The sequence below is a fragment of the Candidatus Kosakonia sp. 282A-S69 genome, from assembly GCF_029433855.1.
Taxonomy (GTDB): domain Bacteria; phylum Pseudomonadota; class Gammaproteobacteria; order Enterobacterales; family Enterobacteriaceae; genus Kosakonia; species Kosakonia cowanii_A.
The window spans coordinates 971414-1028594 of the sequence record NZ_JAROAU010000003.1 but is presented as its reverse complement, the minus strand read 5'-3'; the positions used below and the strand labels follow the sequence as shown (position 1 = coordinate 1028594).

The 57181-nt window shown below is 57.3% G+C and carries 53 protein-coding genes and 1 pseudogene (1 of these 54 only partly in view); 17 read left to right on the top strand and 37 right to left on the bottom strand.

What is annotated here, in order from left to right; translation table 11 throughout:
- On the bottom strand, positions 1 to 1267 hold the 5' portion of the coding sequence (locus PU683_RS10540; protein WP_277171416.1) for a sensor histidine kinase. The gene continues 422 nt to the left of window position 1, outside the view; 1267 of the gene's 1689 nt are visible here — the first part of the coding sequence; the start codon lies at positions 1265 to 1267; its stop codon lies beyond the left edge, outside the window.
- Positions 1268 to 1486: 219 nt separating this feature from the next.
- Here PU683_RS10540 and PU683_RS10535 point away from each other — a divergent pair, with 219 nt between their 5' ends.
- Entirely contained in the window at positions 1487 to 2221 is a 735-nt protein-coding gene (locus PU683_RS10535) for a MerR family transcriptional regulator (RefSeq protein WP_277171415.1), read from the top strand.
- 60 nt (positions 2222 to 2281) lie between these two features.
- A complete protein-coding gene (locus PU683_RS10530) occupies positions 2282 to 2395 on the top strand; it encodes a protein YohO (RefSeq protein WP_277171414.1) in 114 nt (37 codons plus the stop codon).
- On the opposite strand, the gene PU683_RS10525 is transcribed toward PU683_RS10530, so the two are convergent.
- From PU683_RS10525 to bglX, 5 genes are all read right to left on the bottom strand, one after another.
- Positions 2370 to 3107 (bottom strand): ABC transporter permease, encoded by a 738-nt coding sequence (locus PU683_RS10525; protein WP_277171413.1) that lies wholly within the window; start codon positions 3105 to 3107, stop codon positions 2370 to 2372. The genes PU683_RS10530 and PU683_RS10525 overlap by 26 nt on opposite strands.
- Positions 3091 to 4038: an ABC transporter ATP-binding protein gene (locus PU683_RS10520; protein ID WP_277171412.1), complete on the bottom strand. Its 948-nt coding sequence runs from the start codon at positions 4036 to 4038 to the stop codon at positions 3091 to 3093. Before PU683_RS10520 ends, PU683_RS10525 begins: the two co-directional genes overlap by 17 nt.
- The gene (locus PU683_RS10515) at positions 4031 to 5185 is read right to left on the bottom strand and encodes an ABC transporter permease (protein ID WP_277171411.1); all 1155 of its coding nucleotides are present in this window, start codon (positions 5183 to 5185) and stop codon (positions 4031 to 4033) included. Before PU683_RS10515 ends, PU683_RS10520 begins: the two co-directional genes overlap by 8 nt.
- A gap of 6 nt (positions 5186 to 5191) precedes the next feature.
- Complete coding sequence (osmF, locus tag PU683_RS10510; RefSeq protein WP_277171410.1) at positions 5192 to 6109, bottom strand: glycine betaine ABC transporter substrate-binding protein OsmF; 918 nt, start codon at positions 6107 to 6109, stop codon at positions 5192 to 5194.
- Positions 6110 to 6249: 140 nt separating this feature from the next.
- Complete coding sequence (bglX, locus tag PU683_RS10505; RefSeq protein ID WP_277171409.1) at positions 6250 to 8547, bottom strand: beta-glucosidase BglX; 2298 nt, start codon at positions 8545 to 8547, stop codon at positions 6250 to 6252.
- Positions 8548 to 8790: 243 nt separating this feature from the next.
- Here bglX and dld point away from each other — a divergent pair, with 243 nt between their 5' ends.
- Both dld and PU683_RS10495 read left to right on the top strand, forming a co-directional pair.
- The gene (gene dld, locus PU683_RS10500; protein ID WP_277171408.1) at positions 8791 to 10527 is read left to right on the top strand and encodes a D-lactate dehydrogenase; all 1737 of its coding nucleotides are present in this window, start codon (positions 8791 to 8793) and stop codon (positions 10525 to 10527) included.
- A 99-nt stretch (positions 10528 to 10626) separates the two neighbouring features.
- Positions 10627 to 11181, top strand: coding sequence for a GNAT family N-acetyltransferase (locus PU683_RS10495; protein ID WP_277171407.1), 555 nt, complete (start codon positions 10627 to 10629; stop codon positions 11179 to 11181).
- On the opposite strand, the gene pbpG is transcribed toward PU683_RS10495, so the two are convergent.
- Both pbpG and PU683_RS10485 read right to left on the bottom strand, forming a co-directional pair.
- A complete protein-coding gene (gene pbpG, locus PU683_RS10490) occupies positions 11182 to 12132 on the bottom strand; it encodes a D-alanyl-D-alanine endopeptidase (RefSeq protein ID WP_277171406.1) in 951 nt (316 codons plus the stop codon).
- A gap of 172 nt (positions 12133 to 12304) precedes the next feature.
- Entirely contained in the window at positions 12305 to 12892 is a 588-nt protein-coding gene (locus PU683_RS10485; protein ID WP_023479716.1) for a Yip1 family protein, read from the bottom strand.
- A 158-nt stretch (positions 12893 to 13050) separates the two neighbouring features.
- On the opposite strand from PU683_RS10485, the gene PU683_RS10480 reads away from it, so the two are divergent.
- Positions 13051 to 13635 carry a DedA family protein gene (locus PU683_RS10480; protein ID WP_277174266.1) on the top strand — a complete coding sequence of 195 codons (585 nt, stop codon included), beginning with the start codon at positions 13051 to 13053 and terminating at the stop codon, positions 13633 to 13635.
- On the opposite strand, the gene PU683_RS10475 is transcribed toward PU683_RS10480, so the two are convergent.
- Complete coding sequence (locus PU683_RS10475; protein ID WP_277171405.1) at positions 13632 to 14405, bottom strand: SDR family oxidoreductase; 774 nt, start codon at positions 14403 to 14405, stop codon at positions 13632 to 13634. The genes PU683_RS10480 and PU683_RS10475 overlap by 4 nt on opposite strands.
- A 109-nt stretch (positions 14406 to 14514) precedes the next feature.
- On the opposite strand from PU683_RS10475, the gene yohP reads away from it, so the two are divergent.
- A complete protein-coding gene (gene yohP / locus PU683_RS10470; protein ID WP_071789508.1) occupies positions 14515 to 14598 on the top strand; it encodes a small membrane protein YohP in 84 nt (27 codons plus the stop codon).
- Positions 14599 to 14907: 309 nt separating this feature from the next.
- Here yohP and PU683_RS10465 read toward each other — a convergent pair whose 3' ends face one another.
- Positions 14908 to 15864, bottom strand: a complete 957-nt coding sequence (locus tag PU683_RS10465; protein WP_431190935.1) for an MBL fold metallo-hydrolase — start codon at positions 15862 to 15864, stop codon at positions 14908 to 14910.
- A gap of 72 nt (positions 15865 to 15936) precedes the next feature.
- On the opposite strand from PU683_RS10465, the gene PU683_RS10460 reads away from it, so the two are divergent.
- Positions 15937 to 16851 (top strand): LysR family transcriptional regulator, encoded by a 915-nt coding sequence (locus PU683_RS10460; RefSeq protein ID WP_277171404.1) that lies wholly within the window; start codon positions 15937 to 15939, stop codon positions 16849 to 16851.
- 5 nt (positions 16852 to 16856) lie between these two features.
- On the opposite strand, the gene PU683_RS10455 is transcribed toward PU683_RS10460, so the two are convergent.
- The 6 genes from PU683_RS10455 to dusC form a co-directional block, all read right to left on the bottom strand.
- Complete coding sequence (locus tag PU683_RS10455; protein ID WP_277171403.1) at positions 16857 to 18248, bottom strand: glycoside hydrolase family 1 protein; 1392 nt, start codon at positions 18246 to 18248, stop codon at positions 16857 to 16859.
- A gap of 15 nt (positions 18249 to 18263) precedes the next feature.
- Positions 18264 to 20123: a PTS beta-glucoside transporter subunit IIABC gene (bglF, locus tag PU683_RS10450; protein WP_277171402.1), complete on the bottom strand. Its 1860-nt coding sequence runs from the start codon at positions 20121 to 20123 to the stop codon at positions 18264 to 18266.
- 116 nt (positions 20124 to 20239) lie between these two features.
- Positions 20240 to 21073: a transcriptional antiterminator BglG gene (gene bglG, locus PU683_RS10445; RefSeq protein WP_277174264.1), complete on the bottom strand. Its 834-nt coding sequence runs from the start codon at positions 21071 to 21073 to the stop codon at positions 20240 to 20242.
- 56 nt (positions 21074 to 21129) lie between these two features.
- Positions 21130 to 22002 (bottom strand): 5'/3'-nucleotidase SurE, encoded by an 873-nt coding sequence (gene surE, locus PU683_RS10440; RefSeq protein ID WP_277171401.1) that lies wholly within the window; start codon positions 22000 to 22002, stop codon positions 21130 to 21132.
- An 11-nt stretch (positions 22003 to 22013) separates the two neighbouring features.
- Positions 22014 to 23342, bottom strand: coding sequence for an OprD family outer membrane porin (locus PU683_RS10435; protein ID WP_277171400.1), 1329 nt, complete (start codon positions 23340 to 23342; stop codon positions 22014 to 22016).
- Between the two features lie 302 nt (positions 23343 to 23644).
- Positions 23645 to 24610, bottom strand: a complete 966-nt coding sequence (gene dusC, locus PU683_RS10430) for a tRNA dihydrouridine(16) synthase DusC (RefSeq protein ID WP_277171399.1) — start codon at positions 24608 to 24610, stop codon at positions 23645 to 23647.
- 230 nt (positions 24611 to 24840) lie between these two features.
- Between dusC and PU683_RS10425 the strand changes: the two genes are divergently transcribed.
- From PU683_RS10425 to sanA, 4 genes are all read left to right on the top strand, one after another.
- Entirely contained in the window at positions 24841 to 25239 is a 399-nt protein-coding gene (locus PU683_RS10425) for a CidA/LrgA family protein (protein ID WP_277171398.1), read from the top strand.
- Positions 25236 to 25931, top strand: coding sequence for a CidB/LrgB family autolysis modulator (locus tag PU683_RS10420; protein ID WP_277171397.1), 696 nt, complete (start codon positions 25236 to 25238; stop codon positions 25929 to 25931). The genes PU683_RS10425 and PU683_RS10420 overlap by 4 nt, the downstream gene beginning before the upstream one ends.
- 129 nt (positions 25932 to 26060) lie before the next feature.
- The gene (gene cdd / locus PU683_RS10415) at positions 26061 to 26942 is read left to right on the top strand and encodes a cytidine deaminase (protein WP_277171396.1); all 882 of its coding nucleotides are present in this window, start codon (positions 26061 to 26063) and stop codon (positions 26940 to 26942) included.
- Positions 26943 to 27065: 123 nt separating this feature from the next.
- Positions 27066 to 27779 (top strand): outer membrane permeability protein SanA, encoded by a 714-nt coding sequence (sanA, locus tag PU683_RS10410; protein WP_023479806.1) that lies wholly within the window; start codon positions 27066 to 27068, stop codon positions 27777 to 27779.
- A 9-nt stretch (positions 27780 to 27788) separates the two neighbouring features.
- On the opposite strand, the gene PU683_RS10405 is transcribed toward sanA, so the two are convergent.
- The 9 genes and pseudogenes from PU683_RS10405 to PU683_RS10365 all read right to left on the bottom strand — a co-directional run bounded on the left by PU683_RS10405 (position 27789) and on the right by PU683_RS10365 (position 37004).
- On the bottom strand, positions 27789 to 28160 hold the full coding sequence (locus PU683_RS10405; RefSeq protein ID WP_277171395.1) for a hypothetical protein: 372 nt from the start codon (positions 28158 to 28160) through the stop codon (positions 27789 to 27791).
- Between the two features lie 263 nt (positions 28161 to 28423).
- Positions 28424 to 28660, bottom strand: a complete 237-nt coding sequence (locus PU683_RS10400; RefSeq protein WP_277171394.1) for a hypothetical protein — start codon at positions 28658 to 28660, stop codon at positions 28424 to 28426.
- A 140-nt stretch (positions 28661 to 28800) separates the two neighbouring features.
- Complete coding sequence (gene mglC / locus PU683_RS10395) at positions 28801 to 29811, bottom strand: galactose/methyl galactoside ABC transporter permease MglC (protein ID WP_277171393.1); 1011 nt, start codon at positions 29809 to 29811, stop codon at positions 28801 to 28803.
- Between the two features lie 15 nt (positions 29812 to 29826).
- Positions 29827 to 31347 (bottom strand): galactose/methyl galactoside ABC transporter ATP-binding protein MglA, encoded by a 1521-nt coding sequence (gene mglA / locus PU683_RS10390; RefSeq protein WP_277171392.1) that lies wholly within the window; start codon positions 31345 to 31347, stop codon positions 29827 to 29829.
- Between the two features lie 84 nt (positions 31348 to 31431).
- Positions 31432 to 32430 carry a galactose/glucose ABC transporter substrate-binding protein MglB gene (gene mglB, locus PU683_RS10385; RefSeq protein ID WP_277171391.1) on the bottom strand — a complete coding sequence of 333 codons (999 nt, stop codon included), beginning with the start codon at positions 32428 to 32430 and terminating at the stop codon, positions 31432 to 31434.
- Between the two features lie 295 nt (positions 32431 to 32725).
- Positions 32726 to 33751: an HTH-type transcriptional regulator GalS gene (gene galS, locus PU683_RS10380; protein ID WP_277171390.1), complete on the bottom strand. Its 1026-nt coding sequence runs from the start codon at positions 33749 to 33751 to the stop codon at positions 32726 to 32728.
- A 155-nt stretch (positions 33752 to 33906) separates the two neighbouring features.
- Positions 33907 to 35067, bottom strand: coding sequence for a DUF418 domain-containing protein YeiB (yeiB, locus tag PU683_RS10375; RefSeq protein WP_277171389.1), 1161 nt, complete (start codon positions 35065 to 35067; stop codon positions 33907 to 33909).
- A 17-nt stretch (positions 35068 to 35084) separates the two neighbouring features.
- The gene (gene folE / locus PU683_RS10370; protein ID WP_023479844.1) at positions 35085 to 35750 is read right to left on the bottom strand and encodes a GTP cyclohydrolase I FolE; all 666 of its coding nucleotides are present in this window, start codon (positions 35748 to 35750) and stop codon (positions 35085 to 35087) included.
- Positions 35751 to 35854: 104 nt separating this feature from the next.
- Positions 35855 to 37004 (bottom strand): annotated as a pseudogene (locus PU683_RS10365) (YbfB/YjiJ family MFS transporter).
- A gap of 149 nt (positions 37005 to 37153) precedes the next feature.
- Here PU683_RS10365 and fghA point away from each other — a divergent pair.
- Positions 37154 to 37990, top strand: a complete 837-nt coding sequence (fghA, locus tag PU683_RS10360; protein ID WP_277171387.1) for an S-formylglutathione hydrolase — start codon at positions 37154 to 37156, stop codon at positions 37988 to 37990.
- A gap of 35 nt (positions 37991 to 38025) precedes the next feature.
- Here fghA and cirA read toward each other — a convergent pair whose 3' ends face one another.
- From cirA to yieE, 7 genes are all read right to left on the bottom strand, one after another.
- The gene (gene cirA, locus PU683_RS10355; protein ID WP_277171386.1) at positions 38026 to 40008 is read right to left on the bottom strand and encodes a catecholate siderophore receptor CirA; all 1983 of its coding nucleotides are present in this window, start codon (positions 40006 to 40008) and stop codon (positions 38026 to 38028) included.
- A 270-nt stretch (positions 40009 to 40278) separates the two neighbouring features.
- Positions 40279 to 41748, bottom strand: coding sequence for an amino acid permease (locus PU683_RS10350; RefSeq protein WP_277171385.1), 1470 nt, complete (start codon positions 41746 to 41748; stop codon positions 40279 to 40281).
- 156 nt (positions 41749 to 41904) lie between these two features.
- Positions 41905 to 42642 (bottom strand): amino acid ABC transporter ATP-binding protein, encoded by a 738-nt coding sequence (locus PU683_RS10345; protein WP_277171384.1) that lies wholly within the window; start codon positions 42640 to 42642, stop codon positions 41905 to 41907.
- The gene (locus PU683_RS10340) at positions 42623 to 43279 is read right to left on the bottom strand and encodes an amino acid ABC transporter permease (RefSeq protein WP_277174263.1); all 657 of its coding nucleotides are present in this window, start codon (positions 43277 to 43279) and stop codon (positions 42623 to 42625) included. The genes PU683_RS10345 and PU683_RS10340 overlap by 20 nt, the downstream gene beginning before the upstream one ends.
- Positions 43279 to 43944, bottom strand: coding sequence for an amino acid ABC transporter permease (locus tag PU683_RS10335; RefSeq protein ID WP_277171383.1), 666 nt, complete (start codon positions 43942 to 43944; stop codon positions 43279 to 43281). Before PU683_RS10335 ends, PU683_RS10340 begins: the two co-directional genes overlap by 1 nt.
- Before the next feature lie 3 nt (positions 43945 to 43947).
- Entirely contained in the window at positions 43948 to 44733 is a 786-nt protein-coding gene (locus PU683_RS10330; protein WP_277171382.1) for a transporter substrate-binding domain-containing protein, read from the bottom strand.
- Positions 44734 to 44888: 155 nt separating this feature from the next.
- Complete coding sequence (yieE, locus tag PU683_RS10325; protein WP_277171381.1) at positions 44889 to 45755, bottom strand: DNA-binding transcriptional regulator YeiE; 867 nt, start codon at positions 45753 to 45755, stop codon at positions 44889 to 44891.
- A gap of 102 nt (positions 45756 to 45857) precedes the next feature.
- Here yieE and PU683_RS10320 point away from each other — a divergent pair, with 102 nt between their 5' ends.
- Both PU683_RS10320 and nfo read left to right on the top strand, forming a co-directional pair.
- Complete coding sequence (locus PU683_RS10320; protein ID WP_277171380.1) at positions 45858 to 46907, top strand: YeiH family putative sulfate export transporter; 1050 nt, start codon at positions 45858 to 45860, stop codon at positions 46905 to 46907.
- A 72-nt stretch (positions 46908 to 46979) separates the two neighbouring features.
- On the top strand, positions 46980 to 47840 hold the full coding sequence (gene nfo, locus PU683_RS10315) for a deoxyribonuclease IV (RefSeq protein ID WP_277171379.1): 861 nt from the start codon (positions 46980 to 46982) through the stop codon (positions 47838 to 47840).
- Positions 47841 to 48094: 254 nt separating this feature from the next.
- Here nfo and fruA read toward each other — a convergent pair whose 3' ends face one another.
- The 4 genes from fruA to PU683_RS10295 form a co-directional block, all read right to left on the bottom strand.
- Positions 48095 to 49789, bottom strand: coding sequence for a PTS fructose transporter subunit IIBC (fruA, locus tag PU683_RS10310; RefSeq protein WP_277171378.1), 1695 nt, complete (start codon positions 49787 to 49789; stop codon positions 48095 to 48097).
- A 16-nt stretch (positions 49790 to 49805) separates the two neighbouring features.
- Positions 49806 to 50744, bottom strand: a complete 939-nt coding sequence (gene fruK, locus PU683_RS10305; protein WP_277171377.1) for a 1-phosphofructokinase — start codon at positions 50742 to 50744, stop codon at positions 49806 to 49808.
- Positions 50745 to 51875 carry a fused PTS fructose transporter subunit IIA/HPr protein gene (gene fruB / locus PU683_RS10300; RefSeq protein ID WP_277171376.1) on the bottom strand — a complete coding sequence of 377 codons (1131 nt, stop codon included), beginning with the start codon at positions 51873 to 51875 and terminating at the stop codon, positions 50745 to 50747.
- A gap of 259 nt (positions 51876 to 52134) precedes the next feature.
- Positions 52135 to 52389 carry a YkgJ family cysteine cluster protein gene (locus PU683_RS10295; RefSeq protein ID WP_277174262.1) on the bottom strand — a complete coding sequence of 85 codons (255 nt, stop codon included), beginning with the start codon at positions 52387 to 52389 and terminating at the stop codon, positions 52135 to 52137.
- Positions 52390 to 52556: 167 nt separating this feature from the next.
- Between PU683_RS10295 and yeiP the strand changes: the two genes are divergently transcribed.
- Complete coding sequence (gene yeiP / locus PU683_RS10290; protein ID WP_023479652.1) at positions 52557 to 53129, top strand: elongation factor P-like protein YeiP; 573 nt, start codon at positions 52557 to 52559, stop codon at positions 53127 to 53129.
- An 80-nt stretch (positions 53130 to 53209) separates the two neighbouring features.
- Here yeiP and uxuA read toward each other — a convergent pair whose 3' ends face one another.
- Positions 53210 to 54400, bottom strand: a complete 1191-nt coding sequence (gene uxuA / locus PU683_RS10285) for a mannonate dehydratase (protein ID WP_277171375.1) — start codon at positions 54398 to 54400, stop codon at positions 53210 to 53212.
- 207 nt (positions 54401 to 54607) lie between these two features.
- Here uxuA and PU683_RS10280 point away from each other — a divergent pair, with 207 nt between their 5' ends.
- The gene (locus PU683_RS10280; protein WP_277171374.1) at positions 54608 to 56074 is read left to right on the top strand and encodes a mannitol dehydrogenase family protein; all 1467 of its coding nucleotides are present in this window, start codon (positions 54608 to 54610) and stop codon (positions 56072 to 56074) included.
- A 114-nt stretch (positions 56075 to 56188) separates the two neighbouring features.
- Positions 56189 to 57166 carry a CobW family GTP-binding protein gene (locus PU683_RS10275; protein ID WP_277171373.1) on the top strand — a complete coding sequence of 326 codons (978 nt, stop codon included), beginning with the start codon at positions 56189 to 56191 and terminating at the stop codon, positions 57164 to 57166.
- The last annotated feature ends 15 nt before the right edge of the window (positions 57167 to 57181 follow it).

Here is a 57181-nt window from a genome sequence, read left to right as displayed (position 1 = left end):
TTTCTGCGGGACGTTTCAAGTTCTTACGAAAAAAGGTCGAGAGATACTGCACCAGCAGCCCGGCCTCATCGCCGTCACGGCGGATCACCGCTTTAATGGTGTTGAGCGCATTAAACAGGAAGTGCGGGTTGACCTGCGCATGCAGAAGTTTGATCTCCGATTGGGTGAGGAGCGCTTTTTGCCGCTCATACTGCCCGGCGAGGATCTGCGCCGAGAGCAGCTGCGCAATCCCCTCCCCCAGCGTGCGGTTGATGGAGCTAAAGAGGCGGTTTTTCGCCTCATAAAGTTTGATGGTACCGACCACGCGCTGATTTTCACCGCGCAGCGGGATCACCAGCGTCGAGCCCAGTTTGCACTGCGGGTGAAGCGAGCAGCGGTACGGCACCTCATTACCATCGGCATAGACCACTTCGCCGGTCTCAATCGCCCGCTGCGTCCAGACAGAGGAGATGGGCCGCCCCGGCAGATGGTGGTCGTCCCCCGCGCCGGTAAAGGCCAGCAGCCGCTCGCGATCGGTGATCGCCACCGCGCCGATATCCAGCTCCTGATAGAGCACCTGCGCCACCCTCATGCTGTTCTCTTCATTAAACCCCTGGCGCAGAATGCCTTCGGTGGAGGCTGCCACTTTCAGCGCCGTAGCGGAAAAGGCCGAGGTGTATTTTTCAAACATTGCGCGCTTATCAAGCAGGATGCGCATAAAGAGCGCCGCGCCGACGGTATTGGTCACCATCATCGGCGCGGCGATGCTCTGCACTAAATGCAGCGCGCTTTCGAAGGGGCGGGCAATCAGCAGGATGATCACCATCTGTAATAGCTCCGCCACGCAGGTGACTGCCCCGGCGGTAAAGGGGTTAAACACGCGGTCGGTGCGCCCGCGTTTGATAAGAAAACTGTGCACCAGCCCACCGAGCAGCCCTTCGATAAAGGTTGAGAACATGCAGCTCAGCGCGGTCATGCCGCCCATTGAGTAGCGGTGCAGCCCGCCGGTGAGCCCCACCAGCCCGCCGACCAGCGGGCCTCCGAGCAGGCCGCCCATCACCGCGCCAATCGCGCGGGTGTTGGCGATAGAGTCTTCAATGTGCAGGCCGAAATAAGTGCCGAGAATGCAGAAAATGGAGAAGGTGACGTAACAGAGCAGCTTGTGCGGCAGGCGCACAGTGACCTGGATCAGCGGGATAAAGAGGCGCGTTTTGCTCATCAGCCAGGCGATCACCAGAAATACACACATCTGCTGAAGCAGCAGCAACACCAGATTGAACTCGTACATATCCGCCACACCGCATCACATAAAGCGCGTAACATACAGCGAGTCGGCAGCGGTTTCTTCGTCAGGCGTTAAAAAAAGAGAAATTCGTGCTCTCAATCACATATTGTGCCAGGGTATAGGCAGTTATGAACAAAGAGTAAACACTTCGTTAAGGTTGTTGTTTTCAAACCTAAATAAGGGCTACAGTTACATCGGCATTCGGGAAGCAAAGGAGAGATCATGGCACTTTACACGATTGGTGAAGTTGCTCTGTTATGCGATATCAACCCCGTCACACTGCGTGCGTGGCAACGCCGCTACGGTTTGTTAACCCCGCAACGCACGGATGGCGGCCACCGGCTCTTTACCGAGGCGGACATCGATCGTATCCGTGAAATTCAGCGCTGGGTTGAATCGGGCGTGCAGGTCAGTAAAGTCCAGGCCCTGCTGGCGAACAGCAGCGACAAGCGCCACGACGTCTGGCTTAGCCATCAGGAGCGCGCATTACACCTGCTGCAAAAAAGAGAGAGTCACACCCTTCAGCAGTGGCTAAGCGAACTGATGCGCGACCATCCGGCAAAGACGCTGGCGCACCATCTGATCAACCCTGTACGCGCTCGGTTGCAGGGCACGCGCCCCGCCTACCTGGCGAAGCTGAGTCTGCTGGATGGCATTCTGATTAGCCTGATTGCCGGGAACTTATCGGCATCGCGGCAGCAGACCCATGGCCGCCCGGCGCTGGTAGTAGGCTGGGACGTGCAGGACAGCACGCGGATGTGGATCGAAGGCTGGATCGCCAGCCAGCAGGAGTGGCAGGTCGGCATTCTTGCGCACCCTTTCACCCAGTTTCACCCGGAGATGTTCAAAGGCCAGATGCTGCTGGTGTGGTGCGGCGAATCCCCCTCTCCTGCGCAGCAGCAGCAGCTGCAAGCCTGGCAGGAGTCCGGGCATCAGGTGTGGCTTCTCGGCATTTAATGTTTCATTAACAACTCACAATGCCTTTATAATGCCGGCCTCACTTTAAAGGAGCCTGAGATGAAGTCTGGTAAAATTCTTGTCATCGCGATCTTTCTGCTGATGGCCATCGGCGGGATCGGTGGCGTAATGCTGGCTGGTTATTCATTTATCGTGCGCGGCGGTGCCGGTTGAGCCGCAGCGTCAGCCGTTCAAATCCCCTGTCAACAATGATGGCCGCCAGCGCCACCAGCACTGCCCCCTGCACAATATAGGCCGTATTAAACCCGCTCAGGCCGATGATGATCGGCGTTCCCAGCGTGCTTGCCCCGACCGTAGAGGCGATGGTTGCCGTACCGATATTGATAATCACCGAGGTGCGAACCCCGGCGACAATCAGCGGTGCGGCCAGCGGCAGTTCCACTTTGCTTAACCGCTGCCAGCCGCTCATCCCCATCCCCTGCGCCACGCTCTCTACGCTTGCCGGAACCGCAGCGATGCCCGCCAGCGTTCCTTGTAAAACCGGCAGCACACCATAGAGCACCAGCGCAATAATCGCAGGCGCTGTGCCAAACCCCATCACCGGCACCGCAATTGCCAGCACCGCGACCGGCGGAAAAGTCTGCCCGACAGCGGCGATGGTTTCTGCCAGCGGACGAAACTCGTGCCCGCCGGGCCGCGTTACGGCAATGCCAACCCCCATACCAATGGCTACCGCAATAACGCTTGAGAGCGCCACCAGCGAGAAGTGGGCCATCGTCAGCGCGACAAAACTCTCTTGCAAATAGACCGGGCGCGGGAGTTGCGGAAAGAGTGCGCTAAACAGCGGCGCGCTATGGGGCATCCCGAATAGCAGCGCGATAAACAACGCCAGCAGCCAGAGCAGCGGGTCACGCACTCTTTTCACGCCCCACCTCCCCGTGTAACAGATCGCGAAAATGGAGGCTGCCGCAGGGCTGCCCGTTGGCATCCTGCACCGGCAACACCTCGCAGCGCTGGGCGACAAAGGCTGAGAGTGCCTCACGCAGGCTCATTTGCGCCTGCAACGGTTCGCCGTGGCTGACCGGTTCGTTACGCAGATAGTCGCGCACCTGGCGCAGGGAGAGCAGGCGCACGCCCAGCTCGCTGCGGCCAAAAAACTCGCGCACAAAACCACTTTGCGGCGCGGTCAGCATCTCCAGCGGTGTCCCCTGCTGGACGACGTTGCCGCCATCCATCAATACCAGGTGATCGGCTAACTGCAGCGCTTCATCAATATCATGGGTCACCAGCACGATGGTGCGCCCGAGCAGGCGATGTATGCGCACCATCTCCTGTTGCAGAGCGCTGCGGGTAACGGGGTCGAGCGCGCCGAAGGGTTCATCCATCAGCAGCACTTCCGGGTCGGCGGCCAGCGCGCGGGCGACGCCGACACGCTGCTGCTGCCCGCCGGAAAGCTGGTGCGGGAAACGGTCGCGCAGCCCCGGCTCCAGCCCGAGCAGCGCCATCAGCTCTTCCACCCGTGCGTCGCGCTTGCCGCGCGACCACTTTTGCAGTTGCAGCACCGTGGCGATGTTCTGCGCGACCGTCCAGTGGGGAAAAAGCCCGATCGACTGAATGGCGTAGCCCATGCGGCGGCGCAGTTCGAGCACCGGCAGGCTGCGGATCTCCTCTCCGGCGAAGGTGATGGTTCCCTCATCGTGTTCGACAAGGCGGTTAATCATCTTCAGGGTGGTCGATTTTCCCGAGCCGGAAGTACCGATAAGCACCGAAAAGGCGCCGGTTTTCATCTGCAAATTGAGCTGGTTTACCGCCCGCTGCCCGGCAAAGGTTTTGGAAACGTTGTGAAATTCAATCATGGTGTTTTACCTTCAACAGCGCGAGGGCGAGGCCAAACAGGGCGTCAATCACCACCGCCAGGCCGATAACCGGGATCACCCCAAGCAGCACCAAATCCAGCGCGCTGCTGAGCAGCCCCTGGAAGACCAGCGCGCCAAAGCCGCCTGCGCCAATCAGCGCGGCGATCACCGCCATGCCAACCGTCTGCACCGCCACGACCCGCAGGCTACGCAGTAACAGCGGCAGCGCCAGCGGAATCCGCACCTGCCAGAAGCGCTGTACAGCGCTCATACCCATTGCCTGCGCGCTCTCCAGCACATCGGCGGAAACCTCGTTCAGCCCGGCGACCACGCCGCGCACCAGCGGTAACAGGGCATAGAGAATAAGCGCAATCAGCGCTGGCGTGATGCCGGTACCGGCGATGCCTAAAGATGCAAGCCATGGGAAGTGCTGCGCCAGCCCGGCGAGCGGTGCGATCAACAGGCCAAACAGCGCCACCGAGGGGATAGTCTGAATAATATTGAGGGCGGTGAAGACCGGCCCCTGCCGCGCCGGATGGCGATAGCACCAGAGCCCGAGCGCGAAACCGATGACTAACGCCGGCAGCAACGTGCCGAACAGTAAGGTTAAGTGCTGCGCCAGCGCATCATCAAATACCTCCTGGCGGTTGCGGTACTCATGCAGCAGCGAGAGGTTATCCAGCTCGCCGCTGAGCAGCAGCCAGAGCGGCGGCAGCCAAATCTGCACATGCAGTAACCAGCGCCATACCGGGTGAGCAACAAGACGGCGAATGGCATCGCTACAGGCCAGCAGGCTGAGCGCCAGCCATAGCCATAAGCCGCTGCCGGGCGAGGTGCGGGCCAGCGCGCTACCGCTCTGGGCAAGCTCCGTCGCCGCACGACCTGCGCTCCACACCAGCAGGCAGAAGAGAAGTTCCGCCAGCAGCAGCGTTGCCGCCTGCGCCCCGCGCCCCGGCGTAAAGCAGAGGATCAGCAGCAGCGCCGGCGCAAGCAGCCACAGGCCGCTAAAGAGCTGCCACAGCGCACGCCCCTCCCCGGAAACCAGCCGGTTTGGCGCATAGTTAATAAACGGCAGCCACGCCGCCAGCCCTCCCAGTACAACCAGCAGCAACAGCACGCGGTTGTGGCAGCGTCTCGATCCCTCCATCACGCGTTACTTCACCAGGCCTTTTTCTTTCAGGTAATCCGCTGCGACTCTCTTCGCATCCAGCCCCTCCACCGCGATGCTGGCATTCAGCTTCTGCAGGGTCTTCTCATCGAGGCTGGCAAAGACCGGCTTCAGCCAGCTCTCCAGCTCCGGGTAGGCTTTCAGCACCGCTTCACGCACCACCGGCGTCGGGGCGTAGATCGGCTGTACGCCTTTCGGATCGCTCAACGTCTGCAAGCCGAGCGCCGCCACCGGCCCGTCGGTGCCGTAGGCCATCGCCGCGTTCACGCCGGAGGTTTGCTGGGCCGCCGCTTTGATCGTCACCGCCGTATCCCCCCCGGCCAGCGACAGCAGCTGATCCTGTTTCAGATCGAAGCCGTAGGCTTTTTCAAAGGCAGGCAGCGCATCGGCACGCTCAATAAACTCCGCCGAGGCGGCCAGTTTGAACTCGCCGCCCGCTTTCAGGTAACGGCTGAGATCGTCGAGGGAGGCGAGTTTGTTCTTCTGCGCCAGATCCTGACGCACGGCGATAGTCCAGGTGTTATTGGCCGGAGCAGGCGTCAGCCAGATAAGCTTGTTCTTCTCCGCATCGAGTTTTTTCACCTTCTCGTAGCCCTGCTGCGCATTTTTCCATGCCGGATCGTTCTCCTCTTTAAAGAAAAACGCCCCGTTGCCGGTGTACTCCGGGTAGATATCCAGCTCGCCAGAAGTAATCGCGCCACGCACCACCGGCGTGGTGCCGAGTTGCACTTTATTGACCGTTTTTACACCGTGGCTCTCCAGTACCTGCAAAATGATATTGCCAAGCAGCGCCCCTTCGGTATCAATTTTCGATCCCACTTTGATCGGTTCTGCGGCCTGCAACGGTAAGCTTACGGCGGCCATTAGCGCCACTGAGCAGGCAAGTTTTCGGCTGAGTGTCATGGTTTATCCCTCATTTTTTTACTGCCCTTATCAGCAGCTTGAGAAAAAAGCGTAGCTGAAAAATAGCGACGCGAAGGTGAAGCGGTGCGAAACGGTAAAGCGGGTAATAAAAAAGGCCGGTTGCCCGGCCTGATGAGTGGTTACTTTAATTCAAATTCGCCCTGGTTGACGCGGGCAGAGTCGACGCCGATAAAGACGTTGAACTTGCCCGGCTCGGCGTCGTACTTCATGCGCTGGTTCCAGAACTTGAGCGCGTCAACATCGATCGGGAAGCTGACGGTCTGCGTCTCGCCCGGTTTCAGGTTGACCTTCTTAAAGCCGCGCAGCTGTTTCACCGGGCGGCTCATCGACGCGGTGACATCCTGCACATACATCTGGATCACCGTCGCCCCTTCACGCTTGCCGGTGTTGGTCACCTCGACGCTTGCATCAACGCTGCCACCGCGGGTCAGCGTCGGCGCAGACATCTTCACATCCGACACGTTAAAGGTGGTGTAACTCAGGCCATAGCCAAAGGGATAGAGCGGGCCGTTGGCTTCATCAAAGTAGCGCGAGGTGTATTTGTTCGGGTTATCGGCATTATAGGGGCGGCCCGTATTCAGATGGCTGTAGTAGACCGGGATCTGCCCCACGGAGCGCGGGAAGGACATCGGCAATTTGCCTGAAGGGTTGTAGTCGCCAAACAGCACATCAGCGATGGCGTTGCCGCCTTCGGTACCGGCAAACCAGGTTTCAAGGATAGCGTCAGCCTGCTGATCCTCTTTCACCAGCGCCAGCGGACGCCCGTTCATCAGCACCAGCACCAGCGGCTTGCCGGTCGCTTTCAGGGCGGTAATCAGATCGCGCTGGCTCTGCGGAATGGTGATGTCGGTGCGGCTGGAGGCTTCGTGCGCCATCCCCTGCGCTTCACCGACCACCGCCACCACGACGTCAGATCTCTTCGCCGCAGCCACGGCTTCATCGATCATCGCCTGCGGAGAGCGGGGATCAACCACCACCGCGGGTTCGTAGAGGTTAAGGAAATCAACAATACCTTTATCGTTGGTGATATTCGCCCCTTTGGCGTAGATCACCTGGCCTTTGTCCTTCAGCGCGTCGCGAATGCCGGTCAGCACGGTGACCGACTGATCGGCAACACCGGCGGCAGACCAGCTCCCCATTGAGTCACGCTTACTGTCTGCCAGCGGGCCAATGACCGCCACGGTGCCCGATTTTTTCAGCGGCAGCGTCTCCAGTCGGTTTTTCAGCAGCACCATACTCTCTCGCGCGACTTCCCGCGCCTCTTTGCGGTGCAGACGGCTTTCGGCGTTGGTGTCCTGCGGGTCACTCTCTTTCGGCCCTAAGTGGCTGTAGGGATCGTTAAACAGACCCATATCATATTTGACGTTCAGCACATGACGCGTGGCGTCATCCAGCTCTGCCATCGTTACCTTGCCGGACTTGATCAGCCCCGGCAGGTATTTGCTGTAGTACTCGTCGCTCATGCTCATGTTGATGCCGGACTTCAGCGCCACGCGCACGGCATCTTCCGGATCGGCGGCGGTGCCGTGTTTAATCAGCTCCTTAATCGCGCCGTGATCGGAAATGGTGATGCCTTTAAAGCCCCACTCATCGCGCAGCAGATCTTTAAGCAGCCATGAATCGGATGAAGCCGGTGTGCCGTTCAAAGAGTTAAGCGCTACCATCACCCCGCCGCTGCCGGCGTCGAGCGCCGCTTTGTAGGGCGGCATATAGTCGTTGAACAGGCGCTGCGGGCTCATGTCGACGGTGTTGTACTCTTTACCGCCCTCCACTGCGCCATAGGCGGCGAAGTGTTTCACGCTGGTCATCACCGAGTAGCGATCCGCCGGGCTTTTGCCCTGCATCGCCTCTACCATGGTGCGGCCCATTTCGGCGGTCAAAAAGGTATCTTCCCCGAAACCTTCCGAGCCGCGTCCCCAGCGCGGATCGCGCGAGACGTCGACCATCGGCGCCCAGGTCATGTTCAGGCCATCATCGGCGGCTTCATAAGCGGAGACGCGGCCGACGGTTTTCACCGCGTCGAGGTTAAAGCTGGAGGCGAGACCGAGGCTGATAGGGAAAACGGTGCGCTGCCCGTGCACCACATCGTAGGCAAAGAAGAGAGGAATTTTCAGGCGGCTGAGCTGCATCGCCTGGTCCTGCATGGCGCGAATGTCCTGGCGGGTGACGGTGTTGAAAATCGCCCCGACCTGGCTTGCTTTAATCATCTCGCGGATCGCCTCTTTCGGGTTATCCGGCCCGACGCTTATCAGGCGCAGCTGGCCTATTTTTTCATCCACGGTCATCTTTTTAAGCAGGTCAGTGACAAAGGCGTCCCTGGCTTGCGGCGTCAAAGGATGGTTAGCGATCATCTCTTCGGCCAGCGCGGGTTGCAGCGCAAGGCTCACAGCGACACCTACAGAACATAGCCATTTCATGTCGTTTACTCTCTTGTATTTTCAGCAAAAACCGCGGTAACGGGCCGCGGAAAAACGCAGTGTGCCATAATCCTGGCACGTCTTGCAGCGCCAGGCTCTGATTTTTGTGTTAATTCGCTCCCCTTCGGGCATCCTCTGGAGCTAACATTAGTAACGAAATATTCACAACATCATTCACGCAGCCTGCAACCGGCGTGAAGCAGAGCATCCTTTTTATTCATGCTTCGCCACAAGGAGTGGATCGTGACTCATTCAAATAACCCTTTCATTAACGAACTCAAACGTCTGGTGGGTGCCTCTCACCTGCTTACCGAACCGGCCAAAACCGCCCGCTACCGTAAAGGCTTCCGCTCCGGCCAGGGCGACGCGCTGGCGGTGGTCTTTCCCGGCACGCTGGTTGAATTATGGCGCGTTCTCAATGCCTGCGTGATCGCCGACAAAATTATTCTCATGCAGGCGGCGAATACCGGCCTGACGGAAGGATCGACGCCGAACGGCAATGATTACGACCGCGATATCGTGATTATCAGCACCCTGCGCCTCGACAAACTGCACCTGCTGGATAATGGCGAGCAGGTACTGGCTTATCCCGGCACCACGCTCTACTCGCTGGAAAAAGCCCTGAAACCGCTGGGACGCGAGCCGCACTCGGTGATTGGATCGTCCTGCATCGGCGCGTCGGTGATTGGCGGTATCTGCAATAACTCCGGCGGATCGCTGGTGCAGCGCGGCCCGGCCTACACCGAGATGTCGCTGTTTGCGCGCATTGACGATCAGGGCCGCCTGCAGCTGGTTAATCACCTCGGCATCAAGCTTGGCGAAACGCCGGAGCAGATCCTCGGCAAACTGGATGACGATCGTATCAATCCCAGCGATGTGCTTCACGACCAGCGCCACGGACACGATCATGATTACATCAACCGCGTTCGCGACGTTGAAGCAGAAACCCCGGCGCGCTATAACGCCGACCCCGACCGCCTGTTTGAATCCTCCGGCTGCGCGGGCAAGCTGGCGGTGTTCGCCGTGCGTCTCGACACCTTCCCGGCAGAAGCGCGCCAGCAGGTGTTCTATATCGGCACCAACCAGACTGCGGTATTGACGGAGATCCGCCGCCATATTCTGGCCAATTTTGACCATCTGCCGGTCGCCGGGGAGTATATGCACCGCGATATTTACGATATCGCCGAGCGCTATGGCAAAGACACCTTCCTGATGATCGACAAGCTCGGCACCGACAAGATGCCGCTCTTTTTCACTATCAAAGGGCGCACCGACGCACTGCTTGATAAAGCAACGCTGTTTAAAGCGCACTTTATCGATCGCTCATTGCAAAAAATCAGTGGTCTCTTCCCCTCACATCTCCCCTCCCGCATGAAGGAGTGGCGCGATAAGTATGAGCATCACCTGCTGCTGAAGATGTCCGGCGGCGGTATTGATGAGGCGCAAAAGTGGCTAAAGGCCTTTTTTGCTGACGCTGATGGGGAGTTCTTTGTCTGTACGCCGGAGGAGGGGAGCAAAGCGTTTCTGCACCGTTTCGCTGCCGCCGGGGCCGCGATCCGCTACCAGGCGGTGCATGCCGATGAGGTGGAGGATATTCTGGCGCTCGATATTGCCCTGCGCCGTAATGACACCGAGTGGTTTGAGCACCTGCCGCCAGAGATTGATAGCCAGCTGGTACACAAGCTCTATTACGGCCACTTTATGTGCCACGTCTTCCATCAGGATTACATTGTTAAAAAAGGGGTTGATGTGCACGCCCTGAAGGAGCAGATGCTCGCCTTGCTGGCGCAGCGCGGCGCGCAATATCCCGCCGAGCATAATGTCGGTCATCTCTATGAAGCTCCGGACGCGCTCAAACGTTTTTATCGGGAAAATGATCCGACTAACAGCATGAACCCCGGTATTGGTAAGACGAGTAAGCGCAAATTCTGGCAAGAGACGGTCCAGGCAGAGCATCACGCGGATCCGGCGATAAAGTAGCCCCTCCCCTTTTTGTGCTGCGCGCGCCTTTCGTAATAGAGTAGCGACAGCGCCAGAGAATCCTCTCTCTGGCGCGTTGCGTTGAAAGGAGCGCGCCCAATGTCAGCTGTTGATATTCTCTCTGGTCCTGCGGTCGAGGTGCGCGACGCCCGTCCCGACGATGTTCATGCTATTACCTCCCTCTACGCCTGGCACGTGCTCAACGGCCGCGCCTCGTTTGAAGAGGTTCCCCCCACTATTGATGAGATGCGCAGCCGGATGAGCAAGCTCGCCGCCGAGGGGTTGCCGTGGCTGGTGGCACTCTTTCACGGGGTGATTGTCGGCTACTGCTACGCTGGTCTCTATCGCCCGCGCCCGGCCTATCGCTACACCCTTGAAGAGTCGATTTATGTCGATGCCAGTATGACCGGTCGTGGAGTTGGCTCGGCGCTGCTCGGGGCGCTGATCGCCCGCTGTGAAGAGGGGCCGTGGCGGCAGATGGTCGCAGTGATAGGAGACGGGCATAACAACGCCGGTTCGTTAAGAGTGCATAAAAAACATGGTTTTGAAGTGGCCGGACAGCTGCGCAGCGTCGGCTATAAACAGGGAGACTGGCGGGATACGTTGATTATGCAGCGTCCACTCAATGACGGTGACTGGACGCTGCCGGAGTAATTAATCGTTCTGTGCGGTCAGTTCGCCCGCTGAGCCTGGCGGCGTTTGCGCCATCTGCGCCGCTTTCTGCCGTTTGTAGCTTAACGCGGCAGCGGGCACCGGCTGGGCTTTTCCGGTCTCAATCCAGGTGCGTAAACGGCTGGCATCGGCAAAGTGGGTATATTTGCCAAAGGCGTCCATCACCACCAGCGCCACCGGTTTATTGCCAATAAGCGTGCGCATCACCAGGCAGTGGCCCGCAGCGTTGGTAAAGCCGGTTTTCGTCAGCTGTATATTCCAGTTATCGCGGTAGACCAGATGGTTGGTGTTGCGAAACGGCAGCGTATAGGCCGGATTGGCAAAGGTCGCCATCTCTTCGCGCGTGGTGCTCAGCTGGCCAATCAGCGGATACTGTTTGGTGGCGATCAGCAGCTTGCTTAAATCGCGGGCGGTAGAGACGTTCTGGATCGATAAGCCGGTCGGCTCGACGTAGCGCGTGTGGGTCATGCCCAGCGCGCGGGCTTTCGCATTCATCGCGGCGATAAAGGCTTTATAGCCGCCGGGATAGTGATGCGCGAGGCTGGCGGCGGCGCGGTTTTCCGACGACATCAGCGCCAGCAGCAGCATATCTTTGCGGCTGATCTCACTGTTCAGACGCACGCGGGAGTAAATTCCTTTCATCTCTGGCGTCTGGCTGATATCGACTTTTAATTTTTCATCGAGCGGCAGGCGCGCATCCAGCACCACCATCGCGGTCATCAACTTGGTAATAGACGCAATCGGTCGCACCAGATCGGGGTGGCTTGAGTAGATCACCTTATTGGTTTGCAGATCGACAATCATCGCGCTGCCGGAGGCGATTTCCGGCTGTGCTGCGGCAACTGCGGCGGCTGTTTTTGCCTGCGCCAGCGGCGCGAAGGGCGCACTCAGTGCAAGCGCCAGGCTTAAAAGAGAGACTCGAAATTTCTGCATGGTGAGGCTTCTGAAAATTATTCACGCGCGCTATAACGCACACCGCTTCTGTTCATAAAAGGTATAACAGGGCTGGCTCTGGCATAATAGCCGCCACGCAGGGTTGCCGCCAGAGAAGAATCGTTGCGAGAAATTGCGTTGCTGGCCTTGTGTGCCAGCAACGCCGGATTGCTTAAAACAGGCGATAGCCGTAACCCCAGAGGATCACCGTCAGCGCCAGCAGGATCTCCAGCAGCAGCACGCCGATGGCCAGCGTCGAGCTGGAGAAGTTGAGCCCCTCTTCCTTATTAATATTAAGAAAGGTCGGGATGCCGACATAGAGCAGATAGCCCGTGTAGAAGAGCGCGACGGTGCCGACCAGCGCGCAGAGCCACACTAACGGATAGAGCGCGACAATACCGCTGAGAAACAGCGGTGTCGCAATATAACCGGCAAAGACCATGCAGCGCGCCAGCGACGGACGCTGCGGATAGTTACGCGCCATCCACCAGATGACGCGCCCCATGACCGCTACGCCCGCCAGCATCAGGCCATAAAAGAGAATTGCCAGGTAAAAACCGGTGGATAACGACAGCGGCACAACGACGTTTTCGCCGAAGCTCCAGCCAAACTGCGTGGTACCAATAAATGCACAGATTACGGGAATGGCCGCCATGATGAGCACATGGTGGGTATAGTGGTGCGAAACGGTCTCGTTTTCGCGTTTGATCACCTGCATTTCACGATCGGGATGGGACAGGAGTCCCCAGACATGGTTCATAACGCCCCCTCACTGAAAACCCGAACATCGAGCTGTAAGTATACGTCACTTTTATGACTATTTTTTGTACAGCAGAAAAAAGCCGAAATGATTGAACGAAGCGCAAAGCCGGATGCAGGTATATGCTTAAAGACGTTTTACAGGAGGATGTAATGACACTGGATATCAATCAGCTTATTAGCCAGTATGGCTACGCCGCGCTGCTGGTCGGCAGCCTCGCCGAGGGCGAAACCATCACTCTGCTTGGCGGTGTGGCGGTGCATCAGGGGCTGCTGCGCTTTCCTCTGGTGGTGCTCGCCGTCGCCATTGGCGGCATTATTGGCGATCAGCTGCTCTATTTTGTTGGCCGCCGCTATGGCGTTAAAATTTTGCGCCGCTTCACCCGCTATCGCGGCAAGATCCATCAGGCGCAGGCGCTGATTCGCCGTCACCCCTATCTGTTTGTGATTGGTACACGCTTTATGTACGGCTTTCGTATTATCGGGCCGATATTGATTGGTACCAGCCATTTAAAACCGAAAATCTTTCTGCCGCTGAATATTCTCGGCGCGTTTATCTGGGCGCTGATCTTCACCACGCTGGGCTACGTTGGCGGCGAGGTTATCACGCCGTGGCTGGCGTCCTTCGATCAGCACGCGAAGCGCTGGATCTGGGTGGTTATCGCCATTGCGCTGGTCTTCTGCCTGCGGTGGTGGTTTCGCCACCGCAGAAAAAAGCGTGAAGAGAACACCGGCGACGACTAAGCGCTTTGCGGTTTGAACTGCGGGTTGGCCAGCATAAAGCCGCCATCGATGATAAACGACTGGCCGGTGGTGTAGCTGGCGTCATCGGCGCAGAGCCACGCGACCATGCTGGCGATCTCCCGCGTTGTACCCGGTCGCGCCAGCGGGATGTTGGGCATTGAGCCGGGTTTGGCATCGTCATCGCTCATGTTGTTCATCGGCGTGGCGATAGCCCCGGGCGCAACGGCATTGACCAGAATGTTGTACGGCACCAGCTCCAGCGCCATTGATTTCGTCAGGCCACCGAGGGCATGTTTTGCCGCGGTATAGGCGCTCGCCTCCGGCAACGGCGTATGTTCGTGTACGGAAGTGATATTGACGATGCGTCCGCCCTGCCCCTGCCTGACCATATGCCGGGCGGCTATCTGCGAGCAGAGAAACGCGCCGTCGGCATCGACAGTGAAAATGCTGCGCCACTCCTCAAAGGTGAGATCGAGAAACGGGGCTTTGCTCATGGCCCCCGCGTTATTCACCAGTGCGTCGATACGCCCGAAGCGGGCGATGAGTGTTTCAATCGCCTGCGCGCCTTCCGGCAGATGGCTGAGATCGAGCTGGATGGTCTCAGCCCGGCGGCCAAAGGCCTCTACTTTTTGCGCCGTCTCCTGCGCGCCGTGCTCATCCGAGTGCCAGGTAATGCCAATATCAAATCCCCGCTCTGCCAGCATCAGCGCGCTCTGCTTGCCGATGCCCGAGTCTGCGGCGGTGACGATTGCTACTTTGTTTGCCGACATGCGCTTCTCTCCGATTATTTAATAAGCAGTTAAGTATAGAAAAAAGGCGCAATGTTGAGAGATTGACTAGTCTTGCTGTAACTAACACATGAGAAGGAAGACGAAAATGATGAAATTTTTACTTTGGGCGATCCTGATTATTTTCCTGATTGGCCTGCTGGTAGTGACCGGCGTCTTTAAGATGATTTTCTAAAACACCTGCCAGATGGCGGCTTCAGCGGGATGAATCGGGTGTTGTAGGCCTGATAAGCGCAGCGCCATCAGGCATTGCACCATTGCCGGATGGCGGCGAAGCCTTATCCGGCCTACCAAATTCAGGCCCGGTGCGCGTTTACGCCGCCGGGCCTTTTGCCGGATAAAACGCATGATGATGCGGGTGTTGTAGGCCTGATAAGCGCAGCGCCATCAGGCATTGCAACTTTGCCGGATGGCGGCGAAGCCTTATCCGGTCTACCACATTCAGGCCCGGTGCGCGTTTACGCCGCCGGGCCTTTTGCCACGTTTACTCTCCCTTCGCGCTGTAATTAATTGGCACCCAGCGGTAGCCCTTCTCCGCTTTGATCACTTTGCCAATCCCGGGGAAGGCGATATGCGCTGCCGCTACCCAATCGCCCTCACGCGCCACTTGCGCCAGCACCTTCTCGCGCGTTGCCACCGCCTGCTTGCGATCGACATCAAAATGAATGGCCACCTTAGGATCGGGCAACTGAACCGGCTGAGCGTGAATAATATCGCCCCACACCATGACGGTTTTTCCGCCATGCGTGACGCGATAAATCACGCTGCCCGGGGTGTGGCCCGCCGCCGGGAGTGCTTCAATGCCGGGGAGGATCTCAGTTGGCGCATGGAAAGTACTCAGCTTACCGGCATCGATTACCGGGCGTAGCGAGCGTTCGGACTCGGCGAAGGTGTGGCGCTGCCCCTCCTCCACCTCCGACGACCGCGCCGGATTGAGCCACAGATCGACATCCCGCTGGTCGACGCGCACGGTAGCATTCGGGAAGAGGGGTTTGCCGTCACGCTGCACGCCGCCGGAGTGGTCACCATGAATATGGGTCAACAACACCAGGTCAATGGCCGCCGGATCGATACCTGCAGCGCGCAGATTTTCCGGCAGATGGCCGCCCGCGTCGCCCATCAGCGCCCCGGCCCCCGTATCGATCAGAATCAGCTGTTTGCCGGTATTAATGACAAAGGCGTTGATGGAAGTTTCAGCCTGCACCGTCATATTGGCCTGTGCCATCTGTGTCTGTAAGCGTTGCGGCGTGATATCGATCAGCAGCTTGTCCAGCGGCACCTTGACCGTGCCATCCGAGACGGCGGTGATTTGCCAGTCGCCCAGCGCCATCCGGTAGTAGCCCGGCGCCTGAGCCTGCTGGGTGGAAAGCGGCGTGGCGATAGCGTGCTGCATAGTTAGCCCGGCAGCAGTCAGCGCCAGCAGTAGCGGATAATATTTCATTGTTTCTCTCCTCTTTTGCATTGCGCCAGTATGCTGCGCCAGCTACTATCACTCCAATTGATTGGAGCAATAATGACTATCAAAGAGAATGATTTCCGCAAGATCGATCTGAACCTGCTGATCGCCTTTGCTGTGCTTTACCGAGAGCAGAGCGTCTCGGCGGCGGCGGATAAGCTGCATCTGGGTCAGCCGGCGGTAAGCGGCGTGCTGTCGCGGCTGCGTACGCTGTTTGACGATCCGCTATTTATCCGCAGCGGGCATAAGATGCAGCCCACCGCCCGCGCCAGCGAACTGCACAGTGAACTTCTGCCGCTGCTGGAGCAGTTGCAGAGCGCGCTGTTTCAACAGGCGGCGTTCGACGCGCAAACCGCGAAGGCGACGCTGACGCTGGGTATGGCGGACTGGGTAGAGATATGGCTGATGCCGAAGCTGATTCCGGCGCTGATGCAGCATGCGCCCGGCATCCGCCTGAATGTGGTGGCAAGCGATCCCTTCAGCGATGCCGCCAGGCTTGAGGGCGGCGAAATGGATATGGCGGTAAGCGTCGCCGTCGCCGGCCCGCGCTGGCTGGAGCGCGAAGTGCTGACCACCATGCCGTTTGCCACGCTCTGGCATCCGCAGCAGTTAGCGCTCAGCGCGCCGCTGGATATGGAGACCTTTGCCGCGCAGCGCCATTTGATGGTCAGTTATCGCGAAGCGAGCAGCAGCCATTTTGATACCCTGCTGGCAAAAAGCGGTTATCAACGGCAGATCCACTACACCACGCCCCACTTCGCCGCGCTGCCGGGTTTGCTGGAGACGATGCCCGCGCTGGCCACGGTGCCCGCCGGGCTGGCGGATGAGTGGCAGCGCACCCGTGGATTGATGCGCAGCCCGTTACCGCTCGACGCCGAGCCAATTGAAGTCGCCATACTCTGGCATCAGCGTCACAGCAGCGATCCGGCGGTGATGTGGCTGAAAAGCTTTATCGCTGCGCTTATCGTCTGACGCGTTTACTTCAGGCTCGCACCGTTGCTGGCGATCACATCGCGATACCAGAAGAAGCTCTTCTTGCGGCTGCGCGCCAGCGTGCCGCTGCCATCATCTTCGCGGTCAACGTAGATAAAACCGTAGCGCTTGGAGATTTCCGCTTTCGAGGCGCTCACCAGATCGATAGGTCCCCAGCTGGTATAACCCAGCATCTCGACGCCATCCTCAATCGCTTCTCGTACCTGGAGCAGATGATCGTTCATGTAGGCGATACGGTAATCATCATGAATGCTGCCGTCCGCTTCTACCTTATCCTTCGCGCCCAGCCCGTTCTCAACAATGAAGAGCGGCTTCTGCCAGCGATCCCACATCATATTCAGCAGCGTGCGCAGGCCAAGGGGATCGATCTGCCAGCCCCACTCTGAGCTGGGCAGGTGCGGGTTGGGCACCATGCTGAGAATATTGCCGCGCAGCTGCTCATTTAGCGCTTCATCGGCAGTGACGCAGCCGCTCATGTAGTAGCTGAAGGAGATGAAATCAACGGTAGTGCGCAGCGCCTCGCGGTCGGACTCGGTGATCTCAATCTCAATGCCGTTATCGCGGAGGTAGCGCAGCATATACCCGGGATAGGCACCGCGGCACTGGACGTCGCCAAAGAAGGCCCAGCTGCGGTTCTGCTGCAGCGTCTCAAACACATCTTCCGGTTTACAACTGAGTGGATACATCAACCCGCCGAGCAGCATATTGCCGATTTTGGCATCCGGGATAATCTCATGACACGCTTTGACCGCCAGCGCGCTCGCCACCAGCTGATGGTGAATCGCCTGGTATATTTCTGCTTTGCTACTGCTGTTGGGCAACCCGACGCCGGTCATCGGCGCATGGAGCGACATATTGATCTCATTGAAGGTGAGCCACAGCTTCACTTTCCGCTGATAGCGGGCAAACACCGTGCGGGCATAGTGTTCAAAGCAGCGTATTGTCTCGCGACTGCCCCAACCGCCGTAGCCTTTCACCAGCCCCCACGGCATTTCATAGTGAGATAAGGTCACCAGCGGCGTGATGCCGTGCTCCGCCAGCTCATCAAACAGAGCGTCATAAAAAGCCAGCCCCGCTTCATTCGGCGTACTCTCATCGCCGTTGGGGAAGATACGCGTCCAGGCAATGGAGACACGCAGGCAGTTAAAGCCCATTTCGGCAAACAGGGCGATATCTTGCGGATAACGGTGGTAAAAATCGATTGCCACATCCTTCAGCGCGCTGTCGCCCTCTTTACGCTCAATCAGTTCGCCAAACACGCCATTCGGCTGCATATCGGAGGTCGATGGGCCTTTTCCATCCTCCTGCCACGCACCTTCAACCTGATTGGCGGCAATGGCACCACCCCATAAAAATCCCGCTGGAAATGTTTTCATTTTCTGCTCCTTTAGTTAAATGGCTACTGCCAGCAGCGGCTTCCCTGCCTGAACAGAGGTGGACGCCACGTTATTTACGCTGGCAAAGTGCTCACTATTGCTGATGATAATTGGCGTCGCGAGATCGAAACCGGCCTCAAGGATCGCGGCGCGATCGAATTCAAGCAACAGATCGCCCGGCTGCACTCTGTCGCCCACGTTGACATGCGTGGTGAAGGGTTTGCCGTCCAGCTTGACGGTATCGATACCAACATGGATCAACATCTCTACTCCGCTATCGCTGAGCAATCCAATCGCATGTTTGGTTTCAAACAGCGAAGCGACCTCTCCGGCAAAAGGTGCGACGACCCGGCAGTCCACCGGAATAATCGCCACGCCATCCCCCAGCACACCGCTGGCGAAGGTGGCATCCGTCACCTGATCGAGCGCCAGTACGCTGCCGCTCATCGGTGCCAGCAGCGTCATTCCATCAGCCTCCGGTTTTTGCGCGGGTGGCGCGACGGTTGCGGCCGCTTTCGGCAGACCGGCAATAGTGGTCAGCAGTAACGCGAGCATAAACGACGCCGCGCTGCCCACAATGCCGCCCCACAGGGTGGCGTCGATGCCGCCGGGCGGGATCATCTGTGCGAAGGAGAAGACGTTCGCCATCCCGAAGGAGTAGGTGTGCGTACCGCTAAAACCGACAATCGCCCCGCCAAGCGAGCCGCCCAGGCAACCAAAAATAAACGGACGGCGCAGCGGCAGGGTTAAGCCATAGACCGCCGGCTCAGTAATGCCGAAGATCCCCGCCGCCACGGCTGAACCCGCCAGCGTTTTTTGCTGTTTGTCGCGGCTGCGCAGAAAAATACCCAGCGTGGCCCCCACCTGTCCAAGCACCGCAGGCAGCAGGATCGGCAGCATTGAATCCTGGCCGAAAACGGCCATGTTGTTGATCATCAGCGGCACCAGGCCCCAGTGCAGACCAAATATCACGCACACCTGCCACAGTGCGCCCATCGCGCCGCCCGCCAGCCAGGGAGAGAGGGTATAAATTGCCTGATAGCCGTTGGCCAGCCCCTGGCTTAGCCAGGTAGCGACCGGGCCGATAATCAGAAAGGTGAGCGGTACGGTGACAGCAATGCAAAGCACCGGCGAGAAGAAGTTTTTCACTGCGGCGTGCAAAAAGCGATTGCCCTGCTTTTCAAGCCAGCAGCTGACCCAGGAGGCGAGAATAATCGGGATCACCGAGCCGCTGTAATTGAGAAAGGTGACCGGAATACCAAGAAAGGTTTCGCTCACCGCCCCACTCACCTGCGCAGCGTCAAAGGCGGCGATCATAAGCGGATGAGTCAACGCCCCGCCAATCGCCATGGTGATAAAGGGGTTGCCGCCAAATTTTTTCCCGGCGGTATAACCCAGCACCAGTGGGAAGAAGAAGAAGAGCGCATCGCTGGCGGCGAACCAGATTTTATAGGTGCCGCTCTCGGGCGTTAGCCAGTTGCATACCACCGCCAGCGCCAGAATCCCTTTCAGAATTCCGGAGGCGGCCAGTATGCCGATAAAGGGGGTGAAGATGCCGGAAATGATGTCGATCAGACGGCTAAAGAGTGAGCTTTTTTCATCGCTTGCGATGACCGGCGTATCCTCTGTTATCCCGCCCGCCTCGCATACCGCCAGCCAGACGTCGTGCACGTGGTTACCGATCACCACCTGAAACTGTCCACCGCTCTCGACCACCATGATGATCCCGGGCTCTTTTTTTAGCCCGTCGGCATCGGCCTTCTGCATCTCTTTGAGTTTAAAGCGTAACCGCGTAGCGCAATGCACCACGCTGCTGATGTTCTCCTTGCCGCCAACGTGGCTGAGAATGACGTTCGCCAGCGTTTGATAATCCATGCTTGTATCCTTACCTCTTGTGTCTGAGTAAAAAAAAACCTGAGCCACGCCACCTTACGGTGACGGGCTCAGGTTTTGCCTGCATATGCAAATGCAGTAACAACCCATAGGTGCAGCTAGCGCTGCTCTTTTCTCACGCGCTCGATATGGAGCGCGAGAAACATAGTCTCTTCGGTGGTCAGCCGCCGCTGATAGGTCGTGGCCAGGTGAAGCGCCACTTTCTCAGCGCATTTCCACGCCAGCGGATAGTTATCTTTAACCGCCTGGTGGAGACTGAGATCGTCGTCATCCACCACCGTGCTGTTCAGCATGCGCTGCGAGAAGAACTTCAGATGGGTAACAAAGCGCTGATAGCTCAGCCCCTCTTCGTCATACTCCAGCTTTAACTGATACTGCACGATATGCAGGATCTCCTGCATCACACGGGTGATGTGCATCACCTCAGGCATAGGGCTGTTTAACTGTGCCGTCACCAGATGAAGCGCAATAAAACCCGCTTCATCTTCCGGCAGCATCACGCCAAGCCGCCTGTCGATAATCGCGCGCGCCTCATGCCCCAGCGCGAACTCTTTCGGGTAGAGGCGCTTAATCTCCCACAGCAACCCGTTGCGGATAAGTAGCCCTTTCTTCTGCCGCTCAATGGCGAAGTAGCAGTGATCGGTGAGCGTGATGTAGAGGCTCTCCTGCAGCTTCCCCAGCCGTTCGCTGGCCAGCGCGATAATGCGATCGCAGGTGGTCATCACCTCCAGCGGGATCTGATTGAGCAGCTCCCCCAGGCGGCGCACCAGATCGTCGCTTTGCAGCGCGAAGACCTTCTCAACAGCGCCTTCATCAAGCCGATCGCCGGGACGCTTCTGAAACGCGATGCCGCGCCCCATCACCACCTGCTCATGCTGCTGCTCGTCCAGCACCACTGCGACGTTATTATTTAATATTTTGGCGATACGCATTCCGCCCGGCGGAACCCGACCGGAAGAGAGACCTGCCTCGCCGATGTGTGAAACCATCAGCGGAACAGCGCCTGATACTGGGCTTCATACTGCGGCGCATTCCACTGACCATCAAACACCGTCAGTGTGATATAGCCTTTATTAAGCCAGCCGGTATCAGTGTCGGCGTCGTTCATCATCATTATCTTTTCACTCATCACCTGCTGCGCCCGGCCATCTTTCAGCAACACGTAGCTGCGCTGCGGTTCCGGGAAGGCCTCATTGCCAATAAATTTCTCACCCTTCACCGCGCTTTTCGCCAGCGGAGGATAGTTGATGCTCAAACCGGATCCGGCAGGCAGTAGCGGCTGGCCGGGCTGGCGTTTTGCCTGCAGTTTATCGACCAGCGAGACCACATAATCGACCGAGTCCGGCCAGTATTTGTGCGTGCTGGGCCAGCCCGCTTTCTGCTCTTCTGCCGTCAGCAGATAGCCGATACTGGCGGCAATTGCCGGGTAGCCGTAGCGCACGGCGCGCGCCGCTGCGCCAACGGTGCCGGAGTTGAGCTGCGCAACGCCGGTGTTCGGGCCGTCGTTCACGCCGGAGATGACCAGATCCGGCGGATTCTCTTTCAGAATGCCGAGCAGGCCAAAATCGACCGCATCCGCAGGCGTACCGGGGAAGCAGTAGCGTTTTTCCGCTACCTGCTTCACATCGAAGATTTTGTTGGGTTTGAAGGTAATCGCCGAGCCAATGCCGCTCTGATTAGTGGCAGGTGCCACCATCCAGACATCAAAGCCTTTAGCGGCCAGTTTTTCCTGTAAAGAGAGAGTGCCGATGGAGTCGCAGCCGTCGTCGTTGACCAGTAATATGCGCGTTGCGCGTTCTGCCGCCTGTGCGCCGGTAGAGGCGAGCGCGGTGAGCAAAAGTGCCAGTAACGTTTTATTCACGGTGAAGCTCCTTATTGATTATGCAGACCAAATTTGTATTCCATGGTGATGCCGCCGCCGATGCCATGGGAGCGGTGGAAACCGCGCTTGTCATCCTTAAGCCAGGGTTGGCCTTTGACCTGTTTCCAGCTATAGCCCGGACCAAAACCGGCGAAGAGTGATAATCCGGGAATGGCATTCGGCGTCCATGCGATAAAACCGCCATATTCCCACTGTGTTAATTCGACGCCCTGATATTTCGCCCCAAAACCATAATTAGCAAAAATACCTGTCGTCAATTCCGGGGAGAGAACATATTTCCCGTACCAATAAATCATCTGCTCATTATCATTGACGTAATCATTACCTTCGCCATCCGCCGGGCTGTTAAATGCGCCGCGGGTGTTTTTACCCATATGCCAATAAAAATAACCCAGACCATTCTCTAACGGCGCTTTGGTTTTAGACCAGGCGACGCCCGATTCAAAAGCATGATATTGATAGCCAACCAGCGCGAAAATATGCTGCGCGCTGTGGGTAAACCCTCGCGCCCCTTCCCACTCTGCCAGCCCGCGATTGTAATACCAGGCACTGCGAAATAATAGCGACGCTTTCCCGTCCAGCGGCAATGCGAATTGTGCTTCGACGCCCTGACGTAAAAGATAATTATCGCTTTCGCCTGCTACCCAGCTCACCCGTGTACTTTTATCAGGACTCCAGCTTATATCACCGGTAACAATATGATCGATGGACTTATTACTTTTTAAGGTATAAAAACGGCGTTTTTCCGGCTCATCGCGTTCTGAAAAGCGGTTGACCCAGGCGGCGCGGGCAACAAAATCGCCCCAGCCGCTCTCAAGGCTCACCCCCTGCCAGGAGCTTGGCGCTGCCCGGCTACGCGTGACGCTGAGCGTGCCGAACTTATAAAGCTGCTTCCAGCCCGCATAGAGCCTGGCATACGCTTGCTCATCCTCCCACTTGAGCCTGGCGTAAAGCTGGCCAACTTTATTGAACCCCTCCGCATGACCATTGCTGTCTCGCAGCAGATCGCGCCCGGCAAAGTCCTTATTGGCGTAGAGCTTGACCACGCTATACCAGGAGGCATTAATACCGATAACATCCCGGTACCAACCGCTCTGATAATCCAGCAGCGCGCCCTGTGCCCACGCATTCTGGTCACCAATACCCGCTTCTGAGAGCTGGTTATTGGTATTAATCATCCAGACATTTTTAAGCGTGACATCAAACTGACTATTTTCAATAAAACCCTGGGTGTTGGGCAGTTCGCTATTGGCAAAAGCGCAAGTACCGCTAATACCTGACAGGAACGCCAAAGGTAAGGCGAATTTAATATGTGCCATTTCTATTCCGTTTTTATATTGCTGGCCGCAACTGCCGCGTTAAAAATAGTGCTAACGCGTAAGGCTCAGGCAATTCCTTATAGTTATTTGCTTTACAGCTTTTATTTATGCTCACCACCAAAACAAAAAAACCCAAACCCGAAATTCACGCGCGGTGAATTTTGATGGTTTAGGTTTTGCCTGTTTAACAGTAACAACCCTGAGATGGTGTGGGTAAATAATTACCATCTCAACTGGAAATAATCTACGAGCAATTTAAGAAAGAGAGTGAAAGTGTGACTCAGATAACGCTACGTAACGCGTCAATTACTGCGTAGCGTTGCATGATTCTCTATTTCGGCGCGGGCAATAGCCGCCGCAATATCCTGCGAGGTTTTGTAAGTGCGGATTTCGGCAAACAGTTCGCCGGCTTCGGTGTACTCTTTACGCAGGTAGCCCAGCCACTGTTTGATACGCGCGACGTGATACAGACCGGTATCGCCCTGCTTCTCAAGCCGGGTATATTTTGCCAGCAGCGCAACCACCTCAGGCCAGGGCATACGCGGCTCGTTATACTTCACCACCCGGCTGAGGTTTGGCACATTGAGCGCGCCGCGGCCAATCATCACCGCATCGCAGCCGGTCGCCGCCATACAGGCCTGCGCGCTTTGCCAGTCCCAGATTTCACCGTTGGCGATAACCGGAATTGAGAGGCGCTGGCGGATCTCACCGATCGCCTGCCAGTTAATGCGCTCGGCTTTGTAGCCATCCTCTTTCGTTCGTCCATGCACCGTCAGCTCGCTGGCACCCGCCTGCTGTACCGCATCGGCAATTTCAAACTGGCGGGCGGAGTTCTCCCAGCCAAGACGGATTTTCACCGTGACCGGCAGATGCGACGGCACCGCTTCACGCATCGCTTTCGCACCGCGATAAATCAGCTCCGGATCTTTGAGTAACGTTGCCCCGCCGCCGCTGCCATTGACCAGTTTTGACGGGCAGCCGCAGTTGAGATCGACCCCCCATGAGCCAAGCTCAACCGCGCGGGCGGCATTTTCCGCCAGCCACTGCGGATATTGACCCAGTAGCTGAATGCGCACTAACGTACCAGAGGAGGTGCGGCTCTGGCGCTGCAGTTCAGGGCAGATTTTATGAAAGGATTTTACCGGCAGCAGCTGATCGACCACGCGCAGAAACTCGGTGATGCAGAGATCATAATCATTGACGTCAGTCAGCAGCTCGCGCACCAGAGAATCGAGCACGCCCTCCATTGGAGCCAGTAATACACGCATAAATCACCCCGAAAAAATGAGGCGACATAGTAGCCGCTCTCCGGTGGCGAGGAAAGTGCGATTATCATCAAGCTCTGAAGGCGTTGCGCCCCTTTTTTCACCGCCAGACCGGTTTGAACCCATAATCTAACCAAATGGAATGTCTGGTATGCTCAAAATTCATGATGTGATCGGTAGCACGTTTTTAGCTTTAATTGTATGATGAATGCGTTTCAGCAAGGATTTCCACCATGAATAAAACACTGATAACTATCTGGCAGTACCTGCGAGCCTTCGCACTCATCTATGCCTGTTTATATGCCGGTATTTTTGTCGCTTCGCTGCTGCCGATCGCCATTCCCGGTAGCATTATTGGCATGCTGATTATGTTTATCCTGCTGGCGCTGCAGATCCTGCCAGCAAAGTGGGTCAATCCCGGCTGTTTTCTGCTTATTCGCTATATGGCGCTGCTGTTCGTGCCTATCGGCGTCGGCGTTATGCAGTACTACGACGTGCTGCGCGCGCAGTTCGGCCCGATTGTGGTCTCCTGCGCGGTGAGTACGCTGGTGGTCTTTTTGGTGGTGAGCTGGAGTACCCATCTGGTACACGGCGAGCGTAAAGTGGCCGGTCGTGAGGAAACAAAAGAGTGATGGCCTATATCTGGTGGTCCCTGCCGTTAACGCTGGCGGTCTTTTTCGCCGCCCGCAAACTGGCCGCGCGCTTCAAGCTGGCGCTGCTTAACCCTCTGCTGGTAGCCATGGTGGTGATCATCCCGCTGCTGCTGCTGACCAACACCCCCTACGATCACTACTTTCAGGGCAGCAAAGTGCTCAACGATCTGCTGCAACCTGCGGTAGTGGCGCTGGCGTTTCCTCTTTATGAACAACTGCACCAGATCCGCGCGCGCTGGAAATCGATTATTACCATCTGTTTTATCGGCAGCCTGGTAGCGATGATCAGCGGGACGCTTATCGCTCTGCTGATGGGAGCCACACCGGAAATTGCCGCCTCAATATTACCGAAATCCGTTACCACGCCGATTGCGATGGCGGTGGGCGGCAGCATTGGCGGCATACCGGCTATCAGCGCGGTGTGCGTGATTTTTGTCGGTGTGCTTGGCGCAGTGTTCGGGCACACCTTGTTGAACCTGATGCGCATCAGGACCAAATCGGCGCGCGGGCTGGCGATGGGCACCGCTTCGCACGCTCTGGGTACGGCGCGCTGCGCGGAGCTTGATTACCAGGAGGGGGCTTTCAGTTCGCTGGCGCTGGTGATTTGCGGGATCATCACCTCGCTGGTTGCACCGTTCCTCTTTCCGCTTCTGATCGCCTTGTGGGGCTAAAATTTGCGATGTGTCGCGCAATTTTTTAATGCGTTTCATTCGTTGCACAAATAGTGTGACCATAGTCACATATAAAAGCGAGACAGGCCCGTACACTGTGTTTCCATTACACTGCTAAGAGGCATGGCTATGCATTCTCGTTTTCACACTGCTTTTTCCGGTCTGCCGGGCGAACTTCAGACCGCGCTGGCGCCTCTGCTGGCGGATGAACACTTCCCCGCGATGCTGAGTGCTGAGCAGGTGGCAACGTTGCAAAGCGCGACACAGCTTGATGTCGATGCGCTGGCTTTTGCGCTGCTGCCTCTCGCAGCCGCCTGCGCCCGCACCGATCTCTCCCATTTCAATGTTGGCGCGATTGCCCGTGGCGTCAGCGGCAACTGGTATTTCGGCGCTAATATGGAGTTTATCGGTGCCACCATGCAGCAGACGGTGCACGCTGAGCAGAGTGCCATCAGCCACGCCTGGCTGCGCGGTGAGAGCGCACTTGAATCGGTCACCGTTAACTACACGCCGTGCGGCCACTGCCGACAGTTTATGAATGAACTCAACAGCGGGCTTGCGCTGCGCATTAATCTGCCGGGGCGCGCGCCGCATACGCTGGGTGATTACCTGCCGGATGCGTTTGGGCCGAAGGATCTGCAGATTAAAACCCTGCTGATGGACGAACAGGATCACGGTTTCTCCCCGCGCGGCGATGCCCTGACCCAGGCCGCCATCGCGGCAGCCAGCCAGAGCCACTCCCCTTATACCCACTCGCCTTCCGGCGTTGCCCTGCTCTGTCGCGACGGGCAGATCTTCTGTGGGCGTTATGCGGAGAACGCGGCGTTTAACCCGACGCTGCCCCCGCTGCAGGGCGCGCTTAATCTGCTCAGCCTGAGCGGTTTCGACTATCCGGACATTACGCGCGCCGTGCTGGCGGAACGCGCTGACGCGCCGTTAACGCAGTGGGATGCCACGGTTGCAACATTACGTGCGTTAGGTTGCGAAACGGTTGAGCGCGTCACGCTATGATGCGTATCACTGCGCTTAAGGCGGCAGTGATGAAAAACAGTGCGATTGAGCTGCCGTTTCTTGCGCTTGCGGTGTGGGTAAAGTAGCCTGAGTGCAATTTCAATCCCTTACCGAGCCAGCTTCATGTTAAAGCGTGTTTTTTACAGCCTGATAGTCCTGATTGGTCTGCTGGTGTTAACCGCGCTGGGTCTCGATCGCTGGATGAGCTGGAAAACCGCCCCCTATATCTACGACGACCTGCAGGATCTTCCCTGGCGCCAGGTCGGCGTCGTGCTTGGCACCGCAAAATATTACCGCACCGGCGTGATCAACCAATATTACCGCTACCGCATTCAGGGTGCCCTTAATGCCTATAACAGCGGCAAGGTGAACTACCTGCTGTTGAGCGGCGATAACGCCCAGCAGAGCTATAACGAGCCGGTGACCATGCGTAAAGATCTCATCGCTGGCGGCGTTGATCCTGCGGATATCGTGCTTGATTATGCCGGGTTCCGCACGCTGGACTCGATTGTCCGCACGCGCAAAGTGTTCGACACCAACGACTTTATTATCATCACCCAGCGCTTCCATTGCGAACGCGCGCTCTTTATCGCCCGCCACCTGGGCATTCAGGCACAGTGTTACGCCGTACCGTCGCCGAAAGATATGTGGAGCGTGCGGGCGCGTGAATTTGGCGCCCGGCTCGGCACCATCGCAGATCTCTATCTGTTTAAACGGGAACCCCGCTTCCTTGGGCCTCTGGTGCCGATCCCTGCCATGCATGAAGTGCCGGAAGATGCTCAGGGCTACCCGGCAGTCACGGCCGAGCAGTTAATTGATATGCAGAAAAAGAGATAACAGAGCGGATTAATTGAATGGCACCGTACGGCCACTGCTTTTGACCGGGCGAATAAGCGTAAAGTCACGGGCGATAAAGCCCTGATGGTCGATCACCGCAGGCGCGCTTTTATCCACCATCCATGTGCCGTTAAGGGCGTTAAACTGCATCACCTTCTCCCCTTCCGGCGTCTCCACCAGATAGTCACCGGTTTTCAGATACCCTGCACTACAGGTGATCCGAGCCGGCGGGTTGTTGGCCATTTTGTACTCGATCTTGCGAAACCCGGTTTGCACCGAACAGAAGTAGAAAAAAGGGAGCGAGGTGACGGTGAGATCGCCGGGTGCAGCAATCACTTCGCCATCACGAAGCAGTTCAACATTTTTTAAAACGAAGTTCACCTGACTGGTTTTTTCATATGGTGCGTGGTCAATTCTAAAAAAAACAAAATTCATAAGCGCCCCTTGAGCTGCCATCACAACTCTCAAAGATTGTCCTTTAAGCCTATGTAGCCGCTGCGATGAAGGCCTTCAGAATCCCCTTAAATTTGATCGGTTCTTCAATAAGATGCGCGCAGGACGGGATGTTAAAAGCAACGACAAGGCACACGACGATGCAGCGGAAGCTGCATGACACGTGCCTTTGCGCAGGTAAGGGGAAAATCTCAGGCGACTTTTTCGTGCTCGATCTCATGCTCTGTCAGGCTGCGTTGCAGATCGTAGATCAGGCTGCGCACCATATCGGGGGTTAAGCTGAAAAACTGCGAGTCAAAAGTCGATGCACCCGGGCCGTACGGCGAAGTGCTGTAACCAAACTTCACAACGATGCTCTGCTGCTTGTCTACCGCGCCAACTTGCCATCCAGTGACGGGGAATGCCGGAAAAGCCAATTCACTCTTCATCCTAATCTCCTTATAAATGTTGGGACTACATAAAGCGTAGCAGCGGCGCGGGATTTCACCATCTCAGATAGATGAAGTTTTTTAATAACAGCGCAATAAAAAAGCCCGCACAGGGCGGGCTTACGGGCAGAGCTGAAGGGTTACTTCTTGCGCGCGTATTTCAGGGAGTCCAGCGCCACGGCGAAGATGATGATCCCGCCCTTAATGATGTACTGCCAGTAGGGGTTGATGCCGATATAGGTCAGACCGTAGTTGATAACGGTAAAGATGATCACACCGGTCACTACGCCCAGCACGGTTCCCACACCGCCGCTGAAGGAGACGCCACCTACCACGCACGCAGCAATCGCGTCGAGCTCATACATAAAGCCGAGGTTGTTGGTCGCCGAGCCGATACGGCCTGCTTCCAGCAGCCCGCCGAAGGCATAGAAGACGCCGGAGAGAGCATAGATCACCAGCAGGTTCAGCGCGACGTTCACGCCGGAGACCTTTGCTGCTTCCGGGTTGCCGCCGATTGCGAAAATGTTCTTACCGAAGCGGGTCTTGTTCCACAGCACCCAGACAAACGCCACGGCGATCAGCGCATAGAAGGTGATGTAGGAGAGGCGGAAGCTGCCAAGGGCAATAAAGCCCTGCGTAAAGGTGGAGAAGCCGCTGTCAAAGCCGGAGATCGGCGACGCGCCAACAAAGTCGTAGTAGAGGGAGTTGATACCGTAAACGATAATCATCGTACCCAGGGTGGTGATAAATGGCGTCACATTCAGGTAAGCAATGATGAGGCCGTTAATCAGGCCGATAATCGCGCCAATAGCACAGACGATCAGCACCACCACGATAATCGGCATGGTTGCCATCTCCGGGAACACCTTGTTGGCGTTCTCCATCGATTGCAGCAGCGTTGCCGCTACCACCGCCGCCAGCCCGACCTGACGGCCGGCAGAGAGGTCGGTGCCCTGGGTCACAATCAGACCCGCCACGCCCAGCGCGATAATAATACGCACCGACGACTGAGTCAGAATATTACTTAAGTTCAGCAGGCTTAAGAAGGTCGGGTCCTGGAAAATAATAATCGCCAGCAACACTAAAAGAACGACGTAGATACCGCCATCTTTCAGATAAGTGAGAAAAGTCTTTTTATTTAACGCACTCATGAGGAGCCCCTGATCTTAAAGGTGCAAAGACGCAAGACGGAGAATTTCGTTTTGCGTTGTCGTTTTAGTATCAACAATCCCAGCGACGAGGCCATTGCTCATTACCAGAATACGGTCAGTGATGCCTAACAACTCAGGCATTTCAGAGGAGATAATAATGATCCCCTTCTCTCTTTTCGCCAGCTCAGCAATAAGCTGATAAATTTCAAACTTCGCACCTACGTCAATACCGCGCGTCGGTTCATCAAGCATCAAAATTTCCGGCTGGGTTAATAACCAGCGTCCAATAATGACTTTCTGCTGATTACCACCGGAAAGCGAACCAATCTGCGTACGGTGTCCAGGGGTTTTAACCCGCATCGAGTCAATCACCCACTGGGTATCGCTCTTCATGCGGCTGTTATCCAGCAAGCCCACTTTGTTTCGGTAGTTCTGAATATTGGAGATTAATGAGTTAAATCCAATATCCAGATACGCATAGATACCTGTCGAGCGGCGCTCTTCGGTGACCAGGGCAAAGCCGTTATTAATGGCTTCGTTGGCAGTATGGTTATTAATCGCCTTACCGTGCAGCTTAATGGTGCCGCCCGATTTCTCGCGAATACCAAACAGCGTTTCCACAATATCGGTACGTTTCGCCCCCACCAGCCCGGCAATACCGAGAATTTCGCCCTTGCGGAGATCAAAGCTCACATCACGGATTGAGGGCTGACGCAGGGAGGTGAGATTACGCACCTCCAGGATGGTTTCGCCCGGCGTATTGTGCTTGTCCGGGAAGCGCTGGTTCAGGGAGCGACCGACCATCATGGCGATGATCTTATCCATATCCAGCCCTTCCAGCGGCTGGGTGGCGATCCACTGACCGTCGCGCAGAACGGTAATTTCGTCACACAGCTGGAATATCTCTTCCATTTTGTGCGAGATATAAACAATACCGCAGCCACGCTCTTTCAGCTTGCGGATAATTTTAAACAGATGGTTGACCTCTTTTTCGGTCAGCGATGACGTTGGCTCATCCATAATGACGATTTTGGCGTCATAGGAGAATGCTTTCGCAATTTCGATCATCTGCATCTGGGAAACGGATAATGTTCCGACGCGCGCGCGGGGATCGATATCAATATCCAGCTCATCAAAGATGGCTTTTGTATCCTGGTACATCTTATCCTGATCGACAAACACGCCTTTGGTCGGGTAACGCCCGAGCCACATGTTATCCATCACCGAACGCTGTAATACCAGGTTTAACTCCTGGTGCACCATCGAAATACCGTTTTCCAGCGCCTCTTTGGCGGAGTGGAAATCGATCTCTTTACCCTGAAATAGAATGCTGCCGGAATCTTTTTGGTAGATCCCAAAAAGGCATTTTAATAATGTCGATTTACCCGCACCGTTTTCACCCATTAATGCATGAATGGAGTGAGGACGAACTTTTAAATTGACATTATCGAGCGCCTTTACGCCGGGAAAGGACTTGTTGATATTGCTCATTTCCAACAAGAATTCACCGGACGACTGAGTATTATTGCTGACCATAATTCTACCTTGTTGGCCTGGCATATCATTTTTATAAAAGGGCGTATTGAACAATACGCCCAGTGAGAACGGTCAAACTAAATCTTATTTACCGGTAATTTCCGCCAGGTTGTCTTTATCAACGCCGACGTAAGGAATACGGACAATCTTGTTCTCGATTTTCCAGGTGGTGCCATCTGCCGCGCCTTTGCCATCAGCAAGGTTTTTCGCCAGATCGAAGGTCGCTTTCGCCTGGTTGTTGGCATCGTTCAGCACGGTACCGGCCATCGCACCCGATTTCACCAGCGCCAGCGCTTCTGGCAGTGCATCGACGCCAAATACCGGAATGGCGGATTTGTTATGCGCTTTCAGCGCTTCAACCGCACCCATTGCCATCGCATCGTTGTTGGCGATCACCACTTCGATTTTGTTGGCGTTCGGACCGGAGAGCCACGCGTCCATCTTATCTTTCGCCTGAGCGGTGTCCCACATAGCGGTGTCTAAAGCCAGCTGCTGGGTTTTGATACCTTTGTCGTTCAGCTCTTTCACCACGTAAGTGGTACGCGCTTCAGCATCCGGGTGGCCCGGCTCGCCCTTCAGCAGCACGAACTGAATCTGACCATCTTTGTTCAGATCCCAGCCCGGATTGGCCGCCCAGTGTTTGGCAATCAGGTCGCCCTGAATCACGCCGGACTCTTTGGAGTCGGTGCCGACATAGTAAGCTTTGTCATAGCTATCCAGCGCTTTGCGGGAAGGCTCTTTGTTGAAGAAGACGATAGGCACATTCTGGCCGCGCGCTTTCTCAATCACTGTGCCCGCCGCAGCCGGGTCAACCAGGTTGATGGCCAGGGCTTTAACCCCTTTTGCCAGCAGGACGTCGATCTGATCATTCTGTTTGGATTGGTCGTTCTGGGAGTCGTTCATCAGCAGCTGAACATCCGGCGCCGCTTTACCGTCTTTCTCAATCGCCTTACGCACAACGGACATGAAGTTGTCGTCATATTTATAGATGGTCACACCAATACGGGTATCCGCTGCGTGTGCGGCTGCGCCAAACAGCATGCTTGCCATGACAGCAGACAGAGTCAACACCTTCTTATTCATGGTATCTCCGGTTTTATTATATGCAGGGTAGTGCTTGTGAATAATGCTCGGCGGGTCAGTATGTTAAGAAGAGGTTACTGACACCCGACGTCCACGCTAAAAAAATTCAATCGTCCGTGTTCGGTAACGCTCCAGAAGATCGCTTTATCCGATGCTTTTACGTGAACGTTTCATTAAAAATGAATACTCACCGTTACATCGTGTTTCAGCTTCCAAAACGCTGACATCATAGTCAGCGCCTTGTTAAGATACTGTGAATTTACTCACAGATTGAAAACGGTTACATCACGACGCATTACAAGTTAGTGATCGGTGCCACACTTTGTCGCAACGCGACTGAATGGCGGCGCACCAGTGTCGGCATAAAGCAGTGTGCCGCCTGTGGATCGAGCTTGCCCGCCGCCCCCTGTAGCGCCAGTTCCGTTGCCAGCCGCGCCATTGATGCCACCGGGTAGCGCACGGTGGTTAATTGCGGATCGGTGTAACGGGCAATCGGAATATCATCAAAGCCAATGAGCGAGAGATGCTGTGGCACGGCAATGCCGTTGTCTTTAAGCGCCGTTAGCGCGCCGGCTGCCATGCTGTCGTTGTAGGCGAATACGGCGGTTAATTGCAGGTTGCGTCCCAGCAGTTCGACCATCGCCGCCTCCCCGCCCTGCATATCCGGTGAACCGGTGCCAACCCAGCTGTCCGGCGCGGCAATGCCCTGCTCTTCCAGCGCACGGAACCAGCCTTCGCGGCGTAAATCGTTATCTTCAATCTGGTGGCTGGAGGCCAGATAGCCGATGCGTTGATGACCATTGTTCAGCAGCATCCGCGTCGCCATTACCGCCCCGCTGACGTTATCAAGACAGACGCAGCGATGGGCATAGCCGGGCACTACGCGGTTGATCAGCACCATGCCGGGGATCTGCTCCATAAAGCCCGTCAGCTCTTCGTCGCTCAGCGCTTTTGAGTGCACAATCAACGCGTTACAGCGTTGACGTATCAGCACCTCAATGGCGTGGCGCTCCTTTTCCGCTTCATGGTAGCTGTTGCCAATCAGCACATATTTTTGATGTTCCTGCGCGACGGTATCTACCGCTTTGACCAGCGCGCCGAAGAAGGCGTCGGAGACGTCCATCACAATCACGCCGATGGTGTCGCTCACCTGCGTCGCCAGCGCCTGGGCGTTGGCATTCGGGCGATAACCCAGCTGAGCGACCGCCTGCATCACGGTTTCCCGCGTCTCCTGGCTGACCAGTGCGCTATTGTTGAGTACGCGGGAAACCGTCGCGACGGAGACGTTCGCATGACGGGCAACGTCACGAATGGTGATCATTTTTTCCCACCTTGTCTGAATGGCGGCACGTCACAGGTACCCCCTGGGTAAAGTAAGGAGGCTATTCTGGCAGTCGCGGTGGCTTTACTGCGTGAGAGGCATCACATCAATGGAAACGGTTACATCGCATTTGTTAACGATTGTGATCCAGATCGTTATCTGCTTGTAGGTGGTAATGCGCTGCCCGCCGCACGGGCGGTGAGTTGTCGCCACAGCCACTCAAGCGGCCCCTGACGGAAACGCCTGAGCCAGAGCACGGAGAAGAGGAGATTAACCGCCCAGACGGCGGGAACGATCGCCAGCAGCTGCAGGCGATCAAAGCGCATGAAGAGATTGAGGTGGTTAAACAGCGTGGTGCAGATCAGCGTCTGTAACAGGTAGTTGCTGAGCGCCATGCGCCCGACGCAGGCGATAGCGCTTACCAGTTTGCTGGCGCAGATCTGCGGCCAGAAGCCCCACGCCAGCGCCGCATAACCGATGGCCTGCACCGGCGCGCTCAGCTCGCGCGGCGCCTGCAAAAAGAAGGCGCACCAGCGGTAAGACCAGCCCAGCTGCCACTGCGCGATGATGGCCGGAATATTAATAGCCATTCCCGTGATCACCAGCAGCGCACCAACGCGACGGTAGTGGCGCAGCGGGAATTGTCCTCTCATCCAGCCGCTGCGCATCAGCGCGGCACCAATCAACATCAGCCCGGCCAGCTGCCAGCCATACTGCACGCCGAGCGCCAGCAAGGCGTTTGAGAGGAGATCGCTGCGGTTGCTTAGCCCCTCCGTCAGCGTGCCGCTGGTACGCCACCAGGCTTCATACTGCACATTAGCGGCATCGGGTAGCCAGGCGTTGTTCGGCGTAGTACCAGAGATCGCGCCCAGCAGCAGCAATACGACAATACCGATGAGATAGAGCATCACGCCGGTATGAAACATCGCTTTCACGCTCTGCGCATCGCGAATCATTCGCCAGCCGATAAGCCCCACCAGACCATAAGCCAGCAGAATATCGCCTTCCCAGAAGAAGAGTGCGTGAATGAAACCGAGCAGCACCAGCAGCGTCAGACGCGACTGGATCCAGCGCTTACCGCGCGGCAGCAGCATCTGCAACCCGGCACCAAAGAGAATGGCGAACAGCGAGAGAAATTTTACCTGCGCGACAAGGTCGAGCAGCGCCCAGGTCCAGGCATCATGCAGGGTGATGTCGCCATACCAGGCGGGATTAAGATAGGCCGCCTTCGGCAGACCAAAGGCGGTGATATTGAGCAGCAGAATGCCGAGAATGGCGAGGCCACGGATAAAATCGAGCGTGACGCTCCTTCCCATATCAGCGGCTCCCGCAATCAGTTAGTGTGGCGAACGGCGCGCAGGAACTCCTGGCGGGTGTTCTGGCTCGACTTAAACAGGCCACCGAGCGAGGTGGTGGTGGTGGCGCTGGTGGCATCGCGAATGCCGCGCGCTTTCACACAATAATGGACCGCATCAATCGATACCGCGACATTGTTGGTGCCAAGCAGTGTCTGCAGCGCGGTGAGGATCTGCTGGGTCAGACGCTCCTGAACCTGCGGGCGCTGGGCGAAGAACTGCACAATGCGGTTAATTTTCGACAGGCCAATCACCGACTCTTTCGGGATATAGGCCACGGTTGCTTTGCCGTCGATAGTGACAAAGTGGTGTTCGCAGGTGCTGGTGAGCGTAATATCGCGCACGGTCACCATCTCATCGACCTTCATCTTATTTTCAATGACGGTGATTTTCGGGAAATTCGCGTAATCGAGGCCGGAGAAGATCTCATCGACATACATTTTGGCGATGCGATGCGGCGTTTCCATCAGGCTGTCATCATTCAGATCGAGATTGAGCAGCTGCATAATCTCGGTCATATGGCCGGCGATAAGGCGTTTACGGGTTTCATTATCCATTTGCACCGGGGGGCGCAGCGGGGTTTCCAGACCACGGGCTACCAGCGCCTCGTGCACCAGCGCCGCTTCTTTACTGAGTGATGACATATTTTCTTCTTCTCCTGCAGGTATGGCGTGCTTCGCGTGTTGCGGCGAAGTGAGGCAACATTGTGCGTGAGGTCGCGCACATAATCCAGCCCCGCCGGGGATAATTATTGAAATCGCCGCTGCCTTTCAGGCGCGGCGTTTCCATACCAGAACACCACCAATCACCAGCGCAACCGCCGCGATGCCGAGCGCCGGCTCAAGGCGTCCGGTAAGCCAGGTCGAGAGCGCAGAGGTCATCGGGCCGACCAGCTGCCCGAGCGCATACCCGGTGGTGAGCAGACCCGCCATATAGCGGGCGTGATAGGGTGCCAGCTCGCGACCATAGAGCAGCGAAAGCTGCACCGCGCAGAGAAAACCGCCGCCGACCAGCACCGCGCCGCACACCAGCCCGCTAATTCCCGGCAGAAGCCAGGCCGCCAGCACGCCCGCGCCCTGCAACCAGAGCACTATCGCCAGCCGCTGATGGCTCTGCCCGCAGTGGCGCAGCAAAATACTCAGAGCAATCCCGATCACCGCCGCGAAGCCAAAAACCGGCCAGACAAACTGGGCAAACAGGCTATTGGGAAAGCGCAGCGCCGCCATCTGCGACAAAAAGGTAGCGGGCAGGATATAGCCAAACCCTGCCAGGCTGTAGCTCCAGACCAGCCGTTTCAGGTTGGTTGTCAGGTGCAGAGGCTGCGTCTTAATCTCCGGGCGGTGCCACTCGCCGGGCTTCGGTAAGTAGCGGGCAATCAGCGCCACCAGCAGCAGCGCCAGCACGCCGTAAACGTGCCAGGCTGACGCGGCGCTTAAGCCTTTGGCCTGAATCGCCACCGCCAGCAACCCGCTTAACGCAATGCCCGCGCCCGGCCCGGCAAACACCGCCGCGCTGAGCCCCGGTTTCCCGGCGTGGGCCAGCCGCTCATTGCTCCAGGCGGCAATCAGCACCATTCCCCAGCCGCTCATCGCGCCGATGATGAGCCGAATCGCGCCATGCAGCAGCGCGTTGTCCGCCAGTGCAGAGAGGAAAGTGAGCAGCACCGCGCCGCCAATGCCAAGCCACAGGCGCACTTCAATATGCCGCTTCGCGCGCATCGCATCCCAGGCACCGAGCAGATAGCCAAGGTAGTTAATGGCCGCCACCAGCCCGGCGCTGGTGAGAGTGAGCTGGTCGTCACGGATCATTAACGGCACCTGTGGTGTAAAGGCAAAGCGACCAATTCCCATCACCACCACCAGCACGATAAAACCGCACAGCGCGACGCGTAGCGCCATCTCCGCCCCCAAATGTTAATGTAAAGTTATGTTTATGATGCAGTATGTTGCGCAAGTGCGGAAGTGAAAGTTACTCACAGCGGTGTGAATTATCTGTATTATGCAGGGTTATCACTCTGTTTATCTCTGTGAAACCTGAGGAGCCCCGCATGGAATTGCTCGAAGAGCATCGCTGTTTTGAAGGCTGGCAGCAGCGCTGGCGTCACGACTCCAGCGTCCTGAACTGCGCCATGACGTTCAGCATCTTTTTACCGCCGCAGCGTAGCGATGCGCGCCCGCCGGTGCTTTACTGGCTCTCCGGCCTGACCTGCAATGATGAGAATTTCACCACCAAAGCCGGCGCCCAGCGCGTAGCCTCTGAATTGGGCATTGTGCTGGTCATGCCGGACACCAGCCCGCGCGGTGATGAGGTTGCCGACGCCGACAGTTACGATCTGGGTAAAGGGGCTGGCTTCTATCTCAATGCCACCCAGCAGCCGTGGGCCAGGCACTACCGGATGTTTGATTATCTGCGCGACGAGCTCCCTGCTCTGATCCAGAGCGAGTTTAACGTCAGCAGCCAGGCGGCGATCAGCGGTCACTCAATGGGCGGCCACGGTGCGCTGATCATGGCGCTGAAAAATCCGGGCCGTTACGTTAGCGTCTCCGCCTTTGCACCGATTGTGAATCCCCTGCAGGTGCCGTGGGGACAGAAAGCCTTTAACGCCTATTTAGGTGAGGACGCCAGCCAGTGGCGCGAGTGGGACAGCTGCGCACTGATGCTGGAAAGCGGCGAAGGTGACGCCATTCCGACCCTTATCGATCAGGGGGACAGCGACCAGTTCCTCGCCGATCAGCTACAGCCGGCGCGGCTGGCAGAAGTGGCGCGGCAGAAAAGCTGGCCGCTGACCCTGCGCATTCAGCCAGGGTACGATCACAGCTACTTCTTTATCGCCTCGTTTATTGAAGATCATCTGCGCTTCCATGCGCAGCACCTCTTCCGCTAAGCATCATCCCGGCGTTTTCACGCCGGGATCTCTCATCAGAAGCGGTAATCTACCGCCGCAAAGTAGCGACGCCCATCTTCGTTAAAGCTGTAGTCATCGCGGCTGAGATCTTTATCGCCGAGGTTAAGCACGCCCGCGCGCAGTTTGACGTTTTTCGTCGCCTGCCATGCGCCGCCCGCATTCCAGATAACATACCCGCCCGGCGTTGCCCCCTGCGATACCGAGCGCTTTTCGCCGCTGTAATTCGCCGACAGATAGAAGGACCACGCGTCGTTAGCCTGCCAGTCCAGCGTGCCGTTTGCCGTGTGGAATGGCAGATCCTGCAACGGCTTATTACCTCCGCCACTCAGATTCCGTCCATCGTTATAGGTGTAGTTAAGCGTCAGTTTCCATGCCTCATTGAACGGAATTTTCACCTCCGTCTCGACGCCCTGAATCCGCGCTTTATCGACGTTGTAGTAGCGGAACACCGGTACCCGCGCCCCACGGGCGTTACGCTCAAAGCCGACAAAGTTAGGGTAACCCGGTGCGTCGGTCAGGCTGGGGGTGCGGGTAATATTGATCATATCGTCGATATTGTTCTGGAACGCGGTGACGCTCCCCTGCACGCCCTCAAGCCAGCCCTCTTCGCCGCTGTAGTAGAGCCCCAGCTCGAAGCTTTCGCTGGTTTCCGGTTTCAGCTCCGGGCTGCCGACAATCCGGCAGCCGCCGCGGCAGGAGTTAGTCGCCCAGTCGGGGCTTAGCTGCAGCAGCGACGGCGCTTTAAAGGCCGTTGCCCAGCCCCCTTTCACTGTTAGGGTATCGGTGGCGCTCCATACCAGATAGGCGCGCGGGCTCCAGTGATCGCCATAGATTTCATGATCATCCATGCGAATACCGGTAGTCAGCGCCAGCGGTTCGACAATCCGCCACTCATCTTCGATAAACAGCGCGTACTGGCTGGAGGAGGTTTTACTGCTGTTACCGCCGGTCAGGTTAATGGGATCGCTGAGTTTGTCATGACGCCATTCACCGCCCAGCGTCACTAACTGATTGATCTCACCCAGCGGCAGCACCACTTTGCCATCCACAGTGTTGCTTTCAGAACGGATGGCACTGGCGTTGCCCGGGTTTTTGTTATCAATCTTCTCGCCATAAAAACGCAGCTCGCTATTAGCCATGCCCCAGCGCCCGTTATGTGCCAGCGAGTAGTTCTGGCGGTCGAGGCGGTTTTTATTCAGCGAGTCGGAGTTACGATCCTGGCGGTCATAACCGTAGCCGGCGGTAAAGTCGTGATCTTTTGTTGGCGTCCAGGCAAGCTCAATATTGCCATCGCGGCTGGTAAAGCCCTCAATGCGCGGCGACTCACCGCTGGCGGCGGTTTGCGAGGCCTGCTGCCGATCTTTTTCGCGCTTAGACACGCCACCAAAGGCCTTCAGCCCGAGCACGCCGTCAATCAGTGGCCCGCTGGTGTAGAACTGGCCATTTTGCGTATCGCCGCGATCGCGGTGCTGCTGGATGGTGGTATCCGCTGTGATTGAGCCGCTCCAGTGCTGGCCGATTTTTTTGGTGATGATATTCACCACGCCGCCGAGAGCGTCGGAGCCATACAGCGAGGACATCGGGCCGCGCACCACTTCGATGCGCTCAATCGCCTCAACCGGCACCCAGTTGAGGTCAAAATCGTTGTGGCGGAAGACGGCATTGCGCGAGTTGACGCGTTTGCCATCAATCAGGATCAGGGTATAGCTGCTGTCCAGCCCGCGCAGGCTGACGCCTTTACGGTTATCCCCTTCATTGGTGAGCTGTACGCCGGGCACCTCTTTCAGCACATCTTTCAGGTTTTGCACCGGCCTGCGCTGTAAATCCTGCTGCGTGATGACACTGATGCTGGCAGGCGCATCTTTCAGGTTCTGCTCGCTGGCCGAGGCGGTCACCACCAGCGTTTCACCCTCCCCTGCGGCGGCCATCACCGGCAGCGCCAGCGTTAACGCGGACGCACAGAGGCCTCCCCGCATAATGGGATTCAAGGTAAACATTCCGTAACTCCATGAGGTCTGAAAAAGATTGAAAAATTTGCTCACGCATTGCAAATCCGCGCCCCGTTGCATTGACGGCGGCGTTATAGATTATGGAAACATCAGGCGCATCAACCCCGCCGGGTTCCCTTTTTTTTCAGACGCTTACCTTAATGTAAACGAGAATGATTATCAATTTGGTAAAATTAAAGTTATGTAAAGGAGGACAGGCAACAGGCAGGAGAAAGAGATAAAAAAACGCCCTCTGAGCAGAGGGCGTGAAGCAGGCAATTATTTGGTAAAGCGTTCCGGGAACTCCATCTCGCTGTAGCGCACAAAGCGCGTGCCTTTGCTGAACTTGTAGCCCAACCAGATCACCAGGAAGAGCGGAATGCCGATATAGGTCGCCGTCACCGCGCCCCAGTCGATGGTCTCCTCGAGGAAGGCCTGATAGTTCTGCCCAAGGGTAATAATCAGGCAGAGCACAAAGGCGAAGATCGGCCCCATCGGGAAGAAACCGGAGCGGTACGGCAGGTTATCCAGCGAGTGCCCCTGCGCAACGTAACCGCGGCGGAAGCGATAGTGGCTGATGGCAATGCCCAGCCAGGCGATAAAGCCGGTCATGCCGGAGGTGTTGAGCAGCCACAGGTAGACGGTCTGGTTACCAAACATGGAGGTAAGGAAGCAGAGACCGGCAATCACCGTTGTGGCATACAGCGCGTTGCGCGGCACGCCGCCTTTTGACAGTCTGGCGAAGATGCGTGGCGCTTTACCGTCACACGCCAGCGTGTAGAGCATACGGGTGGAGGCATACATGCCCGAGTTGCCCGCCGACAGCACCGCCGTCAGGATCACCGCGTTCATCACCGCCGCCGCTGAGAGCAGGCCAGCATGTTCAAACACCAGCGTAAACGGGCTGACGCTGATATCTTTCACGTCGTTACGCAGCAGGCTTGGATCGGTATAAGGGATAATCAGGCTGATAATCAGGATCGCGAAGACATAGAAGAGCAGGATTCGCCAGAACACCTGACGCACCGCGCGCGGAATGTTCTTCTCAGGGTCTTCCGACTCGCCGGCCGCGATACCGATAAGCTCGGTGCCCTGGAAGGAGAAGCCGACAATCATCGCTACGCCTATCATCGCGGAGAACCCGCCGGCAAACGGCGCGTCGCCGAGGCTCCAGTTGCTCCAGCCCGCCGGTTTTTCGCCCTGGAAAATGCCGACAATCATCATCACGCCGACGATGATAAAGATAATCACGGTGGTCACTTTGATCAGCGAAAACCAATACTCCGCTTCGCCAAAGCCTTTTACCGAGATGTAGTTAAGCAGGAAGATCACCGCGAGGAAGAGCGCGCTCCAGATCCAGCCCGGCGTATCCGGGAACCACCAGGTCATCACCAGTTGGGAAGCAACCAGGTCAACGGCGATGGTTACCGCCCAGTTGTACCAGTAGTTCCAGCCGAGGGCGAAGCCGAAGCCCTCTTCCACATATTTCTGCCCATAGGTCGAAAAGGAGCCGGAAACCGGCATAAAGGCGGCCAGCTCGCCAAGGCTGGTCATCAGGAAATAGACCATCAGGCCAATCAGGATATAGGAGAGCAGCGCGCCGCCCGGCCCCGCTGAGGAGATGGTCGCCCCCGAGGCGACAAACAGACCGGTCCCGATGGAGCCGCCAATGGCGATCATCGTCAGATGACGCGCTTTCAGTGCACGACGAAGCGTGGTCGCTTCTGTGGTTTTTGATTCGGAAACCATAAGAAAAAGCTATCCATCCAAAAAATGAGGCGCGATTGTAGCAGACGAAACGCGGCCCTTCCGGTGGAAAAGGTCTCTTATTAGAGACCTTCATGATAGGCCGCGAATTATAAGTAAAGCAGTGAATGGAGGATGTGGCGAGGCGAATGCGCGCGGTCAGGCGAGACCGCGCACCGAGGCGATAAACTGCTGTAACTCGGGCGTGCGCGGCTGGGTGAAGAAAGTTTTACTCGCCCCCTGCTCCCACACTTTGCCCTGATGCATAAACACTACCCGATCGCCCACTTCGCGGGCGAAATTCATCTCATGGGTGACCAGAATTAGCGTCATCCCTTCTGCGGCAAGCTTCTCCAGCACGCGCAGCACTTCACCGACCAGTTCGGGATCGAGCGCGGAGGTGATCTCATCGCAGAGCAGCACTTTCGGCTTCATCGCCAGCGCGCGGGCGATGGCGACGCGCTGCTGTTGACCGCCGGAAAGGCTGGATGGCGCATAGTCGATGCGCTCGCCAAGCCCGACTTTCTCCAGCATCTCCACGGCCAGTTCGCGGCAGGCTTCAGCCGGCATTTTCAGCACCCGGCGCGGTGCCAGCATCACGTTTTCCAGCGCCGTCATATGGGGAAAGAGATTGAAGCTCTGAAACACCATCCCGACGGAGCGGCTGATCTCCCGCGCCTGCGATTCGCGGTCGGTGACCGTCATCCCGCCGAGTTTGATGCTGCCATCCTGGTAGCCCTCCAGCCCGTTCATACAGCGTAACAGCGTGCTTTTACCCGAACCGCTGCGCCCTATAATCGACACCACTTCACCCATCTCAATATCCAGGCTCACGCCCTTGAGCACATGGTTGTCGCCATAATATTTCTGAACATCATTAATGGTGATGAGCGGCATGGAACTTTTTCTCCAGATAACGGCTGTAGCGCGACAGCGGATAACACAGCAGGAAGTAGCCCGTCGCGACGAGGCCAAAGACTTTAAATGGCGCAAAGGTGACGTTGTTAAGCATGGTGCCCGCCTTGGTCAGCTCAACGAAACCGATAATGGATGCCAGCGCCGTGCCTTTCACTACCTGCACGGAAAAACCCACCGTCGGCGCAATGGCAATACGGATCGCCTGCGGGGCGATAACGCGAAACAGCGTCTGACCGAAGCTCAGCCCAAGACAGCGGCTGGCTTCCCACTGCCCTTTCGGCAGGGCGCGAATCGACCCGTACCAGATATCGAGCAAAAAGGCGCTGGTAAACAGCGTTAAGGCAAGCGTGGCGGCGGTCCAGGCGCTGACATCAATACCGAACAGCCCAAGGCCAAAAAAGGCGAGGAACAGCTGCATCAGCAGCGGCGTGCCCTGAAACAGCGCGGCGTAAGCGCTGACAAAGCGCTGCGGCCAGCGCCAGCGACCCAGTCGCACCATCAGCAGCGGTAGCGTTACCAGCGTGCCGCAGAAAAAGGCAATCAGCGACAGCAGCACCGTCCAGCGGGCGGCCAGCAGCAGATTGCGCACAATGTCCCAGTCGGTAAAGGTACTCATCATGCTCCGCTCCCTAACCATTTGCGCCCGATCGCCAGCAGCACCTGGCGCATCAGCAGCGAGAGCGCGAGGTAGAGCAGCGTGGTGACGAAATAGACTTCAAAACTTAAAAAGGTGCGCGACTGGATAAGGTTCGCCATAAACGTCAGCTCCTCATAAGAGACCTGCGACACTACCGATGAGCCGAGCATCACCATCACGCACTGGCTGACCAGCGCCGGGTAGATTCGCGCCAGCGCGGGTGGCAGCACCACGCGCATAAAGGTCTGGACTTTTGTCAGCCCGAGCACCCGCGCCGCTTCCCACTGTCCTTTTGGCGTCACCTGAATGCCCGCGCGGATAATCTCCGTGCTGTAAGCGCCAAGGTTAACCAGCATGGCGATCAGCGCCGCCTGACCGGCAGTGAGCTTCAGCCCCAGCCCCGGCAAACCAAAAACAATAAAGAAGAGCTGCACGACAAAGGGCGTATTGCGGATCACCTCGACATAGATCCCCCATAGCGTGCTCAGCACGCCCGGTTTGCCGCTGCGCAGCGCCGCGCCGAGGATGCCAAGCGCGACGCCGCCCACCGTTGCCAGCAGCGTCAGGGTGATGGTTGTCCACAGCCCGGCCAATAGCTCAGGCCAGAAGGGCCAGAGCGCGGCGAAATCAAGCGTGACCGTCATCGGTTATGCGCCAAAGTTCGCGGGCAGCGGCGCCTGCATCCACTTCTGCGAGAAGCTATTGAGCGTGCCCTCTTTCTGCGCCTGATCGACCAGCTTGTCGACCTCTGCCTTCAGCGCTGGCTGGTTTTTCATCAGCCCGATAAAGCAGGGTGAATCTTTGAGCATAAATTTGCTCACCGGCGCGTGTTGCGGGTTCTGGCGAGCAATTGCCGCCACCACCACATTGCCTGTGGCCAGAAACGCGACCTGCCCGGAGAGATAGGCCGAAAGCGTGGTGTTGTTATCTTCATAACGCTTCACCTGGGCATCTTTTGGCGCGACATCGCTCAGCACCATATCCTCCACCGCGCCGCGCGTAACGCCGATGGTTTTGCCACTCAGGGCGTTCGCATCGGCAAGGGTTGCCTCTTTCGGGCCAAAGACACCGAGGAAGAATGGCGCATAGGCGCGGCTGAAATCGATCACCCGCTCGCGCTCGGCGTTTTTACCGAGGCTTGAGATCACCAAATCGACTTTATTGGTTTGCAGATAGGGCACGCGGTTAGCGCTGGTGACCGGCACCAGTTGCAGCTTCACCTTCATCCCCTTCGCCAGGTAGTTTGCCATGTCGATATCGTAGCCCTGCGGCTGCAAATCAGTGCCTACCGAACCAAACGGGGGAAAATCCTGCGGGACGGCCACGCGCAGCACGCCACGCTGTTGAATATCCTGTAACTGATCCGCCAGCGCCTGGGCGGAACAGACCATCATCACTGCTGCACTGGCCGTCGCCATCATCCACTTTTTCATCTCAACACCTCATCGCCCATGAAACAAAAGATTCTTTGACTCAGTTTTTGCAACTAATGTGCCAACGAAGCCAGCGGCCTGTTTCAGCGGGAGAGCGGGCTAAGGTGAAGAGACCTGCACCCCTAAAACGGTGCAGGTGCCTGCTGATGGTGCAATCAGATATCGCAGTAGCGGATAAAGCGGGTCAAAGAGCTGGAGAGATGTTTCTGGCGGTGATGAATGCGCCACAAGGTGCGTACCAGACGGGGTAGCGGCAGGGGAATTTCCACCAGCGTGCCGGTTTCCAGCTGTTCGGCAATCACGCGGCGCGACAGGCAACTGATGCCAAGCCCGTGGCGCACCGCATGTTTAATCGCTTCGGAGTTGCCAAGCTCCATGCCTAACTGAAAATGCGGCAGGTGTGAAAGGAGTAAATAGTCGACGATCTCGCGGGTACCGGAGCCGCGCTCGCGCAGGATCCACGGCGCAGCGGCAAGCGCATCCAGCGTCACCTCCCCTTGCAACAGCGGCGAGGAAGGCGGTGCAAACACCACCAGCTCATCTTCAAGCCAGGGTTCAGCCACGATCTCCGCGGCATGACATGGCCCTTCAATAAGCCCGATATCCACGCGAAAATCGGCCACGGCGGTGATCACATCCTGGCTGTTGCCGACGCTCAGCTCCAGCGGCAGCTCGGGGAAATCACGCCGGTAGTGAGCGATCACCTCCGGCAGGATGTAGTTACCGATGGTGCTGCTGGCGAAGACGCGGATGGCACCGTTAGCCTCGCGAAACAGCTGTTCAATTTCACTTGCCTGCTCCAGCGCTGCCAGCGCGCGCGGATAGAGCAGCCGCCCGTGTTCATTCACCACCAGCCGTTTGCCGACGCGATCAAACAGCTGCACGCCGAGCTGTCCCTCCAGATCCGTCAGCGCAGCACTCACAGCGGATTGCGACAGCGCCAGACGCTGGGAGGCCTGGGTAGTGGAACCGCTTTTCAGCACTTCCGTGAAGACTTCGAGCTGACGCAGGGTTATATGCATAGGGAGTCGCTTACCACTTATAAAGATTAATTATAAATATATAATCAATTTTACCTTTAAGCCAGCGCGCCGTACCCTTTTCATCAACAAGAGGAGAAGGCTATGACCGACATCACATTACACTCTCATCACTCGCGCGTCTGGCGCGTTATGCCCGGCCTGCTGCTGAGCGGGCTCATTACCGCCGCCGCGCTGTGGCTGGGCTCCCTGCCTGCGGTTGCTGGTATTGGCCTGAGCGCGTTAACGCTGGCGATCCTGCTCGGCATGGTGCTGGGTAACACCCTCTACCCGGCACTGCATCGCCACTGCGACAGTGGCGTGCTGTTAGCGAAACAGCATCTGCTCCGCCTCGGCATTATCCTCTATGGCTTCCGTTTGACCTTTTCACAAATAGCTGACGTTGGCGTCAGCGGCGTAGTCATTGATGTGCTGACCCTCTCCAGCACCTTTATGCTGGCCTGTTTCCTTGGACAAAAGGTTTTTGGGCTGGACAAGAAAACCAGCTGGCTGATTGGCGCGGGCAGCAGTATCTGCGGCGCGGCGGCGGTGCTGGCAACAGAGCCGGTAGTGAAAGCGGAGGCGAGCAAAGTGACCGTCGCCATCGCCACGGTGGTGATTTTCGGTACGCTGGCGATCTTTATCTACCCGGCGCTGTGGCCGCTGCTTGCGCCCTGGTTTAACCCGCAGACCTATGGCATCTGGATTGGATCGACGGTGCATGAAGTGGCGCAAGTCGTCGCCGCCGGTCACGCCGTCAGCCCACAGGCGGAAAACGCGGCGGTGATTGCCAAAATGCTGCGTGTGATGATGCTGGCCCCCTTTTTACTGCTGCTGGCCGCGCGGGTGAAACAGCTCAGCCCGCTGGAGGGGAAAAAGAAAAGTCAGGTGACGATCCCGTGGTTTGCTCTCGGCTTCGTGGCGGTGGCGGTATTTAACTCCTTTCATCTGTTACCCCCTGCGGCGGTGAAGACGTTGAACACACTGGATACGCTACTGCTGGCGATGGCGATGGCCGCACTGGGCGTGACCACTCACGTCAGCGCGTTGAAAAACGCCGGGGCGAAACCGCTGGTGATGGGGCTGCTGCTCTTTATCTGGCTGATTATCGGCGGGGGGATTATCAATCTGCTGGTTCACGCGGTGATGGCATAAAGCACTACATCTCGGCCCTGCAGACCCGCTATGATGTCGGTTTTCCCCCGGCGGGTCTCAACAGGAGTGTTTATGAAATACATTGGTGCGCATGTTAGCGCCTCAGGCGGCGTCGCAAATGCGGCCATCCGCGCCGCCGAACTCGACGCAACGGCGTTCGCGCTGTTTACCAAAAATCAGCGTCAGTGGCGCGCCGCGCCACTAACCACAGAAACGATTGATGCGTTCAAAACCGCGTGCGAAACGCACAACTATTCGCCGGCGCAAATCCTCCCCCACGACAGCTATCTGATTAACCTCGGGCATCCGGTTGATGAGGCGCTGGAAAAATCCCGCGATGCGTTTATTGATGAGCTCTCCCGCTGTCAGCAGCTTGGGCTGACACTGCTCAATTTCCACCCCGGCAGCCACCTGCAGCAGATCCCGGAAGAGAAGTGTCTGGCGCGCATTGCCGAATCCATCAACATTGCGCTGGCGCAGACCGAAGGCGTCACCGCTGTGATTGAAAACACCGCCGGTCAGGGCAGCAACCTCGGCTTCCGCTTTGAGCATCTGGCGGCGATCATCGACGGCGTGGAGGATAAATCCCGCGTCGGCGTCTGTATTGATACCTGCCATGCCTTTGCCGCCGGTTACGATCTGCGCAGCGAAGAGGCGACCGCCGCCACCTTTGCCGAGTTTGAACGCGTGGTGGGGTTCAAATACCTGCGCGGAATGCACCTGAATGATGCGAAAAGTGGCTTTGCCAGCCGGGTCGACCGCCATCACAGCCTCGGCGAAGGCAACATCGGCCACGATGCGTTTCGCTGGATTATGCGCGACACGCGCTTCGACGGCATCCCGCTGATCCTCGAGACCGTTAATCCGGATATCTGGGTGGAAGAGATCGCGTGGCTGAAAGCACAGCAGTACGCCGAAACCGCCGCCGGATAATCCTCTACGAGTCCGTAGGCCGGATAAGACGCAAGCCGCTATCCGGCAATGACGCAGTGCCTGATGGCGCTGCGCTTATCAGGCCTACAAAAGCAAAACCATCCCGAGCCGTAGGCCGGATAAGACGCAAGCCGCCATCCGGCAATACCGCAGTGCCTGATGGCGCTGCGCTTATCGAGCCAATAACAGCAAAACCTGCCCTTTTGCGGGCATAAAAAAAGGCCGCTGAGCGGCCTTTTTTCTGTTTCTACGGCTTACGCTACTTTCGCAGCCATCTCCGTTTCCGGACGTTTCAGCAGGGCATAAAGCAGACCCGACAGCAGCGTACCGGCAACGATTGCCAGCAGGTAACCGAGCACCGGGGTGATAGCGCCCGGGATCAGCAGCACAAACAGACCACCGTGCGGCGCCATCAGTTTGGCGCCAATCGCCATCGAGATAGCACCGGTCAGCGCACCGCCCGCGATACAGCATGGAATAACACGCATCGGATCGCGCGCCGCAAACGGAATGGCCCCTTCAGAGATAAAGCAGAGACCCAGCACCAGCGCCGCTTTACCACCTTCACGTTGACCTTTGTCGAACTTGTTGCGTGCAACCAGCGTCGCCAGACCCATCGCCAGCGGTGGCACCATACCGGCCGCCATAATCGCCGCCATCGGCGCGTAGGTTTGCGTACTCAGCAGCCCGACACCAAAGGCATAGGCCGCTTTGTTCACCGGACCGCCCATATCGGTACACATCATGCCACCAAGGATCGCGCCCAGCAGAACGGCGTTCGCTGTGCCCATGGTTTGCAGCCAGGAGGTCAGACCCGCCAGGATTTTCGCCACTGGCGTGCCGATAAGGTAGATCATCGCCAGGCCAACAATCAGGCTGGAGAAGAGCGGAATAATCAGAATCGGTTTCAGCGCTTCCATACTTGGCGGCAGCTTAAAGCCTTTGCTGATCGCTTTCGCAATGTAACCGGCAAGGAAACCGGCAATGATACCGCCGATAAAGCCAGACCCGGTGCTTACTGCCAGCATACCGCCGATAAGACCTGGCGTCAGACCCGGACGGTCGGCAATGGAGAAGGCGATAAAGCCCGCCAGTACCGGCACCATCAGTGCAAACGCCGTACCGCCACCGATCTTCATCAGTGCCGCCGCCAGCGTCCCCTCTTCTTTAAATGCGGTAATACCAAAGGCGAAGGAGAGTGCGATCAGCAGACCGCCCGCCACCACCATCGGCAGCATGTAAGAGACGCCGGTCAGCAGGTGACGATAGGCGCCCGCGCTCTCTTTTTTGCCTTTTGAGGATTCAGACTGCCCTTTGCTGGATGGCTGGTACGGCTTCGCTTCCGCTACCGCTTTATCCAGCTCTTGCACCGTTTTCTTCAGCGCAAGACCCGTCGAGGTGCGGTACATCGGTTTGCCGGCAAACTTTGCCAGGTCAACTTCGATATCCGCCGCAACGATAACTAAATCGGCCTGCGCCACCTCTTCCGGGGTGATGGCATTGCCTGCGCCCACGGAGCCACGCGTCTCGACCTTTACCCACCAGCCGCGCTTTTTCGCTTCTGTTTCAATCGCTTCTGCCGCCATAAAGGTGTGCGCGACGCCGGTAGGACAGGCGGTCACGGCAACAATACGTTTCGGCCCTGCGGCCGGGGCTGCCGTCGCAGGTGCAGCAGCCGGTGCGCTGTAAGGCGTTGCGTGATTCTTCGCTTCGCTCAGGAACAGCTCCGGATGCGCGACCGCGCGATTGATATCGCCCAGCCAGACTTTTTTCCCGCTCAGCGCCGCGTCGTTTGGCAGCTGGCTGCCCAGCACGATCGCCAGTTCCGCGTCACCAGGGTTATCAACAAATTGCAGATTCGCTTTTTGCGCCGCCGCGCCCAGCAGGGTCTTTGCCATATAGGCGCGGGCCTGTCCGAGCTCAGCGTCGATGATCAGCAGCGTTTTCATTATGCCTCTCCTGCTGTTAGTTAAAGGGTTTTAAGTCAACGCGCGCCATCATCGCGGCTAACTGGGTACGATCGGTAATCCCTACGTTACTCTGACTGACCGCCAGTGCAGCGACAGCGGTGGCCAGGCGTAAAGTGTGCTCACTGGACTCACGCATCAGCAGGCCATAAATCAGGCCGCCAACCATCGAATCCCCTGCGCCAACGGTGCTTACCACTTCCATTGACGGCGGTTTGGCGATCCATTCACCCGAAGCGTTGACCCACAGCGCCCCTTCTGCGCCCAGCGAAATCACCACATGGGCGATCCCCTGCTCGCGAAGCGCGTGAGCGGCTTCAATAACGTCCTGCAATTCCGGCAGTTTACGACCGGCCCAGATCTCCAGCTCGCGGCGGTTAGGTTTCACTAACCAGGGCGCGGCTTTCAGCCCGGCCACCAGCGCGTCACGGCTGCTGTCAAAGATGATGCACGGGCACTGGCTGCGCAGGCGCGTCATCCAGTCGGTAAAGGCTTCCGGGCTGACGCCGGACGGCAGGCTGCCGCTGACGCAGACCATATCAAACTGACCAAGCCAGGTGAGCGAGTCGGCGACGAAGCGCTCCCAGTCGGCCGGAGTAACTTCGAAACCGGAGAAGTTAAAGTCGGTCACTTCGCCATCTTTCTCAGTCAGCTTAACGTTGATGCGTGTACGCCCCTGCACCACCTGGAAACGGTTCGCAATGCTCAGTTCGCTGAACAGCTGCTGAAAACCGTCCTGGTTATCTTTACCAAGGAAGCCACCAACGGTAACGTCGATGCCGAGGTCTTTCAGCACTTTGGCGACGTTGATCCCTTTACCGGCGGCGTGCAGCCCGGTGGTGCGCACCAGGTTGACTTCGCCACGCTCGATTTCCGGGGTGAAACCCACCAGATCGTAGGCCGGGTTTAAAGTAATTGTTGCGACTCTTCTGCTCATTTACGCTCCCTCTCCCAGGCCTGCTGCGATGGCGTCGCCAATCGCTTTCAGCGCCTGTTCAGCATCTTCGCCCTGTGCGGTAAAGCGCAGGCGGTGTCCTTTTTTCACGCCCAGCGCAACCACTTTCATCAGGCTGCGGCCATTTGCCGGTTTGCCCGATCCATCGAGGTTGGTGACGGTGATTTCACTGTTGAACTGTTTAATGGTGTTGACCAGCATGGTGCCCGGACGGGCATGCAGGCCGTGTTCGTTACGAATGACAAACTCTTCGCTGAGCAGATCGTCAGCTACCGCGTCGTCGCTGGTCAGCAGCGCCAGCAGCGTGGCGGCGTCGGCGTTCAGCAAACGGTCAGCTTTATTTGCCAGCAGCAGATCGCTCAGGCGCTTCAGCACGGCAACAGGTTGCTCATCGGCCATGGCGACACTCACCAGTACGGCGGCGTTTTCGCCTTCAACTTCAAACGGTGTGGCAGCGCGGCTGACGGCCACTGCGCTCAGCAGGTTGCCCTCGGCGCTGTCGTTCAGCCAGATGCCCTGACCGAGATTCAGCGGCTGTTCGTTAATCGCACGGGTAACGTAGGCGCTGTCTACTGCGCCCGCCTCTTTCAGACGCGCGGCGTTCAGCGCCTGCAGCGTCATCAGCGAATTGGCGTTCACGTCCAGCGACAGGGTTTCGTTGTCCAGCTTCAGCGCGCTGCTCTGCTTTTCGCCCATCAGCAATGCGCGCAGCTCTTCAGCCGTGGTCGCAGATTGCAGCTGCGCGGCGACAGCGTCATCGCTCAGCACATGCGTCAGCTGACGCAGCAGGCCGAGGTGCTCATCGGAGCTGGCGGCGATACCGATGGCAACGTAGGCCACCTGCCCTTCGCTCCACAAGATGCCCTGCGGGAACTGGAACACTTTGACGCCGGTTTTCAGCACCTGGTCGCGCGTGTCGGTGGTGCCGTGCGGAATGGCGATGCCGTTGCCAAGAAAGGTAGAAGTTTGCTGCTCGCGTGCGAGCATGCCATTGACGTAGCCATCAGCAACGTTGCCGGCTTCTGTCAGTGCCGCCGCAATCTGGCGGATGGCCTCTTCTTTGTTACCGGCCTGCTGGCCTGGATGGATGTCCTGAACGGATAACTGGAACATGTGACTCGTCTCCCGCTGAAATTGAATCGTTTCAGCTTGCATAAGAAAGATGACGCCACCGCTGAGGTTCAGAGACAATGCGATGACGCTGAAACGTTTCAAGGAGTCTTGACCTTTTTTGCTCAGCGATCAAGAAATCTCTCATTTAGCGTTTAAGAATTTTGAGGCACTGCACATTTTGCACTCTGGTAAGCAAAATTTGCTGACGCGGATTTGACCGTCAGCTTATCGCCTTCAGCCTGTTCAGCTAGCAAAGGTATTACGGAGCGGTCTGCTGTTCGAGATCGAGGAGGTAGATCATCGCCTGTTCGCGCGTTGACCCGCACATCTCCGGGCCTGGCTGCAGGCCGGCGCACACTTTTGGCCGCAGCGGTGAACCAAAGAGTTTGCAGCGCTGATGTTCATCAAGCTGAACGCAGGGCGTGTTGGCCGGTTTACCGTTGGGCATGCCGGGGATCGGGCTGGTAATGGACGGGGCGGTACAGCAGGCTCCGCAGTCCGGGCGGCAGTGCATAGTGGCTCTCTTATTGGCGTCGACGCGCTGAAATAGCGCGTTGCCAGGCACGCTACCATCTTTTGCCCCTGAAACGCAAAACTCAGCAATTCCCCTTGCCTGAAAAGGCCCTCGCGAGTAGTTTGTCGCGATATTTTGGTGAATTTTATTTTTACAGGAACCTGGCGATGCCAAGAGCGAACGAAATCAAAAAAGGTATGGTGCTGAACTACAACGGCAAGCTGCTGATTGTGAAAGACATTGATATTCAGTCACCGAGCGCGCGCGGCGCAGCAACGCTGTATAAAATGCGCTTTGCCGATGTCCGCACCGGCCTGAAAGTTGAAGAGCGTTTTAAAGGCGACGACATCGTTGATACCGTCTCCCTGAACCGCCGTTTCGTTGACTTCTCCTATGTCGACGGCAACGAGTATGTCTTTATGGATAAAGAAGACTACACGCCTTATACCTTTACTAAAGATCAGATTGAAGACGAGCTGCTCTTTATTCCGGAAGGTGGCATGCCGGATATGCAGGTGCTGCTGTGGGACGGCCAGCTGCTGGCGCTTGAGCTGCCGCAGACCGTCGATCTTGAAATTGTAGAGACCGCTCCGGGCATCAAAGGCGCGTCAGCGAGCTCCCGTACCAAGCCTGCCACACTAAACACTGGCCTGGTGGTGCAGGTGCCGGAGTACCTGACGACCGGCGAGAAGATCCGCATTCATATCGAAGAGCGCCGCTATATGGGTCGCGCTGATTAAATAAAAAAGCCTCCGTATGGAGGCTTTTTTTTGGCCCGTAAAAGCGAGCAGAGCGTTTGCCGGCACGTAACCGGCATCGGTTACAGCAGGTCGCGGAACAGCGTCTTCTTCAGCGCCAGCTCAACGCCACGCACTTCCGCCATCCCCTTCAGACGACCAATCGCCGAATAGCCGGGGTTGGTTTTCTTACGCAGATCGTCCAGCATCTGGTGGCCGTGATCCGGGCGGAACGGGATCGGGCGCAGATCGCCCGCTTTCTTACGGCGCTGCTCTTCGCTGAGGATCGCCGCCACCACCGACACCATATCGACATCGCCCTGCAGGTGCGCCGCTTCGTGGAAGGTTTTCGGGTTCTCTTCGCGGCAGGTGGCGCGCAAGTGGGTGAAGTGAATGCGGTCACCGAAGGTCTCGATCATCCGCACCAGGTCGTTATCCGCCCGCACACCATAGGAACCCGTGCACATGGTGAAGCCGTTATTGATGCTGTCTACCGCCTCTTTCAGCCACTGCATATCTTCGATGGTGGAGACAATGCGCGGCAGACCGAGGATCGGGCGCGGCGGATCGTCCGGGTGAACCGCCAGCCGCACGCCCACTTCCTGCGCCACCGGCACGATGGCACGCAGGAAACAGGCCATATTTTCGCGCAGCTGCGCTTTGTCAATGCCGTCATACTCCGCCAGACGTGCGCGGAACTGATCCAGCGTATAGCCCTCTTCCGCCCCCGGCAGACCGGCGATGATATTGCGCGTCAGCTTTTCTACTTCCGCATCGCTCATCGCATTGAAATAGGCCTGCGCCTGGCGCTGCTCCTCGTCGCTGTAATCCGCCTGCGCCCCTTCGCGCTTGAGGATATGCAGCTCAAACGCGGCAAAGGCGATCTGGTCGAAGCGCAGCGCGCGTGAGCCATCCGGCAGCTGATATTCAAGATCGGTGCGCGTCCAGTCGAGGATCGGCATAAAGTTGTAGCAGACGGTATCAATCCCGCAGGCGGCGAGATTGCGGATGCTCTGCTGATAGTTAGCAATCCATTTGTCGCAGTCGCCGGAGTGGGTTTTGATCTCTTCATGTACCGGGATACTTTCGACGACCGACCAGTAAAGCCCCTTTTCAGCCAGCAGCGCCTGGCGGGCTTTAATCTCTTCCACTGGCCACACCTGGCCGTTCGGAATGTGGTGCAGAGCGGTGACCACGCCGGTCGCGCCCGCCTGACGAACATCATCAAGAGAAACCGGATCGTTCGGTCCATACCAACGCCAGGTTTGTTCCATCGTCTTCCCCTCAAAAAAAAGTTGTTATACCAATACAGCATGAAACATGACGACTACCATACATGCTTATCGAAACCGGTCAAATCCCGCCACAACAATGATTGATCCAGCTCACATTCCCCGGATATTTAAGGCATACCAATTCTTTTTGCTGTCATATAACTTTACACTGCTATTGTTAATTATTGGTTAATCAGGTGTATAGAGATGAAAACAATTGCCTCCGCCACGCTGCCCGCTTCCGTGCAACAGCCTCAGTACGATCGCAGCCAGCTCCGTTCGCGCATCGTCCACTTCGGTTTCGGTGCCTTTCATCGCGCCCATCAGGCGTTATTGACCGACCGGGTGCTGGAAGCGCAAGGCGGCGACTGGGGCATTTGCGAAATCAGCCTGTTTAGCGGCGATGTGTTGATGTCGCAGCTGCGCGAACAAGATCACCTTTATACGGTGCTGGAGAAAGGCGCTGACGGCAATAAGCCGATTATTATTGGCGCGGTGAACGAGTGCCTGAATGCCAAGCTCGATACGCTGGCGGCGATCATTGAGAAGTTCTGCGAGCCGCAGGTGGCGATTGTCTCCCTGACAATCACTGAAAAAGGTTACTGCATCGATCCGGCCAGCGGCGAGCTTGATCTCACGCAGCCGCGTATTGAACACGATCTGAAATACCCACACGAGCCGCACTCCGCACCGGGAATTTTGGTTGAAGCCCTGCATCGCCGCCGCGAGCGTGGGCTGCCGCCCTTTACTGTGCTCTCCTGCGACAACATTCCCGACAACGGTCACGTGGTGAAAAACGCCGTGCTCGGGATGGCACAAACCCGCTCGCCGGAGCTGGCGCAGTGGATAGCGGAGCATGTCAGCTTCCCGGCCACGATGGTCGATCGTATTGTACCGGCTGCGACCGACGAGTCGCTGGCTGAGATTGCCGACGTGCTCGGCGTCTTCGATCCCTGCGCCATCAGCTGCGAGCCGTTTATTCAGTGGGTAATAGAAGATAACTTTGTCGCCGGGCGTCCGGCGTGGGAAACCGCGGGTGTACAGCTGGTGGATGATGTGCAGCCGTGGGAGCAGATGAAGCTGCGTATGCTCAACGGTAGTCACTCCTTCCTTGCCTACTTAGGTTATCTCGCCGGGTTTGCCCATATTAATGAGTGTATGCAGGACGCGGCCTTCCGTGAGGCGGCGCGCCAACTGATGCTTAATGAGCAAGCACCGACGCTAAGCATTAAAGGCGTCAACCTGAACGCCTATGCTGACAGCCTGCTTGAGCGCTTCGCTAACCCGGCGCTGAAACACCGTACCTGGCAGATTGCGATGGACGGCAGCCAGAAGCTGCCGCAGCGCCTGCTGGATGGGATCCGTATTCATCTGCTGCGCCAGAGCGACTGGCCGCTGCTGGCGCTCGGCGTTGCGGGCTGGATGCGCTATGTCAGCGGCCTCAATGATGCGGGCGAGACAATTGATATTCGCGATCCGCTGGCGGATAAAATCCGCGCCATCGTTGAAACCAGCAGCAGCGACGAGCGCGTGACAGCGCTACTGACGCTAAAAGAGATCTTTGGTAACGATCTGCCGCATAATCCGGTATTTGTCGATGCTGTCAGCCGTGCATGGCGCGCCATTGAGACGCTCGGCGCACACGGCGCGGTGCAGCAGGTGATTAACGCTTAACATTTTTTGCCCTCAACGCGGACGGATAGTGCGATGCGCCGTCCGCGCTCTTCTCTTTTCCGCTTTTTTTCGCCAGGATTATTCGCTTGTGCTTTTTGATGATGCGGAGTTCCTGTGACGAAGACCAACCTGATTACCGGCTTTCTCGGAAGCGGCAAAACCACCTCCATTCTGCATTTGCTGGCCCATAAAGCTCCGCAGGAGAAGTGGGCGGTGCTGGTGAATGAGTTTGGCGAAGTCGGCATTGATGGCGCCCTGCTCAGCGACAGTGGTGCGCTGCTTAAAGAGATCCCCGGCGGCTGTATGTGCTGCGTCAACGGCCTGCCGATGCAGGTGGGTCTCAATACCCTGCTGCGCCAGGGCAAACCGGATCGCCTGCTGATTGAACCCACCGGGCTGGGTCACCCGAAGCAGATCCTCGATATGCTCACCGCGCCGGTCTACGAGCCGTGGATCGATCTGCGCGCCACGCTCTGCCTGCTCGATCCGCGCCAGCTGCTCGATGAGAAAGCGCTGAACAATGAGAACTTCCGCGACCAGTTAGCGGCAGCGGATATTATCGTTGCTAATAAAGAGGATCGCGCCAGTGCCGAGAGTCAGCAGGCATTTGATGCGTGGTGGGAGGCGTTTGGCGGCGATCGCCTGCGGGTGAACGCCACGCAGGGCGCGATTGAGGGCAGCCTGCTCGACCAACCGCGCCGTAACCTGCGCGCCCTGCCCGCCAGCGCCGCGCACGATCATGCGCACAGTGAGAAAAAGGGGCTGGCGGCACTGAGTTTACCGGCGCATCAGCGCTGGCGTCGCAACCTGAACAGCGGCCAGGGACACCATGCCTGCGGCTGGATTTTTGATGCCGATACGGTTTTCGACACCATTGGTCTGCTGGAGTGGGCGCGGCTTGCGCCGGTGTCGCGGGTAAAAGGGGTGATGCGTATTCCTGAAGGGCTGCTGCGTGTAAATCGTCAGGGTCAGGATTTGCATATCGAGACGCAAAACGCCGCGCCGCCCGATAGCCGGATTGAGTTAATCACCGACAGCGAGGCTGACTGGAACGCACTTCAATCGGCGCTGTTGAAGCTTCGTTTAAGTTAGCGGGACTACCGTGGC

Bases quoted from the DNA above. Each gene is read 5' to 3' on its own strand.
- mglB (WP_277171391.1), bottom strand. From the start codon at position 32,430: ATGAATAAGAAGGTGTTGACTCTGTCTGCTGTCATGGCAAGCATGCTG.
- PU683_RS10495 (WP_277171407.1), top strand. From the start codon at position 10,627: ATGTCAGCTGTTGATATTCTCTCTGGTCCTGCGGTCGAGGTGCGCGAC.
- fruA (WP_277171378.1), bottom strand. From the start codon at position 49,789: ATGAAAACGCTGCTGATCATCGACGCTGAGCTCGGACAGGCCCGCGCC.
- bglX (WP_277171409.1), bottom strand. From the start codon at position 8,547: ATGAAATGGCTATGTTCTGTAGGTGTCGCTGTGAGCCTTGCGCTGCAA.
- PU683_RS10330 (WP_277171382.1), bottom strand. From the start codon at position 44,733: ATGAAAAAGTGGATGATGGCGACGGCCAGTGCAGCAGTGATGATGGTC.
- PU683_RS10530 (WP_277171414.1), top strand. From the start codon at position 2,282: ATGAAGTCTGGTAAAATTCTTGTCATCGCGATCTTTCTGCTGATGGCC.
- yohP (WP_071789508.1), top strand. From the start codon at position 14,515: ATGAAATTTTTACTTTGGGCGATCCTGATTATTTTCCTGATTGGCCTG.
- PU683_RS10400 (WP_277171394.1), bottom strand. From the start codon at position 28,660: ATGAAGAGTGAATTGGCTTTTCCGGCATTCCCCGTCACTGGATGGCAA.
- dusC (WP_277171399.1), bottom strand. From the start codon at position 24,610: ATGCGTGTATTACTGGCTCCAATGGAGGGCGTGCTCGATTCTCTGGTG.
- PU683_RS10460 (WP_277171404.1), top strand. From the start codon at position 15,937: ATGACTATCAAAGAGAATGATTTCCGCAAGATCGATCTGAACCTGCTG.
- yieE (WP_277171381.1), bottom strand. From the start codon at position 45,755: ATGCATATAACCCTGCGTCAGCTCGAAGTCTTCACGGAAGTGCTGAAA.
- PU683_RS10455 (WP_277171403.1), bottom strand. From the start codon at position 18,248: ATGAAAACATTTCCAGCGGGATTTTTATGGGGTGGTGCCATTGCCGCC.
- fruB (WP_277171376.1), bottom strand. From the start codon at position 51,875: ATGTTCCAGTTATCCGTTCAGGACATCCATCCAGGCCAGCAGGCCGGT.
- PU683_RS10345 (WP_277171384.1), bottom strand. From the start codon at position 42,642: ATGCCGCTCATCACCATTAATGATGTTCAGAAATATTATGGCGACAAC.
- PU683_RS10280 (WP_277171374.1), top strand. From the start codon at position 54,608: ATGAAAACAATTGCCTCCGCCACGCTGCCCGCTTCCGTGCAACAGCCT.
- PU683_RS10520 (WP_277171412.1), bottom strand. From the start codon at position 4,038: ATGATTGAATTTCACAACGTTTCCAAAACCTTTGCCGGGCAGCGGGCG.
- cirA (WP_277171386.1), bottom strand. From the start codon at position 40,008: ATGTTTACCTTGAATCCCATTATGCGGGGAGGCCTCTGTGCGTCCGCG.
- yeiB (WP_277171389.1), bottom strand. From the start codon at position 35,067: ATGGGAAGGAGCGTCACGCTCGATTTTATCCGTGGCCTCGCCATTCTC.
- sanA (WP_023479806.1), top strand. From the start codon at position 27,066: ATGTTAAAGCGTGTTTTTTACAGCCTGATAGTCCTGATTGGTCTGCTG.
- PU683_RS10475 (WP_277171405.1), bottom strand. From the start codon at position 14,405: ATGTCGGCAAACAAAGTAGCAATCGTCACCGCCGCAGACTCGGGCATC.
- mglC (WP_277171393.1), bottom strand. From the start codon at position 29,811: ATGAGTGCGTTAAATAAAAAGACTTTTCTCACTTATCTGAAAGATGGC.
- bglF (WP_277171402.1), bottom strand. From the start codon at position 20,123: ATGGATTATCAAACGCTGGCGAACGTCATTCTCAGCCACGTTGGCGGC.
- PU683_RS10425 (WP_277171398.1), top strand. From the start codon at position 24,841: ATGAATAAAACACTGATAACTATCTGGCAGTACCTGCGAGCCTTCGCA.
- PU683_RS10320 (WP_277171380.1), top strand. From the start codon at position 45,858: ATGACCGACATCACATTACACTCTCATCACTCGCGCGTCTGGCGCGTT.
- pbpG (WP_277171406.1), bottom strand. From the start codon at position 12,132: ATGCAGAAATTTCGAGTCTCTCTTTTAAGCCTGGCGCTTGCACTGAGT.
- PU683_RS10335 (WP_277171383.1), bottom strand. From the start codon at position 43,944: ATGACGGTCACGCTTGATTTCGCCGCGCTCTGGCCCTTCTGGCCTGAG.
- nfo (WP_277171379.1), top strand. From the start codon at position 46,980: ATGAAATACATTGGTGCGCATGTTAGCGCCTCAGGCGGCGTCGCAAAT.
- PU683_RS10465 (WP_431190935.1), bottom strand. From the start codon at position 15,864: ATGAAATATTATCCGCTACTGCTGGCGCTGACTGCTGCCGGGCTAACT.
- yeiP (WP_023479652.1), top strand. From the start codon at position 52,557: ATGCCAAGAGCGAACGAAATCAAAAAAGGTATGGTGCTGAACTACAAC.
- fghA (WP_277171387.1), top strand. From the start codon at position 37,154: ATGGAATTGCTCGAAGAGCATCGCTGTTTTGAAGGCTGGCAGCAGCGC.
- mglA (WP_277171392.1), bottom strand. From the start codon at position 31,347: ATGGTCAGCAATAATACTCAGTCGTCCGGTGAATTCTTGTTGGAAATG.
- uxuA (WP_277171375.1), bottom strand. From the start codon at position 54,400: ATGGAACAAACCTGGCGTTGGTATGGACCGAACGATCCGGTTTCTCTT.
- osmF (WP_277171410.1), bottom strand. From the start codon at position 6,109: ATGACACTCAGCCGAAAACTTGCCTGCTCAGTGGCGCTAATGGCCGCC.
- PU683_RS10535 (WP_277171415.1), top strand. From the start codon at position 1,487: ATGGCACTTTACACGATTGGTGAAGTTGCTCTGTTATGCGATATCAAC.
- PU683_RS10295 (WP_277174262.1), bottom strand. From the start codon at position 52,389: ATGCACTGCCGCCCGGACTGCGGAGCCTGCTGTACCGCCCCGTCCATT.
- bglG (WP_277174264.1), bottom strand. From the start codon at position 21,073: ATGCGTATCGCCAAAATATTAAATAATAACGTCGCAGTGGTGCTGGAC.
- folE (WP_023479844.1), bottom strand. From the start codon at position 35,750: ATGTCATCACTCAGTAAAGAAGCGGCGCTGGTGCACGAGGCGCTGGTA.
- PU683_RS10350 (WP_277171385.1), bottom strand. From the start codon at position 41,748: ATGGTTTCCGAATCAAAAACCACAGAAGCGACCACGCTTCGTCGTGCA.
- galS (WP_277171390.1), bottom strand. From the start codon at position 33,751: ATGATCACCATTCGTGACGTTGCCCGTCATGCGAACGTCTCCGTCGCG.
- fruK (WP_277171377.1), bottom strand. From the start codon at position 50,744: ATGAGCAGAAGAGTCGCAACAATTACTTTAAACCCGGCCTACGATCTG.
- PU683_RS10515 (WP_277171411.1), bottom strand. From the start codon at position 5,185: ATGGAGGGATCGAGACGCTGCCACAACCGCGTGCTGTTGCTGCTGGTT.
- PU683_RS10435 (WP_277171400.1), bottom strand. From the start codon at position 23,342: ATGGCACATATTAAATTCGCCTTACCTTTGGCGTTCCTGTCAGGTATT.
- cdd (WP_277171396.1), top strand. From the start codon at position 26,061: ATGCATTCTCGTTTTCACACTGCTTTTTCCGGTCTGCCGGGCGAACTT.
- PU683_RS10340 (WP_277174263.1), bottom strand. From the start codon at position 43,279: ATGAGTACCTTTACCGACTGGGACATTGTGCGCAATCTGCTGCTGGCC.
- PU683_RS10485 (WP_023479716.1), bottom strand. From the start codon at position 12,892: ATGAACCATGTCTGGGGACTCCTGTCCCATCCCGATCGTGAAATGCAG.